This is a genomic window from Rhodococcus sp. USK10 (genome assembly GCF_019378875.1).
Lineage (GTDB): Bacteria > Actinomycetota > Actinomycetes > Mycobacteriales > Mycobacteriaceae > Rhodococcus_F > Rhodococcus_F pseudokoreensis.
In genome coordinates this window covers 5,288,698-5,346,368 of sequence record NZ_CP076048.1, presented here as the reverse complement: position 1 = coordinate 5,346,368, position 57,671 = coordinate 5,288,698, and the positions used below count along the sequence as shown (strand labels likewise).

52 protein-coding genes and 1 pseudogene (2 of these 53 only partly in view) are annotated in these 57,671 nt (G+C 68.3%); 19 read left to right on the top strand and 34 right to left on the bottom strand.

Going from position 1 to position 57,671, the window contains the following annotated elements:
- The 6 genes from I1A62_RS31810 to I1A62_RS31785 form a co-directional block, all read right to left on the bottom strand.
- Positions 1-390, bottom strand: partial view of a lipid-transfer protein gene (locus I1A62_RS31810; protein ID WP_219456244.1) — the start only. It extends 780 nt beyond the left edge of the window; the window shows 390 of its 1,170 coding nt (coding positions 1-390); its start codon is at positions 388-390; the stop codon falls past the left edge of the window.
- Complete coding sequence (locus I1A62_RS31805; protein ID WP_124396271.1) at positions 387-809, bottom strand: MaoC family dehydratase; 423 nt, start codon at positions 807-809, stop codon at positions 387-389. Before I1A62_RS31805 ends, I1A62_RS31810 begins: the two co-directional genes overlap by 4 nt.
- Entirely contained in the window at positions 806-1,801 is a 996-nt protein-coding gene (locus I1A62_RS31800) for a bifunctional MaoC family dehydratase N-terminal/OB-fold nucleic acid binding domain-containing protein (RefSeq protein ID WP_219456242.1), read from the bottom strand. Before I1A62_RS31800 ends, I1A62_RS31805 begins: the two co-directional genes overlap by 4 nt.
- Positions 1,802-1,815: 14 nt before the next feature.
- Positions 1,816-2,967 carry an acyl-CoA dehydrogenase family protein gene (locus I1A62_RS31795; protein WP_218270848.1) on the bottom strand — a complete coding sequence of 384 codons (1,152 nt, stop codon included), beginning with the start codon at positions 2,965-2,967 and terminating at the stop codon, positions 1,816-1,818.
- The gene (locus I1A62_RS31790) at positions 2,952-3,992 is read right to left on the bottom strand and encodes an acyl-CoA dehydrogenase family protein (protein WP_219456240.1); all 1,041 of its coding nucleotides are present in this window, start codon (positions 3,990-3,992) and stop codon (positions 2,952-2,954) included. The genes I1A62_RS31795 and I1A62_RS31790 overlap by 16 nt, the downstream gene beginning before the upstream one ends.
- A gap of 83 nt (positions 3,993-4,075) precedes the next feature.
- Positions 4,076-6,238, bottom strand: coding sequence for an acyl-CoA dehydrogenase (locus tag I1A62_RS31785; RefSeq protein ID WP_219456238.1), 2,163 nt, complete (start codon positions 6,236-6,238; stop codon positions 4,076-4,078).
- A 94-nt stretch (positions 6,239-6,332) separates the two neighbouring features.
- Here I1A62_RS31785 and kstR point away from each other — a divergent pair, with 94 nt between their 5' ends.
- Positions 6,333-6,971 carry a cholesterol catabolism transcriptional regulator KstR gene (kstR, locus tag I1A62_RS31780; RefSeq protein WP_005566090.1) on the top strand — a complete coding sequence of 213 codons (639 nt, stop codon included), beginning with the start codon at positions 6,333-6,335 and terminating at the stop codon, positions 6,969-6,971.
- A 68-nt stretch (positions 6,972-7,039) separates the two neighbouring features.
- On the top strand, positions 7,040-9,580 hold the full coding sequence (otsB, locus tag I1A62_RS31775) for a trehalose-phosphatase (protein ID WP_124396266.1): 2,541 nt from the start codon (positions 7,040-7,042) through the stop codon (positions 9,578-9,580).
- Positions 9,581-9,593: 13 nt separating this feature from the next.
- Here otsB and I1A62_RS31770 read toward each other — a convergent pair whose 3' ends face one another.
- Positions 9,594-10,682: a substrate-binding domain-containing protein gene (locus I1A62_RS31770; RefSeq protein WP_124396265.1), complete on the bottom strand. Its 1,089-nt coding sequence runs from the start codon at positions 10,680-10,682 to the stop codon at positions 9,594-9,596.
- 137 nt (positions 10,683-10,819) lie between these two features.
- On the opposite strand from I1A62_RS31770, the gene I1A62_RS31765 reads away from it, so the two are divergent.
- The 3 genes from I1A62_RS31765 to I1A62_RS31755 are packed head-to-tail and all read left to right on the top strand — an operon-like array spanning position 10,820 to position 13,567.
- Complete coding sequence (locus I1A62_RS31765; RefSeq protein ID WP_219456236.1) at positions 10,820-11,785, top strand: metal ABC transporter solute-binding protein, Zn/Mn family; 966 nt, start codon at positions 10,820-10,822, stop codon at positions 11,783-11,785.
- 13 nt (positions 11,786-11,798) lie between these two features.
- Entirely contained in the window at positions 11,799-12,677 is an 879-nt protein-coding gene (locus tag I1A62_RS31760; protein WP_160103555.1) for a metal ABC transporter ATP-binding protein, read from the top strand.
- On the top strand, positions 12,674-13,567 hold the full coding sequence (locus I1A62_RS31755) for a metal ABC transporter permease (RefSeq protein WP_219456235.1): 894 nt from the start codon (positions 12,674-12,676) through the stop codon (positions 13,565-13,567). Before I1A62_RS31760 ends, I1A62_RS31755 begins: the two co-directional genes overlap by 4 nt.
- 20 nt (positions 13,568-13,587) lie before the next feature.
- Here I1A62_RS31755 and I1A62_RS31750 read toward each other — a convergent pair whose 3' ends face one another.
- From I1A62_RS31750 to I1A62_RS31725, 6 genes are all read right to left on the bottom strand, one after another.
- Positions 13,588-14,118, bottom strand: a complete 531-nt coding sequence (locus tag I1A62_RS31750; protein WP_219456233.1) for a DUF3558 domain-containing protein — start codon at positions 14,116-14,118, stop codon at positions 13,588-13,590.
- Positions 14,115-14,531, bottom strand: a complete 417-nt coding sequence (locus I1A62_RS31745) for a hypothetical protein (RefSeq protein WP_219456232.1) — start codon at positions 14,529-14,531, stop codon at positions 14,115-14,117. Before I1A62_RS31745 ends, I1A62_RS31750 begins: the two co-directional genes overlap by 4 nt.
- 199 nt (positions 14,532-14,730) lie before the next feature.
- The gene (locus I1A62_RS31740; RefSeq protein ID WP_257890594.1) at positions 14,731-15,261 is read right to left on the bottom strand and encodes a DUF3558 domain-containing protein; all 531 of its coding nucleotides are present in this window, start codon (positions 15,259-15,261) and stop codon (positions 14,731-14,733) included.
- Positions 15,258-15,671, bottom strand: coding sequence for a hypothetical protein (locus I1A62_RS31735; protein ID WP_219456230.1), 414 nt, complete (start codon positions 15,669-15,671; stop codon positions 15,258-15,260). Before I1A62_RS31735 ends, I1A62_RS31740 begins: the two co-directional genes overlap by 4 nt.
- A 63-nt stretch (positions 15,672-15,734) precedes the next feature.
- Positions 15,735-16,496, bottom strand: coding sequence for an ESX secretion-associated protein EspG (locus I1A62_RS31730; protein ID WP_219456228.1), 762 nt, complete (start codon positions 16,494-16,496; stop codon positions 15,735-15,737).
- Positions 16,493-17,656, bottom strand: a complete 1,164-nt coding sequence (locus I1A62_RS31725) for a hypothetical protein (protein WP_219456227.1) — start codon at positions 17,654-17,656, stop codon at positions 16,493-16,495. The genes I1A62_RS31730 and I1A62_RS31725 overlap by 4 nt, the downstream gene beginning before the upstream one ends.
- 129 nt (positions 17,657-17,785) lie before the next feature.
- On the opposite strand from I1A62_RS31725, the gene I1A62_RS31720 reads away from it, so the two are divergent.
- Complete coding sequence (locus tag I1A62_RS31720) at positions 17,786-18,544, top strand: LamB/YcsF family protein (protein WP_219456225.1); 759 nt, start codon at positions 17,786-17,788, stop codon at positions 18,542-18,544.
- Positions 18,544-19,164: an allophanate hydrolase subunit 1 gene (locus I1A62_RS31715; RefSeq protein WP_219461531.1), complete on the top strand. Its 621-nt coding sequence runs from the start codon at positions 18,544-18,546 to the stop codon at positions 19,162-19,164. Before I1A62_RS31720 ends, I1A62_RS31715 begins: the two co-directional genes overlap by 1 nt.
- 45 nt (positions 19,165-19,209) lie before the next feature.
- Here I1A62_RS31715 and I1A62_RS31710 read toward each other — a convergent pair whose 3' ends face one another.
- From I1A62_RS31710 to I1A62_RS31680, 7 genes are all read right to left on the bottom strand, one after another.
- Positions 19,210-20,163 carry a PDR/VanB family oxidoreductase gene (locus I1A62_RS31710; RefSeq protein ID WP_219456223.1) on the bottom strand — a complete coding sequence of 318 codons (954 nt, stop codon included), beginning with the start codon at positions 20,161-20,163 and terminating at the stop codon, positions 19,210-19,212.
- Positions 20,144-21,169, bottom strand: a complete 1,026-nt coding sequence (locus I1A62_RS31705) for an aromatic ring-hydroxylating dioxygenase subunit alpha (RefSeq protein WP_219456221.1) — start codon at positions 21,167-21,169, stop codon at positions 20,144-20,146. Before I1A62_RS31705 ends, I1A62_RS31710 begins: the two co-directional genes overlap by 20 nt.
- 19 nt (positions 21,170-21,188) lie before the next feature.
- Positions 21,189-21,959 carry an SDR family NAD(P)-dependent oxidoreductase gene (locus I1A62_RS31700; RefSeq protein WP_219456219.1) on the bottom strand — a complete coding sequence of 257 codons (771 nt, stop codon included), beginning with the start codon at positions 21,957-21,959 and terminating at the stop codon, positions 21,189-21,191.
- Complete coding sequence (locus tag I1A62_RS31695; RefSeq protein WP_219456218.1) at positions 21,956-23,461, bottom strand: C45 family autoproteolytic acyltransferase/hydolase; 1,506 nt, start codon at positions 23,459-23,461, stop codon at positions 21,956-21,958. Before I1A62_RS31695 ends, I1A62_RS31700 begins: the two co-directional genes overlap by 4 nt.
- Positions 23,458-24,297: a polysaccharide deacetylase gene (locus I1A62_RS31690; RefSeq protein ID WP_219456216.1), complete on the bottom strand. Its 840-nt coding sequence runs from the start codon at positions 24,295-24,297 to the stop codon at positions 23,458-23,460. The genes I1A62_RS31695 and I1A62_RS31690 overlap by 4 nt, the downstream gene beginning before the upstream one ends.
- A 192-nt stretch (positions 24,298-24,489) precedes the next feature.
- Positions 24,490-25,977: an APC family permease gene (locus I1A62_RS31685; RefSeq protein ID WP_219456214.1), complete on the bottom strand. Its 1,488-nt coding sequence runs from the start codon at positions 25,975-25,977 to the stop codon at positions 24,490-24,492.
- A gap of 115 nt (positions 25,978-26,092) precedes the next feature.
- A complete protein-coding gene (locus I1A62_RS31680; protein WP_219456212.1) occupies positions 26,093-27,472 on the bottom strand; it encodes an aspartate aminotransferase family protein in 1,380 nt (459 codons plus the stop codon).
- Positions 27,473-27,762: 290 nt separating this feature from the next.
- Here I1A62_RS31680 and I1A62_RS31675 point away from each other — a divergent pair, with 290 nt between their 5' ends.
- The gene (locus I1A62_RS31675; protein WP_219456210.1) at positions 27,763-29,289 is read left to right on the top strand and encodes a gamma-aminobutyraldehyde dehydrogenase; all 1,527 of its coding nucleotides are present in this window, start codon (positions 27,763-27,765) and stop codon (positions 29,287-29,289) included.
- Between the two features lie 2 nt (positions 29,290-29,291).
- Here the strand turns inward: I1A62_RS31675 and I1A62_RS31670 are convergent, their stop codons facing one another.
- Positions 29,292-29,753: an Lrp/AsnC family transcriptional regulator gene (locus I1A62_RS31670; protein WP_219456208.1), complete on the bottom strand. Its 462-nt coding sequence runs from the start codon at positions 29,751-29,753 to the stop codon at positions 29,292-29,294.
- Positions 29,754-30,006: 253 nt separating this feature from the next.
- Between I1A62_RS31670 and I1A62_RS31665 the strand changes: the two genes are divergently transcribed.
- The gene (locus tag I1A62_RS31665) at positions 30,007-31,500 is read left to right on the top strand and encodes an APC family permease (protein WP_219456207.1); all 1,494 of its coding nucleotides are present in this window, start codon (positions 30,007-30,009) and stop codon (positions 31,498-31,500) included.
- Positions 31,501-31,562: 62 nt separating this feature from the next.
- On the opposite strand, the gene I1A62_RS31660 is transcribed toward I1A62_RS31665, so the two are convergent.
- The 3 genes and pseudogenes from I1A62_RS31660 to I1A62_RS31650 all read right to left on the bottom strand — a co-directional run bounded on the left by I1A62_RS31660 (position 31,563) and on the right by I1A62_RS31650 (position 37,902).
- Positions 31,563-34,820, bottom strand: a complete 3,258-nt coding sequence (locus I1A62_RS31660) for an NAD-glutamate dehydrogenase domain-containing protein (protein ID WP_219456205.1) — start codon at positions 34,818-34,820, stop codon at positions 31,563-31,565.
- Between the two features lie 129 nt (positions 34,821-34,949).
- A complete protein-coding gene (locus tag I1A62_RS31655; protein ID WP_219456204.1) occupies positions 34,950-36,338 on the bottom strand; it encodes an aspartate aminotransferase family protein in 1,389 nt (462 codons plus the stop codon).
- A gap of 20 nt (positions 36,339-36,358) precedes the next feature.
- Positions 36,359-37,902, bottom strand: a pseudogene (locus I1A62_RS31650) (CoA-acylating methylmalonate-semialdehyde dehydrogenase).
- Positions 37,903-38,041: 139 nt separating this feature from the next.
- On the opposite strand from I1A62_RS31650, the gene I1A62_RS31645 reads away from it, so the two are divergent.
- A complete protein-coding gene (locus I1A62_RS31645; RefSeq protein ID WP_219456202.1) occupies positions 38,042-39,649 on the top strand; it encodes a PucR family transcriptional regulator ligand-binding domain-containing protein in 1,608 nt (535 codons plus the stop codon).
- 213 nt (positions 39,650-39,862) lie between these two features.
- Positions 39,863-40,969 carry an alanine dehydrogenase gene (gene ald, locus I1A62_RS31640; RefSeq protein WP_219456201.1) on the top strand — a complete coding sequence of 369 codons (1,107 nt, stop codon included), beginning with the start codon at positions 39,863-39,865 and terminating at the stop codon, positions 40,967-40,969.
- Between the two features lie 6 nt (positions 40,970-40,975).
- Here the strand turns inward: ald and I1A62_RS31635 are convergent, their stop codons facing one another.
- Complete coding sequence (locus I1A62_RS31635) at positions 40,976-41,665, bottom strand: ZIP family metal transporter (protein ID WP_219456199.1); 690 nt, start codon at positions 41,663-41,665, stop codon at positions 40,976-40,978.
- Positions 41,666-41,712: 47 nt separating this feature from the next.
- On the opposite strand from I1A62_RS31635, the gene I1A62_RS31630 reads away from it, so the two are divergent.
- The gene (locus I1A62_RS31630; RefSeq protein ID WP_219456197.1) at positions 41,713-42,594 is read left to right on the top strand and encodes a biotin-dependent carboxyltransferase family protein; all 882 of its coding nucleotides are present in this window, start codon (positions 41,713-41,715) and stop codon (positions 42,592-42,594) included.
- Between the two features lie 13 nt (positions 42,595-42,607).
- On the opposite strand, the gene rlmB is transcribed toward I1A62_RS31630, so the two are convergent.
- Genes rlmB through carD form a run of 5 tightly spaced genes read right to left on the bottom strand, consistent with a single transcriptional unit; the run spans position 42,608 to position 46,648 of the window.
- Positions 42,608-43,576: a 23S rRNA (guanosine(2251)-2'-O)-methyltransferase RlmB gene (gene rlmB, locus I1A62_RS31625; protein ID WP_072947412.1), complete on the bottom strand. Its 969-nt coding sequence runs from the start codon at positions 43,574-43,576 to the stop codon at positions 42,608-42,610.
- A 2-nt stretch (positions 43,577-43,578) separates the two neighbouring features.
- Positions 43,579-44,973, bottom strand: a complete 1,395-nt coding sequence (gene cysS / locus I1A62_RS31620; protein WP_219456196.1) for a cysteine--tRNA ligase — start codon at positions 44,971-44,973, stop codon at positions 43,579-43,581.
- 11 nt (positions 44,974-44,984) lie between these two features.
- Positions 44,985-45,461 (bottom strand): 2-C-methyl-D-erythritol 2,4-cyclodiphosphate synthase, encoded by a 477-nt coding sequence (gene ispF / locus I1A62_RS31615; protein ID WP_219456194.1) that lies wholly within the window; start codon positions 45,459-45,461, stop codon positions 44,985-44,987.
- Positions 45,461-46,141, bottom strand: coding sequence for a 2-C-methyl-D-erythritol 4-phosphate cytidylyltransferase (gene ispD, locus I1A62_RS31610; protein ID WP_219456192.1), 681 nt, complete (start codon positions 46,139-46,141; stop codon positions 45,461-45,463). Before ispD ends, ispF begins: the two co-directional genes overlap by 1 nt.
- Before the next feature lie 18 nt (positions 46,142-46,159).
- On the bottom strand, positions 46,160-46,648 hold the full coding sequence (gene carD / locus I1A62_RS31605) for an RNA polymerase-binding transcription factor CarD (RefSeq protein ID WP_005262216.1): 489 nt from the start codon (positions 46,646-46,648) through the stop codon (positions 46,160-46,162).
- Between the two features lie 263 nt (positions 46,649-46,911).
- Between carD and I1A62_RS31600 the strand changes: the two genes are divergently transcribed.
- Entirely contained in the window at positions 46,912-47,544 is a 633-nt protein-coding gene (locus tag I1A62_RS31600; RefSeq protein ID WP_124391708.1) for a hypothetical protein, read from the top strand.
- A 46-nt stretch (positions 47,545-47,590) separates the two neighbouring features.
- The gene (gene radA / locus I1A62_RS31595) at positions 47,591-48,973 is read left to right on the top strand and encodes a DNA repair protein RadA (protein ID WP_219456190.1); all 1,383 of its coding nucleotides are present in this window, start codon (positions 47,591-47,593) and stop codon (positions 48,971-48,973) included.
- Positions 48,974-48,979: 6 nt separating this feature from the next.
- Here radA and I1A62_RS31590 read toward each other — a convergent pair whose 3' ends face one another.
- Positions 48,980-49,543 (bottom strand): PaaI family thioesterase, encoded by a 564-nt coding sequence (locus I1A62_RS31590; RefSeq protein WP_124391710.1) that lies wholly within the window; start codon positions 49,541-49,543, stop codon positions 48,980-48,982.
- Between the two features lie 85 nt (positions 49,544-49,628).
- Between I1A62_RS31590 and disA the strand changes: the two genes are divergently transcribed.
- Positions 49,629-50,714: a DNA integrity scanning diadenylate cyclase DisA gene (disA, locus tag I1A62_RS31585; protein WP_012691546.1), complete on the top strand. Its 1,086-nt coding sequence runs from the start codon at positions 49,629-49,631 to the stop codon at positions 50,712-50,714.
- A gap of 17 nt (positions 50,715-50,731) precedes the next feature.
- Here the strand turns inward: disA and I1A62_RS31580 are convergent, their stop codons facing one another.
- The gene (locus I1A62_RS31580) at positions 50,732-51,451 is read right to left on the bottom strand and encodes a FadR/GntR family transcriptional regulator (protein WP_124391711.1); all 720 of its coding nucleotides are present in this window, start codon (positions 51,449-51,451) and stop codon (positions 50,732-50,734) included.
- A gap of 218 nt (positions 51,452-51,669) precedes the next feature.
- Here I1A62_RS31580 and I1A62_RS31575 point away from each other — a divergent pair, with 218 nt between their 5' ends.
- Genes I1A62_RS31575 through I1A62_RS31565 form a run of 3 tightly spaced genes read left to right on the top strand, consistent with a single transcriptional unit; the run spans position 51,670 to position 55,550 of the window.
- Positions 51,670-53,118 (top strand): aspartate ammonia-lyase, encoded by a 1,449-nt coding sequence (locus I1A62_RS31575; protein ID WP_219456188.1) that lies wholly within the window; start codon positions 51,670-51,672, stop codon positions 53,116-53,118.
- The gene (locus I1A62_RS31570) at positions 53,115-54,557 is read left to right on the top strand and encodes an amino acid permease (RefSeq protein WP_124391713.1); all 1,443 of its coding nucleotides are present in this window, start codon (positions 53,115-53,117) and stop codon (positions 54,555-54,557) included. Before I1A62_RS31575 ends, I1A62_RS31570 begins: the two co-directional genes overlap by 4 nt.
- A gap of 15 nt (positions 54,558-54,572) precedes the next feature.
- Positions 54,573-55,550: an asparaginase gene (locus tag I1A62_RS31565; RefSeq protein ID WP_219456187.1), complete on the top strand. Its 978-nt coding sequence runs from the start codon at positions 54,573-54,575 to the stop codon at positions 55,548-55,550.
- Here I1A62_RS31565 and I1A62_RS31560 read toward each other — a convergent pair.
- The gene (locus I1A62_RS31560; protein WP_124391715.1) at positions 55,543-56,307 is read right to left on the bottom strand and encodes a hypothetical protein; all 765 of its coding nucleotides are present in this window, start codon (positions 56,305-56,307) and stop codon (positions 55,543-55,545) included. The genes I1A62_RS31565 and I1A62_RS31560 overlap by 8 nt on opposite strands.
- 59 nt (positions 56,308-56,366) lie before the next feature.
- On the bottom strand, positions 56,367-56,993 hold the full coding sequence (locus I1A62_RS31555; RefSeq protein WP_087559736.1) for a carbonic anhydrase: 627 nt from the start codon (positions 56,991-56,993) through the stop codon (positions 56,367-56,369).
- A 100-nt stretch (positions 56,994-57,093) separates the two neighbouring features.
- Here I1A62_RS31555 and I1A62_RS31550 point away from each other — a divergent pair, with 100 nt between their 5' ends.
- Positions 57,094-57,671: the 5' portion of an A/G-specific adenine glycosylase gene (locus I1A62_RS31550; protein WP_219456185.1), read on the top strand. Its footprint extends 301 nt past the window's final position; the window shows 578 of its 879 coding nt (coding positions 1-578); the start codon lies at positions 57,094-57,096; its stop codon lies beyond the right edge, outside the window.

Below are 57,671 nucleotides of genomic sequence, written 5' to 3'. Positions count from 1 at the left end.
CACCTGCTGCACCAGACCGGAGTTCACCTGCCCGAACCGCATCCCCGACCGCTCGTTGAACGCCCGGTACGCCACCACCACGTCGGCGACGCCGGTGGCCACGGCCATCGCGGCCTGCTGCACGGTGGCGCACGCCGCGCCGCCGCCGTAGTGGATGCGGCTGAAGAACTTCAGGTCCGGGATGCCGACCGAACGGGCCACGGCTGCTTCGGTGTTGGTGTCCATCGTGAAGGACGTGAGCCCGTCGACGTCCGCGGGTGTCAGCCCGGCGTCCTCGAGTGCCGCCGTGACGGCCTCCGCCGCCAGCCGTAATTCGCTGCGGCCCGAGTCCTTCGAGAAGTCGGTGGCGCCGATCCCGGCGATGACAGCCTTGCCCGACAGCCCGCTCATGCACCCGCTCCGTTCGTGCGTCCGTCCAGGACGAGGGTCACCTTCGACGTGATGTGGTTGCCGAGATCGTTCTTCCCGACGACGTCGAGCGTGACGACGCCGTCGTCCACCGACTCCACCGTGCCGCTCAGCGTGAGCGTGTCGTAGGCGTACCACGGCACCCCGAGGCGCAGCGCGATCGACTTGATCACCGCGGTCGGTCCCGCCCAGTCGGTGACGAACCGCTGCACCAGACCGGTGTCGGTGAGGATGTTGACGAAGATGTCCTTCGATCCGCGCTGCTGCGCCAGGTCGCGGTCGTGGTGGACGTCCTGGAAGTCGCGCGTCGCCAGTGCGGCCGAGACGACGAACGTCGGGTCGCCGGTGACGGACAGCTCCGGAAGCGTGGTTCCCACTACGACATCGAGAGTGGACGTCATGACTGCTCCTTCGCTCCGCGCTGCCACGCGTACAGGGTCCACGGCGCGCCGCCCGTCTCGTCGTCGCCCGGGAAGTCGAGGTAGATCGCCTCCACCGGCATCCCGATCGTCACGTCGGCGGGCGCGACCCCGCGCAGTTCGCCGAGCATGCGGACGCCTTCCTCCAGTTCGACCAGCGCCACCACGAACGGCAGCGAGCGTCCCGGGACCTTCGGCGCGTGGTGGATCACGTAACTGAACACCGTGCCGCGACCCGACGCGACGACGTAATCCGTCGTCTCCGCCTTGTCCTTCCACAGCGCGGGCACCGGCGGGTGCTGCAGCGTCCCGTCCTCGCGCTGCTGGATCCGCAGTTCGTGCGCGGCCACGCCGTCCCAGAAGAATTGGGTGTCCTGCGAGGCGCTGGGCCGCATCATCCTCGACGGGTCCAGGTCGTCGTAGGACGCACTCTGCCCGTTCCCCGACGACCCCGGCCTATCGGTCTTCGGCATGAACTTCAGGATCCGGAACAGCATCTCGGCCACCGGTTCGCCTGCGGCGTCGCGCCACACACTGCGGGTGTTGAAGAACCAGCCCTCGCCGAGGCCCGTCTTCTTCGGGCCGACCACGTCCTCGAGGGTCGTGGTGATGGTGACCTCCTCGCCGACCTTCAGGTAGCGGTGGTAGACCTGATCGCAGTTGGTGGCGACGACGGACGTGAACCCGGCCTCGTCGAGGATGGTCGTCATGCGCCCGAGCGGGTCGTCGGTTTGCCGAACGGCGTTCAGGCCCTGCATCGTCCACACCTGCGCCATCGCGGGCGGGGCGACGATGCCGTCGTGTCCCGCGGCCCGCGCCGCCGCCTCGTCGACGTAGATCGGATTCTTGTCGCCGATCGCCTCCACCCAGTTGCGGATCATCGGCAGGTTGATCGGGTCCCGTCCGGGCCGGGGAGCGCTCGGGCCCGCCGACCGGACCTCTTCTGCGGCAGCGAGAATCTGTTCGGAACTCATTTCGCGCGGCGCTCCTATCGCGGGACTCGGGGAAGTTTCAGGCCGGCTGTCGCGATCAGTTCGCGCATCACCTCGTTGACCCCGCCGCCGAACGTGATGACGAGGTTGCGCTTCACCTGCATGTCGAGCCATGTCACGAGGTCGGCGGTCTCCGGCTCGGACGGGTCGCCGTAGCGTCCGACGATCTCCTCCGCGAGCCTGCCGATGCGCTGAATACGTTCGGTGGCGAACACTTTCGTCGCGGACGCGTCGGCGACGTCGACGGCGTCCGACTCACTGGACGCCACCTGCCAGTTGAGGAGTTCGTTGAGGCGGTACGTCGCGTGGATCTCGCCGAGCACGCGCCGGACGTCCGGTTCGCCGAGCAGGTCGTGCGCGGCCGCCCAGTTGCGGATACGGTCGTAGAGTCCCCCGACCCGGCCGGCGGGCCCGAGCATGACCCGTTCGTGGTTGAGCTGGGTGGTGATCAGGCGCCAGCCCTGATTCTCCTCGCCCACCAGCATGTTCGCGGGCACCCGGACGTCGGAGTAGTACGTGGCGTTGACGTGGTGGGCGCCGTCGCACGTGATGATCGGTGTCCAGCTGTAGCCGGGGTCCTTGGTGTCCATGATCAGGATGGAGATGCCGCGGTGCCGCGAGTCGGCCGAACCGGTGCGGACGGCGAGCCACAGGTAGTCGGCGTCGTGGCCGCCGGTGGTGAAGATCTTCTGGCCGTTGACGATGTACTCGTCCCCCACCCGGGTGGCCGTGGTCCGCAGCGCCGCCAAGTCGGTACCCGCCTCGGGTTCGGTGTAGCCGATCGCGAAGTGCACCTCGCCCGCCAGGATCGCGGGCAGGAACTTGCGCTTCTGCTCCTCGGTCCCGTAGGTCTGCAGCGTCGGCCCGACCGTCTGCAGCGTCACCGACGGCAGCGGAACATCGGCGCGCACAGCCTCGTTCACGAAGATCTGCTGCTCGATCTCCCCGAAACCGCGGCCGCCGAACTCCACCGGCCAGCCCACCCCGAGCCAGCCGTCCTTGCCCATCCGGCGGATGACCTCGCGGTAGGTGGCGCCGTGGCGCTCGGTGCGCATCACCTCCGCCTCGGCCGGGGAGATCAGCCCGGAGAAGTAGCGCCGGAGTTCCGCCTGCAGCTCCCGCTGCTCGTCGGTCAGATCGATGAACACCGGGCCCCCACGAGGTCGAGTCGGTACGAGGCGCCGCCCACGAGGCGGGCCAGGTCTTTGGCGGTCGAGTAGTAGCGGTGCAGTGGGTACGTCACGTCGACGCCGATGCCACCGTGCAGGTGGTGCAGCACCTGCATGGCGGCGGGCACCTCGGCGGCGATCCAGTAGGCCATCACGTCCAGATCGTCCTGTGCGTCCAGGCCCTCGGACACCCGCCACGACGCCGCGAGCGCCGACACGTGGAGGGTGCGGGACGTGACGTAGACGTCGGCGATCTGCTGCGAGACGGCCTGGAACGTCGCGAGCGGCTTGCCGAACTGGTGCCGGGTGGCCAGGTGCTCACCCGCCAGAACCGTTGCACCGGAGAGCAGTCCGTCGGCCACCGCCCCGATCGATGCGAGCGCGATCCGGTACAGCGTCTGCACCGCGTTGTCGCCGGCCGCGAGCAGTTCGCCTCGCACCCGGTCGAACGTGACCGCGAATTCGGGGCTGCCCGACGCCGAGGGCGTCGGCGCGAGCGTGACACCGTCCGCGCTTGGATCCACCAGCACCACCCCGGTGTCCGTCGGCACCAGGATCCGGTGCGCCTGCTCGGCGTACGGAACCGCGAGCACGCGCCCGGTGACGGAGTGGCCGTCGCCGTCCGCGACCGCCGTCACCGACGGCCGTGCCGGGAACTGCGCCCCGGGTTCGGCGAGCGCCGCGGTGAACGTGCGACCGCCCGCGAGGCCGGTGAGCAGCGCGTCCTGCTGCGCGTCGTCGCCCAGCGCGACGATGGGCAGCACCCCGAATCCGAGCGTCGCGAGGGCCGGGACCTGGGCCGCCTTCCGCCCGACCTCGGTGAGCAGCGCACCGACGTCGGTGACCGACAGCCCTTCACCGCCGAGACGTTCCGGCAGTGCGAGGGTCAGCAGGTCGGCGTCGGCGAAGGCGGCCCAGAGGGCGTCGCCGTCGAGGTCGCGGGCCAGTAGTCCGGCCGCGACCTGGGCCACGGCCTCCTGGGTTTCGTCTCGAGTGAAGTCCACGCTGACAATCCCACTTTCGATTTAGAACGTGTTCTAGTTGTATCACCATCCCGGACCCCGCGGAAGGCCGAGCGGGAGTCGGCTCAGCCGCGCGGCAGCCCGAGAATCCGCTCGGCCGCCACGGTCAGCAGGATCTGCGTCGTTCCGCCCGCGATGGACAGGCAGCGGGTGTTCAGGAACTCGCGTGCAAGCGGACCCTCCACCCAGCCGTCCGTGCCGCCGAGTTCCATCGCGAATTCCGCGACCGCCTGCCGCTGACGGACGCCCACCAGCTTGCGGACGCTCGATTCCGGCCCGGGGTCCTGGCCGTCCAGCTGCCGGAGGGTGGTGCGCAGTTCCAGTTGCGAGCCGACGAGCGCGTTGCCGATGAGCCGGCCGAGCGTGTCGTCGGTGACCGGGTCGCCGTCGCCCGCGAGCGCCAGCAGTTCCTCCGTCGCCGCACCGAGCGAGGAGCCCCCGCCCATCGCGACCCGCTCGTTCGCCAGCGTGGTGCGGGCCAGCTTCCAGCCGTCGCCGAGATTCCCGACAACCAGGTCGTCCGGCACGAATACGTCCTCGAGGTACACCTCGTTGAACAGGGCGTCGCCGGTGATCTCGCGCAGCGGCGAGATGGTGATGCCGGGACTCGTCATGTCGACGAGGAAGTAGCTGATGCCCTTGTGTTTGGGCGCCTCCCGATCGGTGCGCGCCAGGCAGATCGCCCAGTCCGCCTCCTGCGCCCTCGACGTCCACACCTTCTGGCCGTTCAGCCGCCACCCGCCGTCCACCTTCTCCGCCGACGTCCGCAGCGCCGCCAGGTCGGAGCCGGCGCCAGGTTCGCTGAACAGCTGGCACCAGATGATCTCGCCGCGCAGCGTCGGGGTGGCGAAACGCTCGATCTGCTCGGCGCTGCCGTGCTCGAGGATGGTCGGCACCGCCCACCAGCCGATCACCAGGTCGGGTCTGCCGACCCCGGCGGCCGCCAGTTCCTCCTCGATCAGGATCTGCTCCGCGGCGCGCGCACCTCGCCCGTAGGGAGCGGGCCAGTGCGGGGCCAGGTAACCCGACTCGGCCAGGGCCGCGCGTCGCTCCGGCCCCGGCCGCGCCACCAGCGCGGCGATGTCGGCGTGGATCCGCGCCCGCTCCTCACTTAGGCCCGTCAGGTCGATCGACAGGTGCCTGCGAGCGCCCGCCCGGGTCAGTTCCGTGACCCGCGACCGCCAGCGGGCGGAGCCGCCGAGCAGCTGGCGCAGCGACGTCGCCCGGCGCAGGTAGAAGTGGGTGTCGTGCTCCCACGTGAAGCCGATTCCGCCGAGCACCTGGATGCAGTCCTTGGCGGTCTCGACGGCGGCGTCGAGCGTGATCGTCGCCGCCACCGCCGCCGCAACCGGGAGCTCGCCACCGTCCGCATTCCACGCGTCCTCCGCCGCGACGGCCGCGTCCCACGCCGCGGCCCCGGACTGTTCGACGCGGCACAGCATCTCCGCGCACAGGTGTTTGATCGCCTGGAACGATCCGATCGGTTTGCCGAACTGCTCGCGAATCTTGGCGTACTCCACCGCCGTTCGCAGACACCACGCCGCGATGCCGGACGCCTCCGCGGCGGCCAGGGTCGCGGCGAGGTCGGACACCAGCCCCTCCCGCACCCCCGTGACCACACGGTCGGCCGCCACCGCCACCCCGTCGCACCGCACCCGCGCGAGAGGACGGCTCTTGTCGATCGTGTCGGCGATCGTGATGTCGAGGCCGTCGGACTCACCGTCGACCAGGCACCACACCACCTGCTCGCCCGTGTCGGCCGGTAACAGCACGGTCACTCCCGCGTCGCCGCCGATCGCGAAGCCGGCGTCGCCGGTGACCGTCAACCCGCCGTCGGCGCTGAGGGTCGCGTTCACCGGGGAGTTGCCGAGAGCCACCGCGCACGGCATCGCGCCGTCGGCGAGGTCCTCGGACCATCGTTTCGCGGCGGCGCCGGAGCTGCGCCCGACGACGAGAGCGGCCAGCGCGGTGGAGAGAACAGGACCCGGGACGAGTTCGGTCGCGGCCTGTTCGAGCATCGCGGCGAGATCGACGATCTCCGCCCCCGACCCACCGACCTCTTCGGGTACGGCAACCGAGAAAATTCCGAGCGAAGAGAAGGCCGGCCACGACGTGTGCCACGAATCTGCTGGTCCTTGCCGTACTGTGACCAGCGGGTCCGTCGACCGCGCCCAAGCCTGGATCGCACCCGCTGCAGCCTTCTGTTCCTCGGTGGTGGCGATAGTCACAACGGGTATCCGCCTCTCCTGAATGACACATTCGTCTAGAACGTGTTCTAATATGACACCTGGCCATGAGTCAAGGCGCGAAGGAAAACAGGTAATGACGACCAGCTCCCGATCACGGTCCACGACGGTCGCTGCGGCGACGCTGGGCGAGGACGATCTCAGTTCCAACGCGCAGAAGGAACGGCGCAAGCGGATCCTCGACGCGACCCTGGCCCTGGCGTCCAAGGGCGGATACGAAGCCGTGCAGATGCGTGCCGTCGCCGAACGCGCCGACGTCGCCGTGGGAACGCTGTACCGGTACTTCCCGTCCAAGGTGCACCTGCTGGTGTCGGCGCTCGCCCGCGAGTTCGAGCGGATCGACTCCCGCGGAAAGAACCCGCCGGGCCGGAACCCACTCGAGCGGATGCAGCTGATCCTCAGCCAGATCACCCGCGCCATGCAGCGCGACCCGCTGCTGACCGAGGCCATGACGCGCGCGTTCATGTTCGCCGACGCGTCCGCCGCCGCCGAGGTCGATCAGGTGGGCAAGCTGATGGACCGGCTGTTCGCCCGCGCGATGACGGACACCGAACCCACCGAGGACCAGCTGGCCGTCGCCCGCGTCATCTCCGACGTGTGGCTGTCGAACCTGGTGGCCTGGCTCACACGGCGGTCGTCCGCGACCGATGTCGCGAATCGGCTCGAACTCACCGTCGAACTGCTGCTCGGTGACGGGAGCCGCAGACCCGAATAGGACGCGATCGGGGCACAGCCCCGGCCGAGAACGCGCCCACATCCGTCACATCCCCTAGATTTGAACGTGTGAGCGCCCATGATCTGCCCATCGAACTTCGTCGTGCCCTCTCCCGGGTCGCGCGGACCCCTCGCCTGCTCGTCGCGTCCGATTACGACGGCACGATGGCTCCCATCGTCTCCGATCCCGAAAAGGCGTTTCCCCACGCCGAATCGGTGCGCGCTCTCCGCGCCCTGGCCAGCCTCGCCGGAACCACGGCGGCCGTGATCTCGGGCCGGGCGCTCAAAGACCTCGCCGCGCTGTCGCGGCTGCCCGCCGAGGTTCAACTCGTCGGCAGCCACGGCTCGGAATTCGACATCGGGTTCATCCATGCGATCGACGCGGACGCCAAGAAACTTCTCGGAGAGATCACCGAGGAACTCAGGCGGATCTCCGCCCTGCACGACGGCACGTCGGTGGAGGCGAAGCCGGCGAGCGTCGCCCTGCACGTCCGCAACGCCGACGCCGAGGAAGGCGCCCGCGCACTGGCCGCGGTGCGCGCCGACGCCGGGCAGCGGGTGGGCGTGCAGGTCACCGAGGGCAAGTCCGTCATCGAACTGGCCGTCGTCGCCACCGACAAGGGCCATGCCCTCGACCTGATCCGCCACCAGGACGGCGCGACCGCGGCAGTGTTCGTCGGCGACGACGTCACCGACGAGAAGGCGTTCGCACGCCTCCAGGGCCCCGACCTCGGTGTGAAGGTCGGCCCCGGCGACAGCCTCGCCGAATTCCGGGTGTCGAGCACCGAGGACGTCGCCGCGGCCCTCGCGTTCCTGCTCGAGGAGCGCCGCACCTGGCTGTCCGGGGCACACGCGCCGCCGATCGAGCGCCTCACCATGCTCGCCAGCCCGCGGACCGTCGCCCTCGTCACCCCGGACGCGACCCTCACCTGGTTGTGTCATCCCGAGCCCGACTCCGCGTCCGTGTTCGCACACCTGCTCGGTGGACCGGAAGCCGGCCATTTCAGCGTCGGCCCGCACCGCAGCGCCCTGCCGCTGAGCCAGCGGTACATCGACAGCACGATGACCGTGCAGACCCGGTGGGCCAGCCTGTCCGTCACCGACTACCTGCCGCACGACGTACGCCTGGGCCGCACCGACCTGACCCGGGTGATCAGCGGGCAGGCCGCCGCCGTCGTGACGTTCGCACCGCGGCCCGAGTTCGGTCAGGGCCAGGTCATCCTCGAGGCGGTCAGCGAGGGACTGCGGGTGCACGGCACCAACGAGCCGATCGTGCTGCGCTCCCCCGGCGTGCAGTGGAACGTCACCTCCGACGGCAACCAGCAGACCGCGCATGCCGTCGTCGATCCGTCCCGTGGCGACATCGTCCTGGAATTGCGTTGCGGCACCGAGGAACTCGGACCGTCCGAGACCCCGGAGGCGGAACGCCGCGCGCTGGCCGAATCGTACTGGTCGGACTGGGCGAAGAGCCTCACCCTGCCCACGCTCAAACCCGACCTGATGAAGCGCTCCGCGCTCACCCTCCGCGGCCTGGTGCACGTCGACTCCGGCGCGATCATGGCGGCCGCCACCACCTCGCTGCCCGAGGAGATCGGCGGCGTCCGCAACTGGGACTACCGCTACTGCTGGCTCCGCGACGCCGCACTCACCGCGTCCGCGCTCGTCAGCCTCGGTTCGCTCAGCGAGGCCGAGGGCTACCTCGACTGGGTGCACGACGTCCTCGAGACGCTGCCCGGCCCCGAACGCCTGCACCCCCTCTACACGCTGCACGGTGGCGGTCTGCCGCCCGAGGCCGTCATCGACTCGCTGCCCGGGTACGCGGGCTCGCGTCCCGTCCGCATCGGCAACGCGGCCAACCAGCAGGTGCAACTCGACGTGTTCGGCCCCATCGTCGAACTCATCCACGACCTCTCCCACGCCCGCGAGAAGCAGGGCGCCCCGGTGGCGCTCAACGACCGCGACTGGGAACTGGTCTGCGCCATGGTCGAGGCCGTCGAACGTCGCTGGTTCGAACCCGACCACGGCATCTGGGAGATCCGCGACAACCCCCGTCACCACGTGTATTCCAAGGTGATGGGGTGGGTCACCATCGACCGCGCGGTGGCGCTGGCCGAGCACTTCGGGCGAGACATCGAGCCCGGGTGGACGCCGTTGCGCGACAAGATCGCGGACGAGGTGCGCGAGAAGGGCTGGAAGGACGAGGTCCGCTCGTACACCGCCGCCTACGACGGCACCGACCTCGACGCCGCCACGCTGTACATCGGACTGTCCGGGCTGATCGACCCGTCGGACGAGAAGTTCGCGGCCACCGTCACGGCCACCGAGGCGGAATTGCGCAGCGGCTCGACCGTGTACCGGTACCACCACGACGACGGACTGCCCGGCACCGAGGGCGGGTTCCACCTCTGCGCCGCCTGGCTGGTGGAGGCGTACCTGCTGATCGGTCAGCGGTCGCAGGCGGAGGCGCTGTTCGCACAACTCGTCGACGCCGCCGGACCGACCGGACTGCTCAGCGAGGAGTACGACCCCGTCGCCGAGCGGTCGCTGGGCAACCATCCCCAGGCGTACAGCCACCTGGGTCTGTTGCGCTGCGCCCAGCTCCTGGCCTGAGCCGGAGGCCGGGTCAGCGTCTCGCGGGCCCGGCCGTCGAACCGCGCAGGAGTTCAGTCTCGAGCATCTCGACGGTCGCGACCCCGGAGTGTGATGGGGACATGAGCAGGGCGCCTGCCCGGCGACCCTTCTCCTCCTGGGGTTGCCGCACGGTGGTCAGGCCCTCGCGCAGTGCGTCGTCGACGCCGTCGAATCCGGTGACCGACAGCTGACCGGGCACGTCGATGCCCTGCCAGCGCGCCCAGTCCAGCGCGCCGAGCGCGAGGACGTCGGTGGTGCACACGAGCGCGGTGATCCGGGGATTCACACCGAGCGCCTGCGCGGCGGCGGCGTGCCCCGCCTTCCCGGTGTGCTCGAAGCGTTCGACGACGGTGAGGGTCTGCGGGTCCAGGCCCGCGTCGGCCATCGCGTCGCGCACTCCCTCGATGCGTTCGCGCTGGACGTGGAAGTTCGGCGACCGCAGGCGCTCCGCGTCGGCGACCCCGTCCGAACGGTCCCGCCCCAACCGCATGCTCAGCACGCCGATGTCGCGGTGGCCGAGGCCGATCAGATAGTCGGCGAGTCCGCGCATCGCACCGCGGTCGTCGATGCCGATGAGCGACGCCCCCGGGATCTCCCGGGGCTGATCGCACACGACCATCGGCAGGTGCCGCTCGCACACCGCCGCGAGGTACGGGTCGTCGTCCGCCACCGAGTACACGACGAACCCGTCGACACCCGCCTGCTGCACGACCGCCGCGGCGTCCGCCTCCTCCCGACCCGGGCCTGCCGGGATCAGGAGCAGACCCTGCCCGGCGGCCTCGCACGACTCGGCCAGCCCGGACAGGAAGCTCATCGCGGCGGGGTCGCGGAAGGAGTAGCTGAGGGCCTCGGTGAGCAGCAGTCCCACGGCGCCGGCCTTGCGGGTGCGCAGGGACCGGGCCACCGGGTCGGGGCCCGGGTAGCCGCGGCGCTTCGCCGCCTGCAGCACCCGGTCGCGGAGTTCCGCGGAGAGTTGATCCGGCCGGTTGTAGGCGTTGGACACCGTCGTTCGCGAAATATTGAGCTCGGCCGCGAGCGACGCCAGCGTGGCTTGGCGACGTGGCTGTCGAGACCTGGGCATAGGGGGACGTTAGTACCTGGCTCGGGTTCGGGCTCGTCGGGGCTGCACCGAAAGTGCACTACCAGGACCGATCCGCTAAAGTGCAACGGTAACGGTTTCCAATAGCGTTTAGCGATTCGTTCTGTCAGGAGTTCTCTGTGCGCGCTTCCTCAGGTTTTCGTGCGGCCACGGCGGCCGTCGGGCTGTCGTTCGCCGCGGCCCTCACCCTCACCGCGTGCGGCTCCGACACGACCGGCGACGGCACCCTGACCGTCGTCGCGTCGACGAACGTCTGGGGCAGCGTCGCCCAAGCCGTCGCCGGCGACAAGGTGGACGTCACCTCGATCATCACCGAACCGTCGTCCGACCCGCACTCCTTCGAGGCGAGCCCCACCGACGCCGCCAAGCTCACCGACGCGTCGCTGATCGTCTACAACGGCGGCGGGTACGACCACTTCGTCGACGACATCATCGGCACCGGCAACAGCGACCAGCTCACGGTCAACGCGTTCGACCTGCTCGAGGGCGGCGCGCACGCGGGCGAGCACTCGGACGGCGGTGACTCGGACGGCGGTGACTCGCATGAGGGTCACGACCACGGCGACGTCAACGAACACGTCTGGTTCGACGTCGACACCGTCGATGCCACCGCGCAGTCCATCGCCGACAAGCTCGGCCAACTCGACCCCGGCAACGCCGACGCTTACAAGGCCAACGCCGCCACCTTCCACGGCCGGCTCGAGCAGATCTCCGCGATCACCGACGGCATCGCGGCAGCGCACAAGGACGCACCCGTCGCGCAGACCGAACCGATCGCCTACTACCTGCTCCAGTCCGCAGGACTGAAGGATGTCACCCCGCCCGATTTCACGAGCGCCATCGAGAACGGCAACGACCCCGCTCCCGCCGCCATCGCCGCCACACGACAGCTGCTCACCGGCAAGCAGGTGCAGGCCCTCGTCTACAACGTGCAGACACAGGACCGGGTCACCCAGGACGTGCGCGCCACGGCCGAGTCGGCGGGCATCCCCGTCGTCGAGGTGACCGAAACCCTGCCCGAAGGCCTGGACTACATTCAGTGGCAGACCAACACCGCCGAGTCGCTTGCCGCGGCTCTGCAATAGAACTGATCGGCTTGTGACAGAACCCACTTCGAAGAACGCCGGCAACGGTCGCGTCCCCGCACTGGAATTGACGGGGGCGCGACTGTCCTTCGGCGAACGCACACTCTGGCAGGACCTCGACCTCACCGTGGAACCCGGCGAATTCGTCGCCGTCCTCGGACCCAACGGGTCGGGCAAGACGTCGCTGCTCAAGGTGCTGCTCGGTCAGCTCGCCCTCAGCTCCGGCACCGCGCGCATCGCCGGAACCCCGGCGCGGAAGGGCAATTCGCACGTCGGGTACATCCCCCAGCAGAAGTCGCTCGACGACGGGTTGCCGCTCCGCGGCCGCGACCTCGTCGGGCTCGGCGTCGACGGCCACCAGTGGGGAACCGGTCTCCTCCGGCGAGGCCGGCGCCGGGCCATCGTCGACGCGGCCATCGCCGAGGTCGGCGCCCAGCACTACGCGGACGCGCCGATCGGTTCCATGTCCGGCGGTGAGCAGCAGCGACTGCGGATCGCGCAGGCCCTCGTCGGCAACCCGCAGATGCTGCTGTGCGACGAGCCGCTGCTCAGCCTCGACCTGGCCAACCAGAACCTCGTGTCCGGACTCATCGACCGGCGGCGCCGCACCCACGACACCGCGGTCCTGTTCGTCACCCACGAGATCAACCCGATCCTCCCCCTCGTCGACCGCGTGCTCTACCTCGTCGACGGCCAGTTCCGCATCGGCAAACCGGAAGAGGTCATGACGTCGGAGGTGCTGTCCGAGCTGTACCGCACCGACGTCGAGGTGCTGCACGTGCGCGGCCGCCTCGTCGTGATCGGCACCGGCGACGCCATCGACGCACTCGGCAGCGCGGGCGGCCTCCGCCCCGGCGAGGGTGTGCACCACACCGACGAGGGACACGCATGAGCAACAAGTTCACCGACGCCATGTCACGCATGTTCGACGTCTCCGCCACCGTCGACCTCCTGCAATACGACTTCGTGCAGCAGGCCCTGATCGCGGGCGCCATCCTCGGACTTCTCGCGGGAGCCATCGGGCCACTGATCGTGAGCAGGCAGATGTCGTTCGCCGTGCACGGCACGAGCGAGCTGTCCCTGACCGGCGCATCCGCTGCCCTGCTCATCGGCGTCAGCGTCGGGGCGGGCGCCATCGCCGGTTCGGTGGTCGCGGCCGTCCTATTCGGGCTCCTCGGCGCGAAGGCCCGCGACCGTGACTCCGTGATCGGCGTGATCATGGCATTCGGGCTCGGACTGTCGGTGCTGTTCATCTGGTCGTACCAAGGACGCACCGGCACCAGTTTCTCGCTGCTGATCGGCCAGATCGTCGCACCCGGAAACAGCGGCCTGCAGTTGCTGCTGCTCTGCGCCGTGCTCGTCATCGGAGTCCTCGGCCTGATCTACCGTCCCCTCCTCTTCGCGAGCACCGACCCCGACGTCGCCGAAGCCCGCGGCGTCCCCGTGCGCGCCCTGTCGATCGTGTTCGCCGTCCTCGTCGGCATCACCGCCGCCCTCGGCGTCCAGATCGTCGGCGCACTACTCGTCATGGCACTGCTCATCACCCCCGCCGCAGCCGCCGCCTACGTCACCGCCAGCCCCCTCAAGGCGACCATCCTGTCGATCGTGTTCGCCGAACTCGCCGCCGTCGGCGGCATCCTGCTGTCCCTCGCACCCGGCGTGCCCGTGTCCAGCTTCGTCACCACGATCTCGTTCGTCATCTACCTCGCCTGCCGACTCAGCGGGTCCTCACGACGCAAGAACGCCGGACGCACCGCCCACACCCACGCACACACGCACTGAGCCGGATCGATGCAAGCCGCCTACAGGTGGTCGGGGAAATACGGCGCCAGCGCCGTCGCCACCTTCGTCGCCTGATCGCACGCCTCGTCGACAGTCGTGAAATCCTCCAACTCGCTGTACCCGATCATGAACTCGAGAATCCCCGGCTCGATCGCCACCGACACCGTGCACGCACTACCACCGCGGAAATCCGACACCAGCACATCCCGCCCACCGATTTTGGTCTCCCTCAGGACGTTGAAGCGGTCGCTGGACTCGATATCGTCAAACGTCTCGGCACGCGCTGCGATCGTGATGCCGTAATTCGGATCATTCGACAAATACCCACAACCGAGAGCGCGTGGGACGTCGGTGTCATCGCGTTCCGGCGGCCGCACATCGAGACCGACGGCGTGGATCGCGTCGGGGGGAAGCTCATCGCACGGATGGAAAGTGATATCAGGCATCGGTTGCTGGCCCGGCTGGCCCTCGACTGCTTGATTGCAAGCGCTGAGTGCAAAGACTGCCGCGAGAATGAACACGGACCCGACGCGCTTACGGTGCTGGCTCACAGCTGCTGTCCTGACTGATTCAAATTCCCGGCAAACGCTGAGTCCTGCTCCCGATACCGTGTGAGTGTCGCCTCGAACATCGACTTCATATCGAGTGCGTACGCTTCATGGGCAAGAAACAACCCCACTGCGGTGTTGCCGGAATCGATGGTCTCGCTGCCGCCAATTGCTTTCTCGTCGAATTTCCGAGCAAGATCCTTCGCTGATTCGATGTCGTTTTCGCCGATACCGAGATCCAGGGCTCGAAGGTCGTTTCGTGCGCGCCTGGCCAATTCGCGCATGTCCTCCGCATGCCCCTGGCACAGCTTGATGCACTGCTCGATGCCGGCCGGGTCGAGTTCGAGCCGGCCGCCCCTGACGACGTTCTCGGTGAAAGCCTTCCAACCGGCTTCCGGTGCTTCTGGCCCCGCCATGGTTCTGCCCCCTCCCTGTGTCCCCACCTGTGCAATCTCCGGCGCGTGGCAATCTACCAACCGCGAGCACCGACCGAGCTCCCCAAGACGCGAGAACGCAGGACGCATCGCCCCCACATGCACTGAGCCGCCACTTTCCGCGAACCTATGGCCGAACCGGCCCTCAAACCCCGAAGAGTGGAGGCTCAGTACAACTCCCCTACAGGTGGTCGGGGAAATACGGCGCCAACGCCGTCGCCACCCTCGTGGCCTGATCACACGCCGCGTTCGCTGTGGTGAATTCCGGGCTTCCCTCGCTGTAGAGAATTTCGAAGTCGAGCACTCCCGGCGCAATGTCGACCGCGACACTGCACGATCCACCGAGGAAGAGCCCCACTACCGCGTGGCGTCCGCCGATCTCGGTTTCGTTGACGACCTCGAAGCGGTCATCTTGCCTAATGTCCTCGATGGTGTCGCCGCGAGCAGCGATCGTGATCCCGTAATAAGGATCGTGCGACGTGAACATGCACGCGAAATTCGATGTCGACTCGTGATCCGAGCGACTAGGAGGGCGTGCGTCTATCCGCGCCTCCTTGATCGCCTCGATGGGCAGGTCGTCGCACGGGTGGTAACCGATAGTAGGAGCGGGCTCGGCTGTTGCTTCGCCGTTGGAGGACTGCTCGCAGGAAGTAGCGAATCCAACCAGAACCAGTGCCGACATTGCAGTTGCTGCGGCTCGCTTGCCGTTCACAGTTCAGTTCCCGCGGCGGACAGGGTTCCTGCGATCTGTTCATCCTGCTCCTGGTATCGGGCAAGCACAGCCTCGAACATCGATTTCATATCTCGCGCGTACGTTTGATGAGCCGTGAAGAGCCCACGCGCAGTGTTGCCGAGTTCGATGTCCCTACCGCTGATCGCCTTCTCGTCGAACTTTCGCGCGAGCTCGGCTGCAGACGCAATGTCCTTCTCTCCGATCCCGAGATCGGTGGCGCGTAGCTCCTCATTTGCCCGGCGGGCGAGATCACCCATGTGATCCGCATGGTCCTGACACAGCTTGATGCACTGCTCTATCCCGCCCGGGTCGAGTTCGAGCCGGCCGCCACCGACGACGTTATCGGTGAAAGCCTTCCAACCGGCCTCCGGTGCCTCTGGCCCTGCCATGTTCGTGCCCCCTCCGTGTGTCGAGCTGTGTCCCCACCTGTGCAATCGCCGGCGCGTGGCAATCTACCAACCGCGGGCACCGACCGAGCCTGCCCGAGGCGTCGTACCCACCCTGATCAGGGTGTCGAGCGAGGATACGAGCTGGTCGGGACCTGCCGGGTGCGCGGCGGCGGGATCGTGCGGGCCGATCAGGTAGCGGCCGTCGCCGGCGATGTCGATCCACTGCATGACGCCGACGTCGCGGCCGGTGCCGTAGCGGGGGCCTCGGAAGACTCGGATCTGGCCGCGGCCCGCGTATCCCTTCTGCACGGCGGATTCGAGTCTCGGGACAGGAGCCGCACGGTTGACCTCCTGCAGGATTCCCTGGGAGAAGTGGGCGTCTTCTTCGTCCCGCCGCTGGAACCGGCGCCTGCCGGCGGCGTTCTGCGGGATGAGGCCGACCAGTTGCGCGCCCAGTTTTCCGGCCTGCCCGGCGCCGATCACCACGTCGCCGCCGATTTGTGGTGCCCGGCCGGGAAGTTGTGACGCGATCACGACCCACTGCCGGTGCTGGGCACCGATGATGCGGATCGGTGTCTCGTCGACGGTGGAACCGGAGACCTCGACATACACGTCGGGCTCGGCGAGCACGCCCAACGCCGACTTCACGTCGTCGTGCTCGGCTCCCGCGAACGCTTCTCGTATCCGGTTCTGCTCTGCCACATAGGCGTTGAGCCCGGGATGCGCGCTCACGATCCGGAACGGGTACGGGACGCGGTCCTGTCCGGTGCCGGCCCACAGTGCGTCGAACAGTTCGGGACGCAGCCGCCAATTGCGCATGCTCACGCGCCGATCACCGGCGGCGAGACGAGGGGCAGCTTGCCGATCAGCTCGTTGCCGTTGTCGAGGGTGATCAGGTAGTCGGGTGTTTTGTGTTCCTTGTCCTCGCCGCCGCCCTTGGCAGCCCCCGGGGCGCCGCCCATCATTCCGCCCGGGCCGGTGCCACGCATCCCGGCGCCGGTGCGACCACCAGCTGCAGCGCCCGTGACCCCGGGCGGCATGGAGCCCGGCCGGGCTCCGGCCCCCGCCCGGCTACCGGCGCCGACTCCGTTCGCGCTTCCGAGCCCGCCGACGCCGAGTCCGCCTGCTCCGGCGCCCCCGCCCGCACCGGCACCCGCGGATCGTGAGCCGACGCCCGAGGACGAATCGGCGCCCGGCGGCACGGCCGATCGGCTCTGGGCTGCCTGATCACCCGTTACCGAGGCCGGAGCCGTCGCCGCCGGTGCGGTGACCGACGACGGCGCGGTGTCCGCATTCTGCTGCGTGCCGTCCGCTGCGGGAGTACCTGGCACAGCGGATGCGTCACTGTCGGGTGCGGCTCCGGAATTCGGCTGGCCGGCGCTCGGTCCCCCGAAGCGATCGCTCGAGCTGGGGGCGCCGCTCGAGTAGTCGACGCCGGGCGCGGACGGACCCGAAGGAACATCGACCTTGCTCTCCGGTCTCGTGAACGACGGGACGTTGCCGTCCGAAGTCGCGAGCCCCGGGTTGTAGATCGTGGCCATCTTCTCGCGCGCCTCGCCCTCGCGCCGGTAGTACTCGTCCTCGGTGTCCGTGTCCCAGGGCGTCAGCTTGTCCCACAGTCCGGTGCCGATGGTTTCGGGGACCTGCGACCGCAGCGACGCGACCGTCTCCGCCAGTGGGGTCAGCGCCGCCGCCACTCCGTGAAGTTGATCCTGTGCCTCCGGCGCGGACGTCGAGTACCGCTCGGTCTCGGCGTAGGCCGCCGACGCGGCCGCCCCCTGCCAGCTCTCGCTGATCGTCTTCTGGATCGCGTCGCTGAACTCGACGATCGCGTCGTGGGCCGTCGTCCCCAGTTCGGTCCAGGCTCGCGCGACGCCGCTCAGGTGCTCGACGTCCATGCCGGCGACCGCACTCGCGATCCTCGCGTGGTCCCACTGGTCCGAGTGGAAGTTCTCGGGATCCTTGATGTATGCCGGGTCGGTCACGTTTCCCCCTCCGATGGCGCGGTCCGCCACACACGGTCAATTGTTCTGACGCAGCAGGACCCTCACCGGTTCCGCCCGCCCCCGCGAGAGAATCTACAAGACGGCCCTCGGAACCCTAATATCGAATATGTGCCGGCAATCGATCTGAACAGCGACCTCGGCGAAAGCTACGGCGCCTGGACCCTCGGCGACGACGTCGCGATGCTGAAGCTCGTGACCAGCGCCAACGTGGCCTGCGGTTTCCATGCGGGCGACCCCGCAACACTGCTGGCCTGTTGTTCCGCGGCGTCCGAATTGACGGTCCGGATCGGCGCGCAGGTGGGCTACCACGACCTCGCCGGGTTCGGGCGCCGGTTCATCGACGTCACACCGCGCGATCTGACGGCCGACGTCGTCTATCAGATCGGCGCCCTCGACGGTCTCGCCCAGGTTTCCGGGTCCGCGGTGGCGTACGTGAAACCGCACGGCGCGCTGTACAACGCGATCGTGCACCACCGCGAGCAGGCCCGCGCGGTGGTCGCGGCAGTGACCGCATACGACGACACGCTTCCGGTTCTCGGTCTACCCGGTTCGGTGTTCCTGGAGGAGGCCGAGAAGGCCGGACTGCGGACGGTCACCGAGGCATTCGCGGACCGCGCGTACACGCCCGAGGGAACGCTGGTGCCCCGCACGACGGACGGCGCGGTCCTGCACGATCCGGCGGTCGTGGCGGAGCGGGTCCGCAGACTCGTCGTCGATCACACCCTCGAAGCGGTCGACGGCACCGTCCTCGCGGTCACCGCCGAATCCGTCTGCGTCCACGGCGATACGCCCGCCGCCGTCGAGATGGCCACCGCCATCCGGTCGTTGCTCGACGCCGAGGGCGTCACGGTGGAGCCGTTCGTATGATGCGCATCCTCGACGTCGGAGAAAGCGCGATCCTCGCCGAGTTCGAGGATCAGGGCACCGTGCTCGCGCACTTCCGTGCTCTGGACGACTCCCGGCCGCCCGGGGTCCGGGAGGTGATCCCGGCGGCACGCACCATCCTGGTGCGGTTCGACCATGGCGCGACCAGCCGCGACCGCGTCGCCAAGTGGGTGCGGAGAACGGAACCGGCGGCAGCGGTCGCCGAGGACGCCCCGGAGGAGGTCCGGATAGCGGTGCGCTACGACGGGCCCGACCTCGAGGACGTGGCCGAGCTGACCGGGCTCGGTGTCGACGGCGTCGTCGAAGCTCACACCGGAACGCCGTGGACGGTGGCGTTCTGCGGCTTCGCCCCCGGTTTCGGTTATCTCACCGGCGGTGCACCCGCATTGCATGTGCCGCGCCGCGCGACGCCCCGAACCTCGGTCCCCGCCGGGACCGTGGCGCTCGGAGGGGAGTTCACGGGAATCTATCCCCGCTCCTCGCCCGGCGGATGGCAACTCATCGGGACGACGGACGAACCGATCTGGGATGCCGGGCGCACTCCCCCTGCCCTGCTCCGTCCCGGCGTCGTCGTGCGCTTCGCGCCCGTGAGTACTTATTAACCGCCCGCGGTTAATAAGTACTCACGGGTGGCGGAGCCGCCCCCGTCACAGGTCCAGGACCAGACGATCACCCCTCGCCCGGGACACGCAGATCATCATGCTGTTGCATTGCGCGCGTTCGCTTTCGGTGAGGAGGTCGTCGCGGTGGTCGACGTCGCCGCTGAGGACCTTCACCTCGCAGGACCCGCAGATGCCCATCTCGCAGGACGACGGATGGTCGATGCCGGCGTCGCGGACCGCTTCGAGCACCGTCTGGTCGGGGCGCACCGGGACGACCTTCTCGCTGCGGGCCAGCCCGACCTCGAACTCACCACTCGACTCGACTGCGGGGGCGGCCGCGGCGAACCGTTCGAGGTGGAGGTCGCCGACACGACCCGCCTGCGACATCCGTTCCACCAGCGCGTCCATGAGCGGTGTGGGCCCGCAGCAGTAGACCGCCGCCTCCGACGAGGACGCCACGACGGACGCCAGATCGAGGTGACCGTCCGTGTCCTGCGGCACCAGCCGCACCGCGGACGGGTCCAGTTCGCCCACGAATGCGAAGTGCTCGGCGGTGCGTGCGCCGTACACCAGTTCCCAGGTTCGACCGCGGCGCTGCACTTCGCGGATCATCGGCAGCATCGGGGTGATGCCGATGCCGCCGGCGACGAAGACGTACCGGTCCGCTTCTGCCAGTGCGAAGTTGGAGCGTGGCCTGCCGATCTCGATGAGGCGGCCCGGACGCAGCTCGCGATGGACCTCCACCGACCCTCCCCGGCCTGCGGGCAGTTCGAGGACGGCGATGCGGTAGCGGGACGCGTCCGCCGGGTCGCCGCACAGCGAGTACTGCCGGATCGTGCCCGACGGCAGGTGCACGTCGACATGCGCACCCGGTTCCCAGACCGGCAGCTCGCCGCCGTCGGGGCGGGCGAATTCGTACGACGTGATCGACTCCGCCTCCCAGCGGGCGGCGACGACACGCAACCGAAGGGTGTGCGTATCAGACGAACTCGTTGACATGACTGCCGTCCTCGACGCGGTTCATCAGCTCGATGAACGACCGCCGGTAGTTGAGGGTGAACAGATCGGCGGGCACGGAGAATTCCTGGAACTCCGAATCCCACGGGATTTCACGGGGTTCAATGAATTCGACGATCGGGATGTCCTCGAGGTACACCATCTCCTCGACGCGCAGGCACTCCTCGAGGTCCGCGCCGCGGTAGCCGACCTCGTTGGCGACGCCCCAGAAGATCTTGACGTGCTCGTAGTCGATCGGCGACGGGAACCCGGCGACGACGCGGCGTCCCAGCTTCTCGTAGTGATACGTGATGGACGCGAGACCCGGTGCGGAGCAGCGGTACCGCATCATGCAGTTTCCGTCGTTGGCCCAGTCGCCGGTGCCGGCGTCGAGGGGCCGGTCCATCCAGACGTCGAGGCCGTCCCGGTTGACGTTCAGCGGTTCGACGACCTCCGGGGTCGGGCCCATCGACACCTTGTGGACGAACGGGAAATGCGCGACATCGCGGAAGTTCTCGATCGTCACGCCGACCCCGACCGACGAGTCGATGGGTTCGGCGGCAAGCCATTCGAGGTCGAGGCCCTGCCACTCCTCGATCTCGTACATGTCGCGGATCGGGTCCTCGAGCACCGTCCAGACGTGGCCGAACCGTTCGACCACGGGGTAGGTGGCGATCGAGGCGCGCGGCGGGATCTTGCCCTGATCCGCCAGGGACGGGATGCGGCTGCAGTTGCCGTCGGTGCTGGAGAATTCCCAGCCGTGGTACGGGCAGCCGATCGAATTCCGGTGCACTTCACCCATGGACAGGTCGCCGCCGCGGTGCGGGCAGCGGCGGGACTGCACCGAGATCCGCCCCTCGCCGTCGCGGTAGATCACCAGGTTGACGCCGAGAAGTGTGGCCGTCTGGGGCTTGTCGAGGTCGCAGAGGCGCGCGACGGGGAACCAGGAGCGGCGCATCGACGCTTCGGCCAGTTCGCTTTTGGTCGGGGTGGGGATCGAGGTGGTCACGAGGGTCCTTTCGGGGAGTTCAGGCGCCGACGACGAGCGCTCCACCGTTGACCGCGAGGGTCTGACCGGTGATGAAGGCGGCTCCGTCGGAGGCGAGGAAGGCGACGGCCGCGGCGATTTCGTGGGCGTCGCCGAGACGGCCGAGGGGGACGGCGGCGAGTTCTTCGGCGTAGACGTCGTCGGGGACCATCCGGGTGTGGATCGCGCCCGGGGCGACGGCGTTGACGAGGATCTTCTGCGAGACGAGTTCGGAGGCAAGCGCCTTCATCAGACCGAGTTGCGCGGTCTTGGACACCATGTAGCCGTAGGAGTGACCGTCCGGCACCTGCCCCCACTGCGAGGAGATGAAGATGACGCGCGGGGCCTCGCTGCGGGCGAGGAGCGGTGCGGCGGCGCGGGTGACGGCATACGGCCCGAGGACGTTGACATCCAGGTAGGGCCGCAGGTTCTCGACGGGTGTGTCGCCGAGGGTCTTCCAGTCGTGCATGATGCCGGCGTTGTGGACCAGGATGTCGAGCCGACCGAAGTTGTCGTTCGCGACGGCGACGACGCGTTCGCCAGCGTCCGGTGCGGTGACGTCCAGCTCGAGGCATTCGACGCGGCGGCCGGTGCTGTCGCGGATCTCCTTGGCGACCGTCGACAGCTCCGCGGCGTCGAGGTCGGCGACGATCAGGTCGGCGCCGCGGGCCGCGAGGGTCCGGGCATGTGCGGCTCCCATGCCACGTGAGGCACCGGTGACCAGTGCGACGCGGTCGTCCAGCCGGACACCGGGAATCGCGGTGAGATTCATGCTCCGGCCCCCACTGTGTGCGGCTCGGTGACGTACAGCATGTTGCCGTCGGGGTCGAAGAACGGACGGTACTGGTACCAGGTGCCGCTGGGGTGCTTCCACTGGATCCGCTCGTCGACCCATTCGACGCGCCCGTCGAGCGCGGCCTCGGCCTCGTCGAGGCTGTCGACCTCGAACGCGATCGAGTCGTAGCCGGGTGCGTTGTCGGGGTTGACCGCGGTGCGGCGCGGAGCATGTTCGCCCACTTCGGATTTGAAGATATAGAGCGTCACGTTGCCCATGTCGATCGCCGCCCATTCCTCGTCCTTCTCGTAGGGGAGGTGGAAGGGCAGCCCGAGGACGCCGTGGTAGAACGCCACGAGTGCGTCGACATCGCGCGTGAGGATGTCCATGTTGTCGATGCGCTTCAGTTTCAGCACGGTGTTCTCCTTGGTCGGTGCCGCGAAATCGGCAGGAATGGTGCAGGGCCCACCGGAATGGGCGGTGAGGGTTCCGTTCTCGACGTCGAGCGAGACGGTCGCGAGGGTTTCGAAACGCGACGAAGCCGGCAGGGCCGGGTCGACATGGCAGCACGTCGCCCCTCCGCCGAGCAGATGCGACGTCATCGCCTCGACAACCGCGGGTGCGTCGATGTCCGGCCGGCCGGCCAGTCGACGGCGGAGCAGGTCGAACCGGATCACGGTGTCCGGTCCGTTCCGGAGTTCCGTGTCGTGCAGGTTCGCCGGGCTGCTGAGGAAATGGTTGGTGTGGACGAGCAGGCCGTCGTGGTCCGGCAGCGCGTATCCGATCCCACCGGGGTTGAGTTCGACGCTCACGGCCGCCGATTCGCCACCGGCGCTCGCAACGAGCGTCAGCGACGTCGACGCCGTGACGTCCGCCTGCGCGAGCCGGACGAGCGCGTGGTTGAGGTCGCGCGACTCGTCGAGCACGGCACGGGCGAGCACGTGCACCGGGACGCCGATCCCGTTTCCGTCCCCGGTGTGGTGGAGGATGTTGAAGTGCACGCCCAGGCCGCGGTCGTTGACGCCGATCTTGCCGACGATGCCGTATTCGGTGACGGTGGTGCTCACGTGACCGTTCTCGTGCGGAATCTCCCAGACGAGCCACAGGTCGGCGAGTTCGGCGAACCAGTCCCATGCCTGCACGGAAACCGGCGGCGCCCCGTCCCGGAGCCTGACGACCGTCGAGCACTCACTCGGCGTGGTCGAGCCCACCGCCGCAAGCACTTCGGTACGCGCATTGATCGCCGCGACCGCGGTCACGGGCAGACCGGCGCCGTCCGCGATGCCGGCGATCTCGTCGGCGAGTGCGGGCGCGGCCACCGTGGTCCGCTCGAGGGCGAGGGTCCCCCAGTGGTCCAGGTCGACGGCCGAACCGGCGGCACGGTCGAACAGCCGCTGGTACGCGGCCACCGACGCGCCGACCTGTTCCGCGTGGGCACTGCCGAACTCGTAGCCGCGGTCCCACGGCCGGGTCTGCGTGGAGCGGAACCGGCGGGTCACGACGCCACCTGCAGCAGTCGCGGCGCCACCAACTCGGCGACCTCGTCGAGGCGGGCGAACCACACGTCGCCGGATTCGGCCATGTGCGCCACCACCTGCTCGAACTGTGCGAGCCGGTAGGGGCGTCCGATGACCTCGGGATGCATGGTGAAACTCGTGTGCCGACGTTCGGCGCGGGCGGACTCGAATTCGGCTGTCCAGCAACGGCACAGTTCTTCGGGGTCGGCGACGTTGCCGCCGCCGTCGATGTTCCAGCCGAAGCGCGGCCAGTCGTCGAGCGACCAGTGCACGGGCAGTTCGAGGATCTCGAGGCCGTCCCAGGACTCGACGTACGGGCGGTCGTCGCCCATACAGCTCGAGTCGTACAGGAATCCGCGCTCGACGAGCAGAGCGAACGTCTCGGGGGTGAGTTCCCAGGACGTGGAGCGGTATCCCCGCGGCCGCGGGACGCCGAGCCGTTCGAGCGTCTCGAGGCCCTTGTCGATCTCGTCGATCTGCTGCTGCTCGCTCACCTTGTCGCTGCGCAGGTGCAGGTGCCCGTGGTGGCCGATCTCGTGCCCCGCGTCGAGCAGGCTCTCCACCATCGCGGGGTGATGCTCCGCGGTGTGCCCGGGGACGAAGAACGTGGCCGGGATGTCGTAGCGGCCGAGCAGATCGAGGATGCGCGGCACTCCGCGCGTGACGCCGTAGCGGCCCTCGGACAGGATGGTCAGACGGCGTGCATACTCGTCGCCCTCGCCGAGCCAGCCGGCCTCCGCGTCGACGTCGAAGGTCAACGACACCGCGGCGGCCTTGCCGCCCGGCCAGTCTGCGGTGAGAAAGTCCTGAATCGTCAAGACACGCTCCTCTGATTGCGCCGCTTCGGCGGCGGATGGGACCCGATGCTGCGCATTTCGGCGTCCAATGGGGATTGATTCAACGCTTTGCGTGTTGCAGACCACATTAACAGCGCGCAAACCGACACACAACCCCGGAGCAACTGAAACTTTGCGTCGAACTGCGTCGGCCTTGCTGCGCATTGCGCAGCGTCAGTCGCCGGCCTGCGGTTCGCCGTCCCGCAGCGCCGCGTAGGCCGCAGGGCGGGACCGTCGCATCCGCAGGGCGACGGCCACACCGGCGCCGTACGCGGCGAGCACCAGGCCTCCGATGATCAACGCGCCCAGCCGATCTCCGATGAGGAGTTCGAAGTTGGTCACGACGAGAGCGACCACCGCGAGCAGACCGAGGATCGCGAGCGACGGTGCCGCGACCGTGTGCCACCGGCGTTTGTCGAGATCGTGCGTGCGGAAGAACACGATGACCGCCAGGTTGGTGAGCGCCATGAGCAGAACGATCCCGAGCGTCGCCGCACCGGACAGCCACGTGTAGGCCTGAGTGATCGGATCGATGCCGCTGACCGCGACCACCGCGAGCAGCACTCCGGAGATCGCGGTCAGGGCGATCGACGAGCGCGATGGCGCCCCGTACTTCGGGCTGACCCGGCCGAGCGCCGACGGCAGCACTCCCATCGCGCCGAGCGTGAACTGGTATCGCGTGATGACGTTGTGGAACGACAGGACGCACGCGAAGACGCTGGTCACCACGAGAAGCTGCATGATGTCGTGCACGACCGGCCCGGCGTACCGGGTGGCGAGGTCGAACACCATGTTCACGGGACCGTCCGACGCCGTGTCCACCGCATCGGTCACACCGGCTCCGACGACCACCGCCCACGCGGACAGCGCGTAGAACGCCCCGATCGACACGACCGCGACGTACGTTGCGCGCGGAACGGTGCGGTCGGGGTCGCGCGCCTCGTTCCGGAACACGGCTGTGGCCTCGAACCCGAAGAAGGCGAAGAACGCGAACATCAGACCCAGCCCGGGCGAGCCGTCGAACACCGTGGCCGGCAGCAGAGGGGCGCCTGTCAGACCTGCTGCGCCGCCCTTGACCAGGATGGCGACGTCGAGCACGACGACGATGAGTACCTCCGCGACCAGGAGCACTCCGAGAACGTTGGAACTCAGCTCGATGTCGCGGTACCCGAGCACGGAGACGATCGCGAAGGCGGCGAACGAGAACACCCACCAGGGGACGTCGACATGCAGGTACTGCGCGGTGGCGTTGCTCGCCGCCACCCCCTGATAGGAGTAGACGGCGATGAGGAGCATCGAGTACGACACGAGCGCCAGCAACGCGGCACCGAGCCCGTTGATCCGTCCGAGCCCGGCCTGCACGTACGAGTAGAACGCCCCAGCGTTGCGGACGTGCCTGCTCATCAGCGTGTACCCGACCGCGAACAGGGTGAGGATGACGGCGGCGATCAGGAAGAACAGCGGCGCACCGATGCTGCCCCCGAACGCGATGACGATGGGTACCTGGGCGGCGACGACGGCGAGCGGTGCGGCGGCGGCCACCACCATGAAGACGATGGCGCCGACGCCCAATCCGCGGTTCAGGGGATGCATGCCCTCGCCGCGATCGGCGCCGTCCGGGCCGGCACCGCCGTTCGCGGACAGCGAGGAGTGGGAAGTCATGATTCTGCCGTTCTCGTGAGAAGGGGCGATGCGCGTGTGAGGCGCACCGGCAACACGAAGGCGGCACCTCGACGCCGTTGTCGAGGTGCCGCCTTCGTGCATGGGACCCGTTGCGTTACAGCAGGGTCCAGGCTTCGGTGAGGACGCTGCGCAGGATGTTTTCGATCTCGTCGAATTCGGTTTGCCCGCAGATCAACGGGGGTGCGAGTTGGATGACCGGGTCGCCGCGGTCGTCGGCCCGGCAGTACAGGCCGGCGTCGAACAGGGCGGTGGAGAGGAATCCGTGCAGGATCCGTTCGGCCTCCTCGTCGCTGAAGGATTCCTTCGTGGTCTTGTCCTTGACCAGTTCGATGCCGTAGAAGAAACCCTCGCCGCGCACGTCCCCGACCATCGGCAGGTCCGTGAGTTTGTCGAGGGTGGCCCGGAACGCCGGGGCCTGCTCGGCGACGTGCGCGTTGAGGCCCTCGCGTTCGAAGAGGTCCAGGTTCGCCAGCGCCACCGCCGCGGAGACCGGGTGCCCGCCGAAGGTGTAGCCGTGCGCGAACATCGACGTCCCGTCCGCGAACGGTTCAAACAACCGGTCGGAGGCGATCATCGCCCCGATCGGCGAGTACCCCGACGTCAGGCCCTTGGCGCAGGTGATGATGTCGGGGACGTACCCGAAGTCCTCGCACGCGAACATCGACCCGATCCTCCCGAACGCGCAGATCACCTCGTCCGAGACGAGCAGCACGTCGTACTCGTCACAGATCTGCCGGACCCGTTCGAAGTAGCCGGGCGGGGGCGGGAAACAGCCGCCGGCGTTTTGCACCGGTTCGAGGAAGACGGCGGCGACGGTGTCGGGGCCCTCGAATTCGATGGCCTCGGCGATCCGGTCGGCGGCCCAGATCCCGAACGCCTTCGGATCACTACCGAGGGGGTCGGGGGCGCGGTAGATGTTGGTGTTCGGGACCCGGAACGCGCCGGGAGTCAAGGGTTCGAACGGGGCCTTGAGTGCGGGGATGCCGGTGATCGCCAGCGCGCCTTGGGGGGTGCCGTGGTAGGCGATGGAGCGGGAGATGACCTTGTGTTTGCCGGGTTTGCCGACCTTCTTGAAGTACTGTTTGGCCAGTTTCCAGGCGCTTTCGACGGCCTCGCCGCCGCCGGTGGTGAAGAACACCCGGTTCAGATCGCCGGGGGCGTAGCCGGCGAGGCGTTCGGCGAGTTCGATGGCCGGTTCGGTGGCGTAGGACCAGAGCGGGAAGAACGCGAGTTGTTCGGCCTGCTTGGCGGCGGCCTCGGCGAGCTCTAGGCGGCCGTGCCCGGCCTGGACGACGAACAGCCCGGACAGCCCGTCGAGGTAACTCTTGCCGGTGGAGTCGAAGATCCGGGCGCCGTCGCCGCGGGTGATGATCGGCGGGGTGACGTTCTCCCCGTGCCGGGAGAAATGCCCCCACAGATGGCGGCGAGCGGACGCTTCGAGTCCGGTCGTGGTTCTTTCGGTGACCGCAGTCATCGTAGTCCTCAATTATGTTTCGGTTCAGTCGAATTCGGACTGGTCCAGCGTCAGAGGTCGAATCCGGGCCGATCGCCTCGGCAGGCCGTCGAACGCAGAGGTCCGATCCGGCATGCGTCAATCGTGACGCCTTCTGCCCGCGAATTCAAGTAGCAAGTTGATAATTTTTGACGCAATGCGCAGTAGATGTTGCGTTTTTATGACTTAATTCGTGGCGACAGGTAGCCAACACGAGTGCGCTCTTCTACTGTGGGTGAATCTTTTTCTCGCCCCCGCCTTGGAGTGATCTCATGACCGTGTCGGTCCCTTTTCCGCCGTCCACCTCGCTCGACCTGCCGGCCACCGTGCCCGGCTGCTGGATCTCCGGATCCCCGGCCGAGGGCTCCGGCGCCGTTCACCGCATAGTCGATCCGGCGACGGTCGCCCCCATCACGGCACTGACCCTCGCGACCGCCCGGGACGTCGACGCCGCTGTCCGGTCGGCGCGTGCCGCCTTCCCCGGCTGGTCGGGTGCCGCCCCGGCCGAGCGCGCAGCAGTTCTCACCACCCTTGCCCGCGCACTCGAGCGCGACGCGGAACTGTTCGCCCGCGAAGAAGTCGCGCAGACCGGCAAGGCAATCCGGCTCGCTCGCGAGTTCGACGTCCCGGGCAGCATCGACAACATCGACTTCTTCGCCGGAGCCTCCCGCAACCTCGAGGGCAAGGCCGCCGCGGAGTACTCCCCCGACCACACGTCGAGCATCCGGCGTGAAGCCGTCGGCGTCGTCGGGTCGATCACGCCGTGGAACTATCCGCTGCAGATGGCGGTGTGGAAGGTGATCCCGGCGCTGGCCGCCGGATGCACGGTCGTGCTCAAACCGAGCGAGCTCACTCCGCTCACCACGCTGCGTCTCGCCCGGCTGGCCACCGAATCCGGGCTGCCCGACGGCGTGTTCAACGTGGTGACGGGTACCGGCGCCGAGGTGGGCGCTGCGCTCGCCGGACACCGCGGAATCGACGTGCTGACCTTCACCGGGTCGACCGCCGTGGGCCGCACGGTGATGGCGCAGGCATCGACGAACGGCACCCGCGTGCAGCTGGAACTGGGCGGCAAGGCCCCGTTCGTCGTGTTCGACGACGCCGATCTCGAGGCGGCCGTGCACGGCGCGGTGGCGGCGTCGCTGATCAACGGCGGCCAGGACTGCACCGCGGCGACCCGCGCGATCGTGGCGGACTCGCTGTACGACGAGTTCGTCGCCGGGGTGGCCGCACTGATGGAACGGGTCGTGGTGGGCGATCCCTACGACCCGGACACCGACCTCGGATCGCTGATCACACTCGCGCACCGCGACCGGGTCGACGGCATGGTGCAGCGCGCCCGCGCCGCCGGTTTCCGGATCGTGACCGGCGGATCCGCCCCCGACCTGCCCGGAGCGTTCTACCTCCCGACCCTGATCGCCGATGTCACCGAGGATGCGGAGATCTACCGCGACGAGGTGTTCGGACCGGTGCTCACCGTGAGCCGTCATTCGGGCGACGACGACGCGATCCGCCGCGCCAACGACACCGACTACGGTCTCGCCGCGTCGGCATGGACGACGAACCTGTACCGCGCGCAGCGCGCATCACGGGAGATCGACGCGGGATGCGTGTGGATCAACGATCACAACCCGATCATCAGCGAGATGCCGCACGGCGGGGTCGGCGCGTCCGGCTTCGGCAAGGACATGTCCACGTACTCGTTCGAGGAGTACCTGACCGTCAAGCACGTCATGAGCGACATCACCGGAGTGTCGCGGAAAGCGTGGCACCGCACGGTGTTCGGCGCGGCGCAGTAGGACTACTCCTTCGAGGGCGTGCCGTACCGCAGCTTGTGCACCTTCAGGATCGAGATGGTCTCCGTGGTGCGCACGCCCTCGATGGTGCTGACGTACTGATTCAGGAAGGCCCACAGTTCCGCGTTGTTGGCGGTGCCGACCTCGACGCAGATGTCGCTCCGCCCCAGCAGTGTCGAGACGTACGTGATCTCGGGCATCTCGGTCAGCGTGTCCACGACGGCCTGGTGCCTGGCTGGGTCGACGGTCAGGAACACGAGAGCCAGTTGGGAGTCGCCGAGCCGTTCGGGATCAGCGAACGCGACGATGCGCAGGATGTTCAGGTCCTGCAGACGCTTCACGCGGGCCCGTACCGTCGCCTCGGACGAGCCCAGGTTGCGGGCGATTTCCCGGAACGCTCGCCGTCCGTCGTCCTCGAGTTGCCGCAGGATCGCGCGGTCCAGTTCGTCCAGAGTGTGCTGAGACATGGACCGACTCTATCCAGAACGACGAGATCAGTGGCGTTGCGGGCAAGAATAGCTGCATTTCGTGGATGTTAAGCGTGATTGAAGACGCATTGCGAGGGCAATTTCATCTTGTGCGACGCATTGCGCGGTGTTAGTGTCTTGAATCACATACTTGCGCCGGCCTGTCGGCCTCCACCCCACTCGACTCGAGTCGCCGAGGGCCGCATTCTGAATACACACACTGCGCCGACAAGGCCCAGAACTGGAGAATCCCGTGAGCTTGCACGATTCCTTCGCCGACGACCACACCTATGAGAAGAACCTGCGGTGGTGGGACGGCTTCACCATCAGCCTCTCCATCCCGGCCGCACTGTTCGTCGGCATGGGCTACGCAATCGGCCTGATCGGTGCCTGGACGACGCTCGTCCTCCTCGGCGCCGTCGCCGTCCTGGCGTGCCTGCAGAATTTCATCTACTCCGAGATGGCCAGCATGTTCGTCGACAAGGTCGGCGGCATTTCCATGTACGCCCATCAGGGCTGGCGGACCCGCTCGACCCTCGTCGGTCCGCTCGCGACCTACGGCTACTGGTTCTCGTGGTCCAGTTCGCTGGCCATCTACGGCCTGCAAATCGGGAAACTGGTCCAGGCCGAGTGGTTCCCGGAACAGACGTGGACGTTCTCCACGGGCCTGGCCACCATCGGACTACCCCACGTCATCGCGCTGGGCGTGCTGTTCATGGGCTGGGGACTGAACGTCCTCGGGATGCGTCCCGCGATGTGGCTGATGTACGCGACCGGCGCCCTCGTCCTCGTCCCCATCGTCGTCTTCGCGGCCGCTCCGCTCCTGTCCGACAGCTGGTCGATGAGCAACCTGCACTGGGACATCGCCGCCAGCGGCGAAGCGGGATGGCGCACCGCGATCGCCTGGATGTTCGTTCTCGCCTGGTCGGTCTACGGCATCGAGGCGGTCGCCTCGTTCGTGCCGGAGTTCCGCGACACCATCCGCGACAGCCGAATTGCGTTGCGACTGGCCGGTTTCTTCGTCATCGCCGTCTACATCCTCGTCCCGTTCGGCGTCGGCGGACTCGTCGATCAGGCGGACGTCGCCGAGAACCCCGTCTCCTTCTACCTGACCGTGTTCGAGAGCCTGTTCCCCGGCGGCGACATCGTGATGGCGATCTGCCTCATCGCCGGCCTCGTTCTCCTGATGGTCATGACCACCGCCGACGGCGGACGCGTGCTCCACGGCAGCGCCCGGGAGGGGCTCACCGTCAAGCAACTCGGTGAGCTCAACCGCTTCAAGGTTCCGGGGCGCGCGATGTCGCTGGATCTGCTCGTCAACGTCGTCCTGATCCTGTTCGTCGGCGAGGCCCTCGCCGTCATCGTCGCCGGCATCGTCGGCTACCTCATCTGCCACATCCTGTCGCTCACCGGCTTCCTCAACCTGCGCCGCGACGAACCGGACGCCCATCGCCCCATCAAGCTCGGCAAGCAGTGGGTGTACATCGCCGGCATCCTCGTGGTCGTCGACACGATCATGGTCGTCGTCGGCGCTCTCAGCGCCTCCATCACCGGCTACGGCAGCACGAAGGAACTGATCGTCGGGGTCTTCGTCCTGTCCCTGTCGATCGTGCTGTACGCCTACCGGCGCGTCGTGCAGGACGGTCAGCCGTGGGTCTGGAAGGAGCCGGCGTCCGCCGTCGAAGCCGATTTCGTGCCCGACGACGAGGACGACGCCCCCACCGCCGATCCGGCACGCACCGTATAGCTCCACCTGTGAGTACTTGTTAACCGCCCGCGGTTAACAAGTACTCACAGGCGCGAAGCGCATCAGGCCATGGACCGCACGTGGCGCGCCGCGACCGACAGCGATGCGAGGTCATGGGTGGACGCGGTGTCGATCTCCCCCAGCGTCCGTCGAGCTCGCTCGATCCGGGCGCTGTTCGTCTTCTCCCACAGCAGAATCCGGGAGTCCGCCGAATCACCGGGCTCACCCGAGGACAACACGTCCCGGGTCAGGAGCCGGACGGAACGGTACAGATCGTCCCGCAGCGCCACCCGGGCGAGCGTGTGCCACCGTTCGCCGCGCGGAAGGGCCGACACCTTGATCAGCCAGCGATCCACGCCGAGGTGATCGGAGAGGGCGAAGTAAAGCGACGCCACCTCGGCAACGTCGCGTCCCACTTCTCGTGCGACGTCCACGATGTCGAGCAGACTGAACCGGTAGAGGCCGTCGGCGATGCGCCGGGCAATGAACGTCTCCACGCCCGCCTCGTGGTAGACGCGGCGCGATTCCTCCATCGCCAGCGCCTCGGCTCCGCGCAACCATCCGCCGACGTCACCGGAATGCGTGTGGACGGCGCGCCGGAACTCGTCGATCTCGGCGTCCACCGACAGCGGCTGACGTCGGTTGGCGAGGAACCACCGCGACGCCCGGTCGAGCAACCTGCGGGCCTCGACGACCAGTTCGTACTCCGTCGCCGGCGGCAGTTTCGCCGCGGCGATGTCGGACCAGAGTTCCGCGAGCCCGAACACTTCCGACGTGATGACGAACGCGCGCACCACATCCGCGGGCCCGACCCCGGTCTCTTCGCGCAACCGATGCGCATAGGTGAGCCCGCCGCGGGCGAAGATGTCGTTCACGATCTCGGTGGCGAGGATCTCCTGACGGAGGGGGTGCGCGTCGACGGGGAGGACGGAGCGCAGTGCAGCCGGGAAGTATGCGCAAAGCCGTCCGGAGAAGTACCCGTCGGAGAAGACGTCCGAATCCTCCAGTTCCGCTTTCAGATCCAGCTTGGCGTGCGCGAGGAGGGTCGCCAGTTCCGGTGAGGTCAGCCCGAGCCCCGCCTCCGACAGTTCGGTGAAGCCGTCGGCGGTCGGCAGCGCCTCCAGTTCGCAGTCCAGGCCGCGCTTGTCGACCAGGTCGCCCACCATCCGTGCGTGCACGTCCACCATCCGGTGGGCGTTCGACCGGGCGTCGCCGAGAACCCTGTTCTGTGCGCGATTGTTCGCGAGGACGAGTTCCGACACGTCGTCGGTGAGCGTCCCGAGCAGGTCCGAGCGCCGGGCCTGGTCGAGCCGCCGGTCGACCGGCAGCGAGTCGAGCAGGATCTTGATGTTCACCTCGTGGTCCGAGCAGTCCACGCCGGCCGAGTTGTCCAGTGCGTCCGTGTTGACACATCCACCCGTGCGGGCGAATTCGATGCGGGCGAGCGCGGTCAGGCCCAAGTTGCCGCCCTCGGCGACGGCCCGTGCACGCAGCCGGCCGGCGTCGATCCGGACGTAGTCGTTCGCCTTGTCTCCCGCGTCCGTGTGTGACTCCGACGAGGCCTTGACATACGTCCCGACGCCGCCGTTGAACAGCAGATCCACCGGGGCGGCAAGGATGGCGCGGATCATCTCCGGCGGCGTCAACGTCGTCACCGACGGCGCCAGTCCGAGCGCCGCCCGCATCTGGCTGCTCACCGGAATCGACTTGCTCTCCCGCGACCACACACCCCCGCCCGCACTGATGAGGGTCCGGTCGTAGTCGGCCCACGACGACCTCGGCAGCTCGAACAGCCGGCGGCGTTCCTGGAAGGCCTGCTCGCGGCCGGGAGTGGGATCGACGAAGATGTGCCGGTGGTCGAACGCGGCGACCAGCCCGATGCCCGACGTCGCCAGCATGGCGTTGCCGAACACGTCGCCACTCATGTCGCCGATCCCCGCCACCGTGAACAGGTCACCGTCGACGTCGATTCCGAGTTCGGCCAGATGCCAGGTGACGCTCACCCAGGCACCCTTCGCGGTGATGCCCATCTTCTTGTGGTCGTAGCCGACCGAACCGCCGGACGCGAACGCGTCCCCGAGCCAGAAGTCGTATTGCCGGGCCACCTCGTTGGCGGCGTCGGAGAACGTGGCCGTGCCCTTGTCCGCCGCCACCACCAGGTAGGGGTCGTCGCCGTCGCGGCAGACGACGCCGTCCGGGTGCACCGATTCAGCTGTGTCCGAACGGTTGTCGGTGACGTCGAGCAAGCCGGAGATGAACTGCCGGTAGCAGTCCAGGCCGGTGGACGACGGATTGCGCACGACGAAACCGCCCTTGGCGCCCGCGGGTACGATCACGGCGTTCTTCACCCCCTGCGCCTTGACGAGTCCGAGGATCTCGGTGCGGTAGTCGTCGGGTCGGTCGGACCAACGGAGGCCACCGCGCGAGACGGGTCCGTATCGCAGGTGCACACCCTCCATGTCCGGTGAATACACGAAGACCTCGTAGAACGGCCGCGGCCGCGGAAGTTCGTCGATCTCGCCGGAGCGGAATTTCAGCGACAGCTGGGGCCGCGCCGGACCGAGCGCTCCGTCTCGATAGAAGTTGGTGCGGGTCGTCGCCGAGACGAGATTCACGTACGCACGCAGGATCCGGTCGGCGTCGAGGCCCTCGACCTCCTCGAGCAGTGATTCGACCGTGGCTCGGCGGGTTTCGACGTCGTCGGTGGAATGCCCGCGCGGATCGAAGTGCGCGTGGAACAGACACACGAGCGCAGACGCGAACTCGGGACGCGACAGCAGCACCGCCTCGATCCGGCCCTGGTCGTAGGGCAGAGCGCTCTGCCGCAGGAAGCGTGCGTAGGCGCGCACGAGCACGACCTCCCGCCAGTCCAGACCGGCGGCGAGTACCAGCACGTTGAACCGATCCGCCTCCGCCCGGCCCGACCACATCGCCCGGAACGTCTCGACGACGGCCTCGGGTTCGACGGATCCCGCGGCCATCGCGGACGCGACGAGCGGTCCGGCGGACACCCGGAAGTCGTAGAGCCGGCACACCAGTCCGTCGGCCCGGCGGAATACGGACGTCCGCTGGTCGTCGACCTCGAGGTCGAGACTCCCGAGGAGGCGGAGCACCCGCTCGAGCGACACGGTCGAACCGCCGCTGTAGAGCGTGACCCGGAACTGCGGATTCTCACCGGTTCCGGCGGCGTCGACGTGCAGGTCGAAGGCGTCGGCGGTCAATCGGTCGAGGATGGCGACGTCGGGAACGAGCGGTCGATCCCGTTCTTCGACATAGTCTTCCGGCAGGGACGGGGCGAGCGTGGACGAAATCGAGCTCATAGATTCTCTCCGTTGAGATCCGGGCGCCGAGTGGTTGTCGTGGAAATGAGAAAGATCCGCCCCGCGGGCGCCATTGACCGCGGGACGGATCGAGTGTCGGGACACGGGTGTGTCGTCGGACGGGGTGTGTCAGGAGTTGCGGTGTGCGTCCGCGATCGCGAGAACCGAGTCGAGGATCGCAAGACCCTCACGGACCTCGGCCTCGGTGACGGTGCACGGCGGCACCGCGTGAAGGCGATTGAAGTTGGCGAAGGGCAGCAGTCCACTTGCCTTGCACGCCGCGATCACCTCGTTCATCGCCGGACTGGACGCGCCGTACGGGGCGAGCGCTTCCTTCGTGGCACGGTCGGCGACGAGTTCGATCGCCCAGAACACGCCGAGCCCGCGGACTTCACCGATCGACGGGTGCCGGTCGGCGAGGCCACGCAGTCCGGGACCGAGGAGCTCGCTGCCGATCCGGGCCGCGTTCTCGACGATCCGCTCGTCCTCCATCGCAGTGATCGTCGCGACCGCGGCGGCGGTGGCCAGCGGATGTCCCGAGTAGGTGAGTCCGCCCGGATACGGCCGGTTCGCGAACGTCGCCGCGATCTTCTCGCTGATCGCGACACCGCCGAGCGGAACGTAGCCGGAGTTGACGCCCTTCGCGAACGTGATCAGGTCGGGTACGACGCCGAAATGGTCAATCGCGAACCACTTTCCGGTCCGGCCGAACCCCGACATCACCTCGTCGGCGATGAACACGATGCCGTAGCGGTCACAGATCTCGCGGACGCCGGCCATGTAGCCGGGTGGGGGCACCATGATCCCCGCGGTCCCGGGAACCGATTCGAGCACGATCGCCGCGATCGAGTTCGGCCCCTCGAGACGGATCAACTGATCGAGGTGCTCGAGCGCGCGCTCGGTTTCCTGCTGGTCGTTCTCCGAGTGGAACTGCGAGCGGTACAGGAACGGTCCGTGGAAGTGGACGACTCCACTATTGCCGTAGTCGTTGGGCCACCGGCGCGGATCTCCGGTGAGGTTGATCGCGGTGTCCGTGCCACCGTGGTACGAGCGGTAGCGGGAGAGCACCTTGTACCGGCCGGTGTGCAGGCGGGCCATCCGCACGGCGTGCTCGTTGGCGTCGGCGCCACCGTTGGTGAAGAACACCTTGTTCAGATCGCCCGGGGTCCGTTCGGCGATCAGCCGCGCGGCCTCGGAGCGGGCGTCGTTCGCGTACTGCGGTGCGATGGTGCACAGCTTCGCGGCCTGGTCCTGAATGGCAGCAACGACTTTGGGGTGCTGGTGCCCGATGTTCGTGTTGACCAGCTGGGACGAGAAGTCCAGCATGCGGTTCCCGGCGCCGTCCCACACGTACGAGCCCTCGGACGCGAGGATCGTCATCGGTGTGATCTGCTCCTGCGCGGACCACGAGTGGAACACGTGCGCGCGGTCGAGCGCGTAGGCGCGCTCGCCCTCGGCACGGGCCGCGTCGAGGGGCTGACCGGTGGGCAGGAGTTCCTGGGAGACTGTCGTCGTCATGACCGTGGGTCCTTTCCTGCTCAGTTGTTCTGGGGGAAGCCGAGGTTGATGCCGCCGTGACTCGGGTCGAGCCAACGGCTGGTGACGACCTTGCCGCGGGTGAAGAAATGGACGCCTTCGACGCCGTGGGCGTGGGTGTCGCCGAACAGGGAGTTCTTCCAGCCCCCGAAGGAGTAGTACGCGGTCGGGACCGGAATCGGGACGTTGATGCCGACCATCCCGACCTCGACCTCGTTCTGGAACCGCCGTGCCGCGCCGCCGTCGTTGGTGAAGATCGCGGTGCCGTTGCCGAACGGGCCGGAGTTGATGAGTTCCAGGGCCTCGTCGTAACTCTCGACGCGGATGACCGACAACACGGGTCCGAAGATCTCGTCGGTGTACACGGACATGTCGCTGGTGACGTGGTCGATCAGGGTCGGTCCGAGCCAGAACCCGTCGGCGCCGCCGTCGGCCTGCACGGTGCGCCCGTCGACGACGATGTGGCCCCGGCGGCCTCGCCGGCGTCGATGTAGGAGGCGACCTTGTCGCGGTGCACCTTGGTCACCAGCGGGCCCATGTCGGAGTCTTTGGTGCCGTCGCCGATCTTCAACGTGTCGGTGCGTTCGGTGATTTTGGCGACGAGTTCGTCGGCGATGTCCCCGACCGCAACCAGCGCGGAGATGGCCATGCACCGCTCACCGGCGGATCCGAAACCGGCGTTGACCATGGCGTCGGCGGCGAGATCCAGGTCGGCGTCCGGGAGGACGATGGCGTGGTTCTTCGCGCCACCGAGGGCTTGGACGCGTTTGCCGTGGGCGGTGCCGGTGGCGTAGACGTACTGGGCGATGGGGGTGGAGCCGACGAAGGAGATGGCCTTGACGGCCGGGTTGGTGAGGAGTTCGTCGACGGAGGTCTTGTCGCCTTGGAGGACGTTGAAGACGCCGGCGGGGAGTCCGGCTTCGGCCCACAGTTCGGCCATCCAGATCGCCGCGGTCGGGTCCTTCTCCGACGGCTTCAACACCACCGTGTTGCCGGCGGCGATCGCGACGGGGAAGAACCACATCGGGACCATCGCGGGGAAGTTGAACGGGGAGATGATCGCGACCGGGCCGACGGGCTGGCGGATCGAATGCACGTCCACGTTCGTCGACGCGTTCTCGGTCATGCCGCCCTTGAGCAGGTGCGCAATGCCACAGGCGAATTCGACGACCTCCTGGCCGCGGGACACCTCACCCAACGCGTCGGAGACGACCTTGCCGTGCTCGGAGGTGATGATCTCGGCGAGTTCACCCTTGCGCTCGTTGAGCAGTTCCCGGAACTTGAAGATGATCTGCGTCCGCTTTGCGAGAGAGGTGTCGCGCCACCCGGGGAACGCGGCGGCGGCCGAGTCGATGACCGCGCGGGCGTCCTCGACACTGGCCAACGCGACCTCACCGGTGACGGCACCGGTCGCGGGGTTCGTGACCGGGGCGGTGTTCCCGCTGGTGCCCGCGAAGCTCTTGTTGTCGAACCAGTGCGAGATGATCCGGCCTTCGCCGGAGTGCGAGATCGTTCGGGTCTGCGCGGCGCCGTCGCTGTGTGTCATGAAATGGGTGTCCTTACCGAGAGAGCGGATACCGGGGCGATCCGCACGGATCGCGTGATGCCTCCACTCTGGTCGGTGAACCAGCCCCCAGACCCCGACGATCTGTATAGCAATCCGCCTTCTGATTTACACTGCGTAAATGCTGCCCACGATCGTCGACATCCTGGCGCTCCCGGTCGTCCAGGCCGGAACGCCGGAGGTGATCGGCGGCGGACCACTCGACCGGCCGGTGCGGTGGGTGCACGTCAGCGATCTACCCGACCTGTCGAACCTCCTCCAGGGCGGCGAACTCGTGCTCACCACCGGGCACCCCCTCGCGGACGACTCGTCGAGCGTGGAATACCTGGAAGGACTGGCCGCGGCGGGCGCAGCGGGACTCGTCGTGGAACTGGGCGTCCACGTCGACACGGTCCCGGAAGGTGTGGCACGCGCGGCCGACAGACTGTCGTTCCCCGTGATCGCACTGCACCGTCAGATCAAGTTTGTCGAGGTCACCGAGGAAGTGCACCGGTCGATCGTCGCGGAACAGTACGAGGAGGTCGCGTTCGCACGGCACGCCCACGAGGTCTTCACCGACCTCAGCATGAAGCGGGCGTCGCTCGGCGAGATCGTCGACGCCGCCGCCGGCATGCTCGGTGCCCCGATCGTGCTCGAAGATCTCAACCGGCAGGTGCTGGCATTCGCGGCACAGGGCATCGCGACGGCGGACCTCCTCGCCGAGTGGGAACGCCGGTCGCGGCTCACGCCCGTGTCGCATCAGACCGCGGTCGACGGTCCCGAGTCGTGGACGACGACGCCCGTCGGCGCACATCGGCAGGAATGGGGACGACTCGTCGCCCCCCGCCCCGTCGCCGCAGAAGGTCGCGCGCGGATGACCCTCGAACGCGCGGCCCAGGCGCTCGCACTGCATCGCATGGTCGAACAGGACCGGACCGCGCTCGAGCAGCAGGCCCAGAGCGGGCTCATCGACGAACTCCGCCGCGGACGCATCCAGGACGAGGCGGAGGCGACCGCACGCGCCCACGCACTCGGTCTCCGGCCTGCACTGACCTACCTACCGATGACGGTCCGGGTAAGCGAAACCGCAAGCGCCGACCAGGTTCTCGCGCAACGACGCCGCGTCGCCATGCTCGACGCCGTGCGTCACGCGGTCCGGACGTCGCGGCAGACGGCGCTGACCGCGAACACCCGGTCCGGGCAGATCGACCTGCTCCTGTCCCATCCGCCGGCGTCCGCACCCGGCGCGCTCACCGAACTGTGTCGGGCGATCCGCGCCGCACTCACCCGGCTCGACGGCGTCCTGCACTGCACGATCGGCGTCGGCCCCGAATCGACCCGGCTGCTCGACGCCGCGGGCGGCCTCACGGAATCCGCGCACATCGCCGACGTCGCGCTGTCGTTGCCACCGGACGGCAAGGCCTTTCACCGGGCAGCCGACATCCGGTTGCGCGGGCTCCTCGCCCTGATCCGGACCGATCCGCGGGTGCAGGCGTTCGCCGAAACCGAACTACGCGGCCTGCTGGAGCATCGGGCGCGGCACGGCGGCGACAGCGTCGACGTCCTGCGGAGCTTCCTCGAACTCGGCGGCAACAAGACGGAACTCGCGAAGCGGCTCCACCTCTCGCGCCCCACGCTCTACGCGAAGCTGGCCACGATCGAGCGCCTGCTCGGTGTCGACCTCGACGACGCCGAGTCCCGGACGTCGCTGCACACGGCCATGCTGATCCTGCAGCTCCGCCGCCCGTGAGTACTTATTAACGTAGGGCGGTTAATAAGTACTCACGGGGCGAAGCCACTGGCCGAACATCGTTCGACGAGAACCGGCTCAGGGTGCCGACATCCGAATAGTCGCGAGCCGGAACCCCGATGTTGAGAATTATCTTCAGAACTGTTGGCATGAATGATCGCTTTCTTCACTATTGGCACCTACCAATCGAATTTCCAACAGCACGGAGTTCTCATGAAGATCGGCATCCCCCGTGAAATCAAGAACCACGAATACCGCGTGGCCATCACCCCCGCCGGTGTCCACGAACTTGTCGGCCGCGGCCACGAGGTGATCATCGAAACCGGGGCCGGCGTCGGCTCGTCCTTCGCCGACGCGGACTTCAAAGCCGCAGGCGCCCAGATCCTCCAGGCCGCCGACCAGGTCTGGGAGAGCGCCGACCTTTTGCTGAAGGTCAAGGAACCCATCGCCGAGGAATACCCCCGCCTGCGCCAGGACCAGGTGCTGTTCACCTACCTGCACCTCGCCGCATCCAAGGAGTGCACCGACGCCCTGCTGGCGTCGAAGACCACCTCCATCGCCTACGAAACCGTCACCGGCGCCGACGGCTCCCTGCCGCTGCTCGCCCCGATGAGCGAGGTCGCCGGACGCCTCGCTCCGCAGGCCGGCGCCTACCACCTGATGCGCCAGGGCGGCGGCCGCGGCGTTCTGATGGGCGGTGTCCCCGGGGTGCGCCCCGCCAAGGTCGTCGTCATCGGCGCCGGCGTCTCCGGCAAGAACGCCATCGCCATCGCACACGGCATGCACGCCGACGTCACCGTCCTCGACCTGTCCATCGCCCGCCTCCGCGAGATCGACGCCCAGTACCACGGCCAGGTCAAGACCATCGTCTCCAACACCCTCGAACTCGAGCAGGCCGTCCTCGACGCCGACCTGGTCATCGGCGCGGTCCTCGTGCCCGGCGCGAAGGCCCCCACCCTCGTCTCCAACAACGTGGTCTCGCGGATGAAGCCCGGTTCGGTGCTCGTCGACATCGCGATCGACCAGGGCGGCTGCTTCAAGGACTCGCGGCCCACCACTCACGCCGAACCCACGTACCAGGTCCACGACTCAGTGTTCTACTGCGTCGCCAACATGCCCGGCGCCGTCCCCCGCACCTCCACCTACGCCCTCACCAACGCGACCCTGCCGTACGTCGTCGCGCTCGCCGACAAGGGCTGGCAGGACGCCGCCGCGACCGTCCCCGGCCTCTCCGAGGGACTGTCCACCCACGACGGCAAGCTGCTGTCCACCGAAGTCGCTGCCGCACACGGCTACCCGGTCGCAACACTGCCCGCCTGAAACAGGCTAGGCGCCGAGTCCGAACGCGACGAGGAACCCGAGCGCGGTGGACAACCCGACCCACCACCCTCCTTCCCGGTACGCCTCGGGCATCAGCGAGTCCGCGAGCACGGCGATGGTCGCACCACCGGCGAACGCCTGGATGGTCGCGATGGTGCCCCCGGAAATGGTGTCGGACACGGCGTCGGCGCCGATCACCACCAGCACCAGCAGAACGGCGGTGGCCACCCACACCGACAGGGCGCGGCCGCTGCTGAAGTGCGGCTGTGACCGCATGGACGCCGCGCCCGCGACCGCCTCGGGCACGTTTCCGACTGCGACGGCGACGAGCAGCACCACCCCGCCTGCGCTGCTGATCGTCACCCCGAGGGCGGTGTTCTCGGGGATGCCGTCGAGCAGCGCGCCGAGCATCAACGCCCAGCCGAGGGCGCCGGCACCGAGCTTTTTCTCGATGAGCCGGTCTGCGACCACGTAGACGAGTGCTCCCGTGAACAGGGCCGCGCCTGCCGTCCAGATCCCCTCGGTCTCGAACGCGGGCTGGAACAATTCGGTGGACACGGCGGCCACCATCGTTCCCGCACCGAACGCCATGAGTGCCGCGAGAACCGGCCGCGGCAGGTCGTAGCGCAGGCCGATGACGGCACCGATCAGCAGGGGTACGGCCGTGCCGAGGCCGTACAGAGTCGCGGTCAACATGGTCGAGAGCGTATCCAGACGACGCGGGGATGCGGGACAATCGGACGATGGCTTGGCTCGAGGTCGTGCGCACCGGACCGTTCACCACCGTGCAGGATCGTGGCCGCCCCGGGTACGCGTCCATCGGTGTCGGCGAGTCGGGTGCCGCCGACCGCGACGCGCACGACAGCGCAAACAGGTTGGTGGGCAACCACTCCGACGCAGCCACCCTGGAGGTCACGCTCGGTGGGCTCGCCGTGCGGGCGACCGGGACCGTCTCCGTCGCCGTCACGGGCGCCCGCAACCCCGTCACCGTCAATTCCAAACCCCGACCCGACTACACGATGCTGCACCTGAACACCGGCGACCTGCTGGAGATCGCGTTCGCGCCGGAGGGGCTGCGCACTTACGTCGCGGTGCGGGGAGGTTTCGACGTGCCCGCGGTGATGGGGAGCCGGTCCACCGACACACTGTCGGGCCTCGGCCCCGGTCCCGTCGCCGAGGGTGACCGGTTGCTCGTGGGTGCGGATGCCGGCGACTGGCCCGCGGACGAGATCATCCCGCCACCCGTCACCCCCGAGAATCCGCTGACGATGCGTGTCCGGCTCGGACCGCGGGACGACTGGTTCACGCCCGCGTCCGTCGACGCCCTTCTCCGCGAGACGTGGACGGTCAGTTCCGACACCAACCGGGTGGGGGCGCGACTCGAGGGCCCGGGAGCGCTGCATCGATCCGTGCGGGACGAGATGCCGAGCGAGGCCATGGTGGCGGGTGCCCTGCAGGTGCCCCCGAACGGTCAGCCGATCCTGTTCCTCGCCGACCATCCGGTGACGGGCGGCTATCCGGTGATCGCCGTGGTCGCCGAGGCCGATCTGCCGATGGCCGCGCAGCTACGGCCCGGGCACCGGGTGCGCTTCCACCGGGTGGTGACGTCGCCGATCCCGAAGTGATCGGGGCAGAAATCTAACTCCGGCGGCGCCGGGCGATGTCGGCGAGCACGACACCCGCGGCGACAGACGCGTTGAGCGATTCGACGGGTCCTGCCATCGGGATACTGAGGATGGCGTCGCAGTTCTCGCGCACCAGACGCGACAGTCCCTTGCCCTCGGAGCCGACCACGACGACCACCGGGCCGCTGCCGTCGAACTCGTCGAGCGTGGTGTCGCCACCCGCGTCGAGCCCTACCACCTGGACGCCCTTGGACGCCCAATCCTTCAGCGTGCGAGTGAGATTGGTGGCGCGGGCGATCGGCAGACGCGCGGCGGCACCGGCGCTCGTGCGCCACGCCACCGCGGTGACCGACGCACTGCGCCGCTCGGGGATGACCACACCGTGACCACCGAACGCAGCCACCGACCGGACGACGGCACCGAGGTTGCGGGGGTCGGTGATGTTGTCGAGGGCCACCAGCAGCGGCGCCTCCTGGTGCTTGCGGGCTTCCGCGATCAGGTCGTCGGGGTGCGCGTAGCGGTACGGCGGCACCTGCAACGCGATGCCCTGATGCATGCCGTTGGCGCTGAGCCGGTCGAGATCTGTGCGGGGAACCTCGAGGATGGAGATGCCCGCGTCGGCCGCCCGCTGGACGGATTCCTTCAGACGGTCGTCGCTCTCGGTCCCGACCGCGACGTACAGTGCGGTCGCGGGGACACCGGCACGCAGGCACTCGACGACGGGGTTGCGGCCCAGCACGTTCTCGGGGCCGTCGAGCACCTTGCGACCTGCGGTCTGACGACCGCGGCCCGGCTGCTTCTCGGCGTCCCGCGCGGCGCGGGCGGCCCGCTTGGCGGCGGGGTGCTTGGTGCGGGCCTCCGCGGGCGGCGTGGCGCCACGACCTTCCAGCCCCTTGCGACGCTGGCCACCGGAACCGGCGACCTGTCCCTTCTTGGTGCCGGCCTTGCGGATGGCTCCGCGCCTACTCGAATTTCCAGCCATTACTACTGTCCTGCCTTGAGAGACCACTCGGGCCCGTTGGGGGTATCGGTGACCTCGATGCCCGCCCGGATGAGACGGTCACGCACCTCGTCGGCCACAGCCCAGTTCTTCTCGGCGCGGGCAGTCTGCCTGCGCTCGAGTTCGGCCCGGACCAGAACGTCCAGGGCATCGGTTGCCGCGGACGCGTCCGCGGTCTCCTGAGTCCAGTGCTCGTCCAGCGGGTCGACGCCGAGGATTCCGAGCATGGCCCGGACCTGCGACGCGATCACGCGCGCGCCCTCGAGATCTCCCCCGTCGAGCGCGATGTTGCCCTCGCGGACCTTGCCGTGCACCTCGGCGAGTGCGGCGGGGACGGCGAGGTCGTCGTCGAGAGCGCGAGCGAACGCGTCCGTCCACCGGCCGACCTCGACCTCACCGGCGCGCTCCTGCGTGCGCGTGACGAACGATTCGATGCGGCGGTACGCGGCCGCGCCCTCGTCGAGCGCGGTGTCGGAGTACTCGAGCATCGACCGGTAGTGGGCGCTACCCAGGTAGTACCGAAGCTCTTGCGGCCGAACCTTTTTCAGCACGTTCGGCACGGAGAGAACGTTGCCGAGCGACTTCGACATCTTCTCGCCACCCATGGTGACCCAGCCGTTGTGCAGCCAGTACTGCGCGAAGTCGTCGCCGGCGCACTTGGCCTGCGCGATTTCGTTCTCGTGGTGCGGGAACACCAGGTCCAGGCCACCGCAGTGGATGTCGAACGCCGCCCCGAGATAGAACTCGGCCATCGCGGAGCACTCGAGGTGCCAGCCCGGCCTGCCGCGGCCCCACGGCGTCGGCCACGACGGCTCGCCCGGCTTCTCCGCCTTCCACAGCGTGAAGTCGCGGGGGTCGCGCTTGCATTCACCGGCGCTCTCGCCCTGGTGCACGTCGTCCAGTTTGTGCCCGGACAGGCTGCCGTACTGCGGGTAGCTGCGGACGTCGAAGTAGACGTCGCCGCCCGCCGCGTACGCGTGGCCGTTGTCGATGAGGCGCTGCATCATCTCGACCATCTGCGTGATGTGCCCGGTGGCACGGGGCTCGACGGACGGCGGCAGCACACCCAGTTGCTGGTAGGCCCACGTGAAGGACCGCTCGAACGTGGCGGCCCACTCCCACCAGGGCCTGCCCGCCTCGGCGGCCTTGTTCAGGATCTTGTCTTCGATGTCCGTGACATTGCGGACGAACGCCACGTCGTAGTCGTGGGCGAGCAGCCAGCGTCGCAGCACGTCGAAGGCGACGCCGCTGCGTACGTGACCGATGTGGGGGTCGCCCTGCACCGTGGCGCCACACAGGTACACCGATGCGTGTCCAGGGGCCAGCGGAGCGAAGTCACGCAAGGCCCGCGTCTCGGTGTCGAATAGGCGCAGGGTCACGACCAGCGATCCTACCTGGCGCTTCGATCGGGAATGACCAATGCGGTGGCCATCGCGGCGATCCCCTCGCCGCGGCCGGTGAGACCGAGCCCGTCCGTGGTGGTCGCGGACACCGAAACCGGGGCTCCCAGAATGTCGCTGAGCACCTTCTGTGCCTCGTTCCGGCGCGGTCCGATCTTCGGCCGGTTCCCGATCACCTGGACCGCGGCGTTGGCGACACCGAAGTCGCCCTCTTCCAGGAGCCGGCGGACCTCCGCGAGCATCGCGGCGCCGCTCACCCCGGACCACTCGGGCCTGCCGGTTCCGAAGACGGAGCCGAGATCGCCGAGGCCGGCGGCGGAGAGCAGGGCGTCGCAGAGTGCATGGACGGCGACGTCGCCGTCGGAATGACCCGCGCAGCCGCTCTCGTCCTCGAACAGCAGGCCCGCCATCCAGCACGGCCGTCCCTGCTCGATCGGGTGGACGTCCGTCCCGATTCCGACTCGCACTAGTGCGCTCCATCTTCCACCAGCGCGCGGGCCAGCACGAGGTCCAGCGGCGTCGTGATCTTGAATGCTGTGGGTTCTCCGACGATGCTGCGGACCCGCTCGCCGAGCCGTTCCACCAGGCCTGCGTCGTCCGTGGCGATGCCGTCGGCGGCGGCGTACGCGCGGCGGAGCAGTTCCGCGGTGAAACCCTGCGGAGTCTGCACGGCCCGCAGTTCGGACCGTTCGGGGGTGCCGGTGACCGCGCCGAGAACGTCGACGGTCTTGATGGTGTCCGCCACCGGGAGGACGGGGATGACTGCGCTGCGGCCGCACCGCAGCTCCGCGACCACCCGCGCGATGAGCGACGGCGGCGTCAGAGCGCGGGCTGCGTCGTGCACGAGGACGTATTCGGCGTCGTCCGCGACGGCGAGTCCGGCGCGAACCGAATCGGTCCGCTCACTCCCACCCGCGACGACGGTGACGTCACCGGGGAGGAGGCTGCGCGTCGACTCGACGAGTTCCTCCGGCACGATCACGACGACGCGGTCGACAGCCCCCGACTGCAGGAGCCCGTCGACCGCGCGTGTCAGCATGGTCGTCCCACCGAGATCAACGAATGCCTTGGGCTTGTTCTCACCCAAACGCACTCCCTGACCTGCGGCGGGAACCAGCGCGACTACAGGACCTGTTGCCTCGGCCACTGTGTGAATCGCGACTGTCTAGGACGCGGCCGCGAGGACCTCGTCGAGGATGGTCTCGGCCTTGTCGCTGTCGGTGCCTTCGGCCAGCGCGAGTTCGCCGACGAGAATCTGCCGCGCCTTCGCGAGCATGCGCTTCTCTCCCGCGGACAGGCCGCGGTCCTGCTCACGACGCCACAGGTCACGAACGACCTCGGCGACCTTGTTGACGTCACCGGACGCGAGCTTTTCGAGATTCGCCTTGTAGCGGCGTGACCAGTTGGTGGGTTCTTCGGTGTGCGGAGCCCGCAGTACCTGGAAGACCTTGTCGAGACCTTCCTGGCCGACGACGTCGCGTACGCCCACGTACTCTGCGTTGTCTGCGGGAACCCGTACGGTGAGATCGCCCTGAGCAACCTTGAGAACGAGATATTCCTTCTGCTCACCCTTGATGGTGCGGGTTTCAATAGCTTCGATCAGCGCCGCACCGTGATGGGGGTATACGACGGTGTCTCCGACCTTAAAAATCATCTGTCCCGTGCCCCTTTCGATCATTCGAGTTTAACACGTGTCCGGATCCTGGTCGCATCAACGGTGCAGGTCAGGGGCATCATGGCCTGACCCTAGGGGTTGACAGGTGTCCCGATACGTGCATTCCGGACACCCCGATGAGGCCGTTCTCCGGCGCCGAAACCGCACGCAGACAACCATTGTGAGTACCCAGCGAGCAGGCCACGCGAGCGAACTACTACTCTGCCTAGTTGAAGTGCGAACCTGACACCGGAGGACAACTCGTGACTGCTCTCGACAAGTCGACTCGCCGAGTCGCTACCGCCGTCGCTCTCGCTGCCGGCGCAGCCCTCGCGCTGTCCGCGTGCAGTGCGGGCCAGATCACCCAGACGTCGAGTCAGGTCGCCGCGGTCAACGGCAACAGCGCGGAGTCCGGGTCGATCGCCCTGCGCAACGTGCACGTGGTCTACCCCAACTCCGCCGAGTACAGCCTCGAGCCGGGGAGCAACGCCGTCCTGGCGTTCACCGCGATCAACAACAACGAGGACACCCCGGACAAGCTGACCCGCATCAGCACCGACTTCGCGGGGTCCGTCACGCTCGGCGAGAAGTCCGGCGGACTCGAGATCCCGCCGCAGAGCGCGCTCGTCGCCGGTCTGCCGGTCGGGGACGCCGAAGCAAGCGCGGACGCCGCCGCCGAGACGGACGAGACCGCCGACGCGCCGACCGACGTCGTACTGGTGACGCTGAACAGCCTGAAGGAAGGCGTCCGCCCGGGCCTCACCTTCCCCGTCACGTTCGCGTTCGAGAAGGCCGGAGACATCACCGTGTCCGTTCCCGTCGACGCGGGCCACGAGACCGAGCGGCACGTCTCCGACAAGTCGCCCGGCACCGAAGCCGAGGGCGGCGGACACTAGCAGCCGGATCGGGTCCGCTGTCGGACCCGATACCTAGGCTGGCCGGGTGGCCAAACTCAAATCCAGCTTCCGCTGCTCGTCGTGCCAGTGCACGGTTCCCAAATGGGTCGGGCGGTGCCCCGAGTGCGGTAGCTGGGGCTCGATGGACGAGGCCCCGATCGTCGCGTCCGTCACGAGCCGCCCCGGCGCCTCGCTCGCGAAAGCGGGAGCCGGAGCGGTCCTTCCGTCCACCCCGGCCACTCCGATCACGCGGATCGACAGCACGTCCACCCGCGCCAAGCCCACCGGCATCGACGAACTCGACCGTGTTCTCGGCGGCGGTGTGGTGCCCGGTTCCGTCGTTCTCCTCGCAGGCGAACCCGGCGTCGGCAAGTCGACCCTGCTCCTCGAGGTGGTCCACCAGTGGGCCCGGCGCGGCCCGGACGACCGGTCGCTCTACGTCACCGGCGAGGAATCGGCCGGGCAGGTGCGACTGCGGGCCGACCGCACCGGCGCCGTCCACGAGCGGGTCTATCTCGCCGCCGAATCCGATCTCGCGACCATCCTCGGTCACGTCGAGCAGGTGCGTCCCACCCTGCTGATCGTCGACTCGGTGCAGACGATGCTGGCCGCCGACGTCGACGGCGTGGTCGGCGGTGTCACCCAGGTGAAGGCCGTCACCAGCGCCCTCACCTCCCTCGCGAAGGCCAGCGGGGTGCCGGTGCTCCTCATCGGCCACGTCACCAAGGACGGTGCGGTCGCCGGCCCGCGATCACTCGAGCATCTCGTCGACGTGGTGCTGCACTTCGAGGGCGACAAGCATTCGACGCTACGGATGGTGCGCGGCGTCAAGAACCGGTTCGGTGCCGCCGACGAGGTCGGTTGCTTCGAACTGCGCGAAGACGGCATCGCCGGCATCAGCGACCCGTCCGGACTGTTCCTCCACCACCGCGCCGAGGCCGTTCCCGGAACCGCCGTCACCGTCATGATGGACGGCAAACGGCCCCTCCTCGGTGAGGTGCAGGCCCTCGTCGCCGCCACGTCCATGCCCGCACCCCGCCGCGCCGTGAGCGGACTCGACAGCGCCCGGGTGGCCATGGTCCTGGCCGTGCTCGACCGCCGGTGCGGGGTGCCGATCGCGAAGAACGACGTCTACGCCGCCACCGTCGGCGGGATTCGGATGACCGAGCCGTCCGCGGACCTGGCGCTGGCCCTCGCCGTCGCGTCCGCGGTGAGGGACCGTCCCGTTCCGGACGGGCTCGTGATCCTCGGCGAAGTGGGACTGGCCGGCGAGGTGCGCCGGGTGCCCGGCGTCGGGCGCAGGCTCGCCGAGGCGCACCGCCTCGGGTTCACCCGCGCGATCGTTCCCCTCGACTCCGGGGCGGCGCCGAAGGGCATGAAGATCACCGAGGTGGGGAACCTGGCAGCGGCGATCGCGTCGCTGCGGTAGTACTGCTCAGATGGACGACGTGCCGAACGGGCGTTCCGGCACACCGTCCACGAAGTCCTTCGTCTTCTCGAAGTGTTCGGCCGTGACGGTGAGGAACAGACCCCGCGACGTCGCCACCACCACGTCCGGGTCCGCCGTCGGCCCCTCGACGATGCGCGCCTCGGCGCTCGTATACACCTTGCGGCGGATCGACCCGTCGACCCGCGCGTGGAATTCGAGGACGGAACCCAGCGGGATGGGCCTGGCGAAGTCGATCTCGAGATGCCCGGTGACCACCGGTCCGTCTGCGATCGACCGGCACACCATGCCCTGCGCCTCGTCGAACGCCGTCGAGAGGATGCCGCCGTGGATCACCCCCGGACCGCCCTGGTAGCGGGGTGCCACCTCGAGGCGCCCCCACACGTCGAGACCGTCCCCGGCGGTGAAGCTCATCGACATCCCGGCGGGCGACTGGTCTCCGCACCCGAAGCACCTCGACCAGTGGTGCGGCACCGGCTGACCTGCGGCGGGAAAGCTGTCGACCAGTCCGGGCAGGGTCAGGTCGTCGGGCAAAGTCCAGGTACCACTCATGGATAGGTAATCTAAACGCGGGTCCGGACGTGTTTCCGCGGCGGTCCCCGACAAGTGACGTCTACCTCAGCGGGAGTATTGCGCGATGAACGATGCCGAGTCGTCGTCTGCACTGCGCGAAACGATTGCCCGGCTGGCTCCCGGAACTGCACTTCGCGACGGTCTGGAACGCATTCTGCGCGGCCGCACGGGCGCATTGATCGTCCTCGGCTACGACGAGCAGATGGAAGAGATCTGCGACGGCGGCTTCGAGCTCGACGTGGAGTTCGCCCCGACCCGTCTGCGTGAGCTGTCGAAGATGGACGGCGCCGTGGTCCTGTCCACCGACGGGTCCCGCATCGTGCGCGCCAACGTCCAGCTGGTGCCCGACCACAAGATCCCGACCGTCGAGTCCGGCACCCGTCACCGCGCCGCCGAGCGGACGGCCATGCAGACCGGGTACCCGGTGGTGTCGGTCAGCCAGTCGATGAGCATCGTCAGCGTGTACGTCGGCGGCATCCGGCACGTCATCGACGGGTCCGCCACGATCCTGTCGCGCGCCAATCAGGCGGTGGCCACCCTCGAGCGGTACAAGGCACGGCTCGACGAGGTGACCCGCCAGCTGTCGGTGGTGGAGATCGAGGATTTCGTCACGCTCCGCGACGCCCTGACCGTGGTGCAGCGCCTGGAGATGGTGCGGCGCGTGTCCGTCGAGATCGAGCAGGACGTGCTCGAACTCGGGACGGACGGGCGCCAGCTCGCACTGCAACTCGAGGAACTCGTCGGCGACAACGACGTGGCGAGGGAACTCATCGTGCGCGACTATCTGGCCGGTTCCGGCCCGGCGCCCGCCGAGGACGTCGAGAAGTCGCTCACCGCGCTCGACAGGATCACGGACGCAGACCTTCTCGACCTGACGACGTTGGCGCGGGCGTTCGGCTACCCGGGCACCATCGAGGCGCTCGAGGCCCCGATGAGCCCCCGCGGCTACCGCGTCCTCACCCGCGTTCCCCGGTTGCAGTTCAACCAGATTCACCGGCTCGTCGGCTCGTTCGGAACTCTGCAGTCGCTGCTGGCCGCGACGGCGGCCGACCTGCAGTCGGTGGAGGGGATCGGCGGGCTGTGGGCGCGCCACATCCGAGAGGGCCTGTCCCGGCTCGCCGAGACGTCGATCTCCGGCCCGTACGACTAGTCGTCGGTGGTCGCAGCTCACCGTCGGTGGGCCGGGCTACCTTCTCCGACCACGGATTTCAGTGCGACCCGCACCGCGTCCAGGTGTTCGGCCATGGCGCGGGCGGCCTGGTCGTAACTTCCGGATGCGATGCCGTCCACGATCCGGTCGTGCTCGTCGTTCGACTTCTGCTGCCGTCCCGCAACCAGATTCAGCGTTTCGGACTGGCGGGTGAGGGCTTCGCGGATGTCGACGATCACGGATTCGAATACGCGGTTCCGGCTCGTCCGGGCGATGTACGCGTGGAACTGCGCATCCAGCGACACCCACACGAGCGGGTCGTCCTCGTCCCGCATCTGGTCCACCAGGCCACGCAGGGCGGCGAGATCTTCGGCGGTGTGCCGCTGCGCCGCCCATCCGGCGGCGGGAATCTCCACGTGGGGGCGCGCCTCGACGAGTTCGTTGGCCGCGTAGTTCCCGAAGTCGAGGTCGCGGGCGATCGAATCGCTGACGACGAACGTCCCGAGGCCCGACTTCGTCTCCGTGAGCCCGAGCGCGTGGCAGGACCGCAGGGCCTCCCGGATCACCGACCGGCTGACGCCGTGCCGCGCCGCGAGGGACGCTTCGGACGGAAGTCGTTCACCGACCGACAGCTCACCCGAGGTGATCGCGTCCCGAAGATCCGCGAGGACGGCCTCGGCGGCACTGACCCGCGCCGTGACAGGGCGCCTGGCTGCCCAGCTGTCCGACAGGTTCATGGGGATATTCTGCTCACGCCTCGGCGGCGACGTCAACACGGCGCGGGTCCCGGGTTGACGACTGCGAGTGAGCGAGGTAACAATTGCACCTGTCTGACAGCCTGGCAGGTGGATAGCCGGGTGGCTCGACCGAGAATCTACGCTCTTCGAGCAGCAGACTCCGTCCACCGCATCCGTGCAGAGCAACAGCGCGCGAATCCCTGTGAGGAATTGATCAAGTGCTCGAAACGCGAACAGAACACGATCTGCTCGGCGACCGCCAAGTACCTGCGGATTCCTACTGGGGAATCCACACGCTGCGGGCCGTGGAGAACTTCCCGATCACCGGCCGCACGATCTCCACCAACCCCTACCTGATCCGCGGACTCGCGTACGTCAAATGGGCCGCGGCGAGCGCCAACGAGAAACTCGGGATCCTCGACCACCGCCGCGCCGACGCGATCGGGCAGGCATGCCGGGAGATCGTCGACGGCCGCTGGCACGAGCAGTTCGTCGTCGACGTCATCCAGGGTGGCGCCGGGACGTCGACCAACATGAACGCCAACGAGGTGATCGCCAACCGGGCGCTCGAGATTCTCGGCCACGGACGCGGGGAATACGGGGAACTCCACCCCAACGAGCACGTGAACCTCAGTCAGTCGACCAACGACGTCTATCCCACGGCGGTCAACATCGCGACGATCTTCGCGATCGACGACCTCCTCGACGCGCTGCGGGTCCTGCAGGACGCGTTCGCGACCAAGGCCGTGGAGTTCGCCGACACCGTGAAGCTAGGGCGCACCCAACTCCAGGACGCGGTACCGATGACACTCGGCCAGGAGTTCGCCACCTACTCGGTGATGATCGACGAGGACCGCGCCCGCCTCGGCGAGGCCGCGCTTCTCGTCCACGAGATCAACCTCGGCGCCACTGCGATCGGCACGGGCCTGAACGCACCCGCGGGCTATGCGGAGGCCGCGTGCGACACGCTGCGGGACCTCACCGGACTCCCCCTCGTCCTGGCCACGGACCTCGTCGAGGCCACCCAGGACGTCGGTCAGTTCGTCCACCTCTCCGGCGTGCTCAAGCGGATCGCCGTCAAGCTGTCCAAGGTGTGCAACGACCTCCGCCTGCTGTCGTCGGGACCGCGCGCAGGACTGAACGAGATCAACCTCCCACCGGTACAGGCCGGTTCGTCGATCATGCCCGGCAAGGTCAATCCGGTGATCCCGGAAGTCCTCAACCAGGTGGCCTACGAGGTCATCGGCAACGACGTCACCATCACGATGGCCGCCGAATCGGGTCAGCTCCAACTCAACGCGTTCGAGCCGATCATCGTGCACTCCCTGTCCGAGGGGATGCGCCACCTCGGCGCCGCCTGCCGGATCCTTGCCGACCGCTGCGTGCTCGGCATCACGGCCAACACCGATCTGCTGCGCGCCCGCGTCGAGGACTCCATCGGGCTCGTCACCGCCCTCAACCCGTACATCGGGTACACCGCGTCGACCCGGATCGCGCAGGAGGCGCTGATCACCGGCCGCAAGGTCGCCGACCTCGTGATCGAGGCGGGACTGCTCGACCGGGACGAACTCGACCGACTCCTGAGCCCCGAGCATCTCGCCAACCTGAGAGCATCCGGTTCGCCACGGCAGACACCCGTCACCGCGACCGCGGAGGTGGTCTCGTGACGATCGAGAAGGACGACACTTCGGGAGACATCTTCGTCGAGGAAGACCTCGGCTACCGGAAAGCGCTCGGCCCGAGGCAGATCCAGATGATCGCGATCGGCGGAGCGATCGGCACCGGCCTGTTCATGGGCGCGGGCGGACGCCTCCAGCAGGCCGGGCCCGCACTCGTCCTCGTCTACGCGCTCTGCGGGTTCTTCGCGTTCCTGATCCTGCGGGCCCTCGGCGAACTCGTCATGCACCGGCCCACCTCCGGGTCGTTCGTGTCGTACTCCCGCGAATTCTTCGGCGAGAAGATGGCCTTCGCCGCGGGCTGGCTGTACTGGATGAACTGGGCGATGACGGCCGTCGTCGACGTCACCGCCGTCGCGCTGTACATGAACTTCTTCAAGAAGTACTGGGCACCGCTCGGGAACGTCGACCAATGGGTCTTCGCCCTGGCCGCCGTCGTCCTCGTCCTCGGGCTGAACCTCGTGTCAGTCAGAGTGTTCGGCGAACTGGAATTCTGGTTCGCGCTCATCAAGGTCGTCGCCCTGGCAGCGTTCCTCGGCTTCGGAATCTACTTCGTGCTGTTCGGAACGCCGATCGAAGGCCACACCTCGGGCTTCAGCATGATCGCCGACAACGGCGGACTCTTCCCCAACGGCCTGCTGCCCGCCGTCGTGGTGATCCAGGGCGTCGTCTTCGCGTACGCCTCGATCGAACTCGTGGGCACCACCGCCGGCGAGACGAAGAACCCGCAGAAGGTCATCCCGAAGGCGATCAACACGGTCATCATCCGGATCCTCGTCTTCTACGTCGGATCCGTGCTGCTGCTGTCGCTGCTGCTCCCGTACACCGAGTACCACGCAGGCGAAAGCCCGTTCGTCACGTTCTTCGGCTCCATCAACGTGCAGGGCGCCGACGCGGTCATGAACCTCGTGGTGCTCACAGCCGCGCTGTCTTCGCTCAACGCCGGCCTGTACTCCACCGGGCGAATACTGCATTCGATGGCCATGGCCGGGTCGGCGCCGTCGTTCGCCGCCCGGATGAACAAGGCCGGAGTTCCGTACGGCGGCATCGCCCTCACCGGATTCGTCATCCTGCTCGGCGTCGGACTCAACGCCGTCGTTCCCACACAGGCATTCGAGATCGTTCTGAACCTCGCCGCACTCGGGATCATCAGCGCCTGGGCCGTCATAGTGCTGTGCCAGCTGAAACTGTGGAAACTCGCGAAGGACGGCACACTCACCCGCCCCGGTTTCCGGATGTTCGGCGCCCCCTACACCGGGCTCCTGACACTGGTCTTCCTCGGATGCGTCGTCATACTGATGGCATTCGATCACCCCGTCGGGACCTGGACCGTCGGGTCCATCGCGATCATCGCCCCGCTGCTGGTGATCGGGTGGTACGGCGCGAGGAACCGCATCCGGACCCTGGCCTCGGACCGCCCCAACGCCTAGCAAGAAAGGACAACAGTGCCGAAAGTCGCCGTCGTCACCACCGGAGGCACCATCGCCAGCAGGCGGGACGGGCAAGGTGTCAGCAGGCCGGTGGTCGCAGGCTCCGATCTGCTGGCCGGTGCCCGGACCGGGACGGAACTCCGCGTAGTCGACGTGATGTCGAAGGACAGTTCGAGCATGACGTTCGCCGACATGGACCGGGTCCGCGACGCCGTCACCTCGGAGCTGAGCGACCCCGAGCTCGACGTGGTGGTCGTGCTACACGGAACCGACACCATGGAGGAGACCGCATTCCTGGTCGACCTCCACCACGCCGACCCGCGGCCGGTGGTCTTCACGGGTGCGCAGCGCACCTTCGACCATCCGGAATCCGATGCCCCGGTCAACCTGGCCGACGCGATCGCCGCGGGAACGGACCCCGCCCTGCGCGGAGCGGGTGTTCTCATCGCGTTCGGAGGTGCCCTGCACCGGGCGTCGGGGACGCGTAAGGCGGACACGACGTCCCTCGACGCGTTCCGATCCGTCCACCCCGACTCTGTCCAACCCACCGGCGATCTCCGGCGGCAACGCCTCGATCCGTTGCCGTGGCATCCGATCTCCGGAACCCGCGTCGACATCGTGGCCGCCTATCCGGGGGCGGACCGCATCCAGATCGACGCGTGCCTGGCCGCCGGGGCGCGGGGGCTGGTGCTCGACGGGCTCGGATCCGGGAACGCGAACCCCGCGATCGTCGAAGCAGTCGGGGACTGCACGACCGCCGGAATCCCGGTCGTGGTCACCACCCGGGTGCCATACGGCCCGACCTCCGCGACGTACGGCGGCGGGGGCGGCGGCCACGACCTCGTCTCGGCGGGGGCACTGTTCTCCACCGACCTCAGGGCAGGTCAGGCCCGCATTCTGCTCGCGGCGCTGCTCGCCGACCCGGACCTCACCGACCTCGACAAGGAATTCGATCGACGCTCACGCGTCGACCCCGCACCGAGGATCAGCTGAGGTTGAACGGCTCCGGCGCGCTGCGGAGCTGACCGAGCTGCCCGACCACCGTGTACGCACCAGGCCCCACCGGGTCGCGCTGGGGTTCCGGCTGCGTCAGGCAGTCGGGAGCGGACGTCTTGGCCGACCACTTCACGGTGAACTGGGCCTGCTCGCCGGCGGCGAGGGTGCGCACGTCGGCCGCGGACTGCGGAAAGCAGTCGATGTTGGACCACAGCCGCACGGCGCCGTCGATCGTGTAGACGAGGACCTGCTGGAGGCTGCTGCCCAGATCGCGTTCACACGGGGTGGTGCCGATGTTGGTGACGACCGTCGTGAAGCTCGGCTCCTCGCCCGGCAGGTACGTCGGCTTGTCTGCCGCCACCTTGATGGCCAGCGACTGGTCCGGGCACTGACCCGCGGCGACCGGCTGACCGCTGGGGGCCGCGCTGCTGGAGGCGCCGCTGCTCGACGCCCCCGACGAACCGGACGTGCCCGACGACGCCTCGCCGCCGGCGGCAGCGGCGCCACCGCCGCCGCCACCGGACCCGCCCGAACCACCGCTGGACGTGGACGAACCCGAGGCTGTCGGGGAAATCGACACAGGAGTGGTCAGCGACGAACTCGCTGCCGCCGGATCCGTCTCGGAGTCACCGCCACCACGCAGCGAGTTGATCAACCACACCACGAGCAGCAACACGACCACGGCGCCGCCGATCGCCAGCGCCCTGCGGCGCCAGTAAATCTCGGGGGGCAACGGTCCATTCGGTTCCAGCACGACGTCAACGGTAGTTCGGCGTCGCGCGGCAACGGCTCAGCGGCTGCGGCGTGTCGCGGTCAGTCCGTGAGCTCACCGATGTCCCCGACAGCGCCCTGCAGGTGGGTGCGGCCGTCGGACAGCTTGTACGTGACGCCCGCGATGGCGCACGCACCGCTCTCCACCTTCTCCGCGATGATGCGCGAACGCTGCATGAGCAGCGCACCGGTCTCCACCACGTGGCGACCTTCGAGTTCGTCGACGGTGGTGAGGCCCTCTCGGCGTCCCATGAGGATCGACGGGGCGACGCGTTCCACGATGCTGCGGATGAAGCCGGGCGGCACGTTGCCGTCGTCGAGGGCGTCGAGCGTCGCCTTCACGGCACCGCAGCTGTCGTGACCGAGCACGACGATCAGCGGGACGTTCAACACACCGACGGCGTACTCGATGGACCCGAGAACGGCGTCGTCGATCACGTGACCCGCGGTGCGGACGACGAACATGTCGCCCAGACCCTGATCGAAGATGATCTCGGCGGCGACACGGGAGTCTCCGCAACCGAACAGGACGGCCGTGGGGTGCTGGCCGCCGACGAGCTTCGCCCGATCGGCGACGCCCTGGCTGGGATGGAGCGACGTGCCGCTGACGAATCTGTCGTTACCCTGACGCAGGGCCTTCCACGCGGACACCGGGTTCGAATTAGGCATGGGATCATTGTGCACCGGGCGTGTGGCACCGTCGCGACGGGATTATGACGACCCCGGAAATTCTGCTTCACCCGTGAACGAAGGGACTTGTGAGGACGAAGTGGCCGTTGACTCCTCCGCGCTGATCAACTGGTACGAGGTCCAGGCCCGGGATCTGCCGTGGCGCCGCGACGGCGTCACCGCCTGGCACATCCTGATGAGCGAGATCATGCTGCAGCAGACACCGGTCGTCCGGGTGGCCCCGATCTGGGAGGAATGGGTGCAGCGCTGGCCCGTCCCCTCCCGCATGGCGGCTTCCAGCCAGGCCGACGTCCTGCGCGCGTGGGGCAAGCTCGGCTACCCGCGTCGCGCGCTCCGACTCCACGAATGCGCCGGTGTGCTCGCCGCCGAACACGGCGACGTGGTGCCGAGCGACGTCGACACCCTCCTCGGCCTGCCCGGCATCGGCGCCTACACCGCGCGGGCCGTCGCCTGCTTCGCCTACGGACAGCGGGTCCCCGTCGTCGACACGAACGTTCGGCGAGTGGTCGCCAGGGCCGTCCACGGAAGCGCCGAGCCCGGCAACCCGTCGACCACCCGCGACCTCGCCGACGTGTCCGCGCTGCTCCCCCGGACCCGCGCCCGCGCCGCCACCTTCTCCGCGGCCCTCATGGAACTCGGCGCCACCGTCTGCACCGC

Excerpts from the sequence above, each read along its gene's own strand:
- I1A62_RS31805 (WP_124396271.1), bottom strand. The coding sequence starts at position 809 with ATGACGTCCACTCTCGATGTCGTAGTGGGAACCACGCTTCCGGAGCTG.
- I1A62_RS31800 (WP_219456242.1), bottom strand. The coding sequence starts at position 1,801 with ATGAGTTCCGAACAGATTCTCGCTGCCGCAGAAGAGGTCCGGTCGGCG.
- kstR (WP_005566090.1), top strand. The coding sequence starts at position 6,333 with ATGACGACCAGCTCCCGATCACGGTCCACGACGGTCGCTGCGGCGACG.
- I1A62_RS31770 (WP_124396265.1), bottom strand. The coding sequence starts at position 10,682 with ATGCCCAGGTCTCGACAGCCACGTCGCCAAGCCACGCTGGCGTCGCTC.
- I1A62_RS31755 (WP_219456235.1), top strand. The coding sequence starts at position 12,674 with ATGAGCAACAAGTTCACCGACGCCATGTCACGCATGTTCGACGTCTCC.
- I1A62_RS31745 (WP_219456232.1), bottom strand. The coding sequence starts at position 14,531 with ATGGCGGGGCCAGAAGCACCGGAAGCCGGTTGGAAGGCTTTCACCGAG.
- I1A62_RS31735 (WP_219456230.1), bottom strand. The coding sequence starts at position 15,671 with ATGGCAGGGCCAGAGGCACCGGAGGCCGGTTGGAAGGCTTTCACCGAT.
- I1A62_RS31715 (WP_219461531.1), top strand. The coding sequence starts at position 18,544 with ATGCGCATCCTCGACGTCGGAGAAAGCGCGATCCTCGCCGAGTTCGAG.
- I1A62_RS31710 (WP_219456223.1), bottom strand. The coding sequence starts at position 20,163 with ATGTCAACGAGTTCGTCTGATACGCACACCCTTCGGTTGCGTGTCGTC.
- I1A62_RS31700 (WP_219456219.1), bottom strand. The coding sequence starts at position 21,959 with ATGAATCTCACCGCGATTCCCGGTGTCCGGCTGGACGACCGCGTCGCA.
- I1A62_RS31685 (WP_219456214.1), bottom strand. The coding sequence starts at position 25,977 with ATGACTTCCCACTCCTCGCTGTCCGCGAACGGCGGTGCCGGCCCGGAC.
- I1A62_RS31680 (WP_219456212.1), bottom strand. The coding sequence starts at position 27,472 with ATGACTGCGGTCACCGAAAGAACCACGACCGGACTCGAAGCGTCCGCT.
- I1A62_RS31675 (WP_219456210.1), top strand. The coding sequence starts at position 27,763 with ATGACCGTGTCGGTCCCTTTTCCGCCGTCCACCTCGCTCGACCTGCCG.
- I1A62_RS31670 (WP_219456208.1), bottom strand. The coding sequence starts at position 29,753 with ATGTCTCAGCACACTCTGGACGAACTGGACCGCGCGATCCTGCGGCAA.
- I1A62_RS31660 (WP_219456205.1), bottom strand. The coding sequence starts at position 34,820 with ATGAGCTCGATTTCGTCCACGCTCGCCCCGTCCCTGCCGGAAGACTAT.
- I1A62_RS31655 (WP_219456204.1), bottom strand. The coding sequence starts at position 36,338 with ATGACGACGACAGTCTCCCAGGAACTCCTGCCCACCGGTCAGCCCCTC.
- I1A62_RS31645 (WP_219456202.1), top strand. The coding sequence starts at position 38,042 with ATGCTGCCCACGATCGTCGACATCCTGGCGCTCCCGGTCGTCCAGGCC.
- ald (WP_219456201.1), top strand. The coding sequence starts at position 39,863 with ATGAAGATCGGCATCCCCCGTGAAATCAAGAACCACGAATACCGCGTG.
- I1A62_RS31635 (WP_219456199.1), bottom strand. The coding sequence starts at position 41,665 with ATGTTGACCGCGACTCTGTACGGCCTCGGCACGGCCGTACCCCTGCTG.
- I1A62_RS31630 (WP_219456197.1), top strand. The coding sequence starts at position 41,713 with ATGGCTTGGCTCGAGGTCGTGCGCACCGGACCGTTCACCACCGTGCAG.
- rlmB (WP_072947412.1), bottom strand. The coding sequence starts at position 43,576 with ATGGCTGGAAATTCGAGTAGGCGCGGAGCCATCCGCAAGGCCGGCACC.
- carD (WP_005262216.1), bottom strand. The coding sequence starts at position 46,648 with ATGATTTTTAAGGTCGGAGACACCGTCGTATACCCCCATCACGGTGCG.
- I1A62_RS31590 (WP_124391710.1), bottom strand. The coding sequence starts at position 49,543 with ATGAGTGGTACCTGGACTTTGCCCGACGACCTGACCCTGCCCGGACTG.
- disA (WP_012691546.1), top strand. The coding sequence starts at position 49,629 with ATGAACGATGCCGAGTCGTCGTCTGCACTGCGCGAAACGATTGCCCGG.
- I1A62_RS31580 (WP_124391711.1), bottom strand. The coding sequence starts at position 51,451 with ATGAACCTGTCGGACAGCTGGGCAGCCAGGCGCCCTGTCACGGCGCGG.
- I1A62_RS31555 (WP_087559736.1), bottom strand. The coding sequence starts at position 56,993 with ATGCCTAATTCGAACCCGGTGTCCGCGTGGAAGGCCCTGCGTCAGGGT.